Origin of the sequence: Nocardioides speluncae (assembly GCF_003121585.1) — a bacterium.
Classification (GTDB): domain Bacteria; phylum Actinomycetota; class Actinomycetes; order Propionibacteriales; family Nocardioidaceae; genus Nocardioides; species Nocardioides speluncae.
Map to the genome: position 1 here is coordinate 1 of NZ_QEOO01000001.1, position 54,773 is coordinate 54,773.

Here is a 54,773-nt window from a genome sequence, read left to right on the forward strand (position 1 = left end):
AACACAGACGGCACCATCCGCCACGAGAACACCGGACCAGCCATGCGACACACCCATCAGGAGCAGGATGTTGCACTCACCGATGTGACCCACCTAGTGAATTTGGCCGTCAGCGCGGGTCGATGAAGAGGTCGAGCTGGATGTCGTCGCCGCCGTACGGCGTGAGGTCGGTGACGCCGGCCTCACGGAGCACGTCGACGTCGATCAGCGCCTGTCCGGTGAGCTCGCTCGCCGGCCGGGTCAGGATCGCCATCGCGGCATCGGCCACGATCTCGGGTGAGCGGGCCTTGGACACCGCCTCGTCGCCGCCGAGCAGGTTCTGGACGGCGGCGGTTGCGATCAAGGACTCCGGCCAGAGGCAGTTGGCGGCGATGCCGGCATCGGCGTACTCCGCCGCCCAGCCGAGAGTCAGCAGCGACATGCCGTACTTGGCCAGCGTGTACGCCGGGTGCGCGCCGAGCCACTGCGGCGACAGGTTGAGCGGCGGCGACAGGCTCAGGATGTGCGCGTTGGCGGACTTGCGCAGGTGCGGGAGCGACTTGCTGGTGAGCAGGTAGGTGCCGCGCAGCTGGATCTGGGTCATCAGGTCGAAGCGCTTGACCGGGAGGTGCTCGGTGCCGGCCAGGGCGATCGCGGAGGCGTTGTTGACGACGATGTCGATGCCGCCGAACCGCTCGACCGTCTGCGCCACGGCGCGGTCCACCGACTCCTCGTCGCGGACGTCACCGACGACCGCGAGCGCCTGGCCGCCGGCGTCGGTGATCTCGGCGGCCGCGGTGTGCACGGTGCCGGGCAGCCGCGGGTCGGGCTGGTCGGTCTTGGCGAGGATCGCGACGTTGGCGCCGCGTCGGGCGGCCGCAAGAGCGATGGCGAGGCCGATGCCGCGGCTGCCGCCCGACATCAGCATCGTCTGTCCGGCGAGGGTCTGTTCTGTCATCTGTTCCTCCTGGTGGGTTCAGTCGAAGGAGCCGTGGCGGCCGGCGCCCGCTCGGAAGCGCTCCAGGCCGGCCGCCACGTGCGCGAGGGACGCCAGGCCGTGCTCGTACTCGACGCCGAGCGCGTCGGACTCGGGCAGCGACCAGGCATCGAGGGCCGCGGCGCGGTCGCCGCGCATGCACTCCTGGGGGAACTCCGCGATCGAGGCGGCGAGCCGCTCAGCCTCCTTGCGGGCCCAGCCGGGCGCCACCACGCGGTCGGCGAGACCGATCGCAAGCGCCTCCTCGGCCTCGACCGGGCGGCCGGTCAGGATCAGGTCCATCGCCCGGCCGGCGCCGACCAGCCGCGGCAGCCGGACGGTGCCGCCGTCGATCAGCGGCACGCCCCAGCGCCGGCAGAACACCCCGAAGACCGCGTCGGCAGCGACCACGCGCAGGTCGCACCAGATCGCGAGCTCCAGGCCGCCGGCCACCGCGTGGCCCTCGACGGCGGCGATCACCGGCTTGCTCAGCCGCATCCGGCTCGGTCCCATCGGACCGTCGGTGTCGCGGTCGTAGGCCGGGTCGATCCGGTTGCCGCGCTCGGTCGCTGCGGCATGCAGATCGGCACCCGCGCAGAACGTCCCGCCGGCGCCGTACAGCACGGCGACGGAGGCGGTCTCGTCGGCGTCGAAGGCGCGGAACGCGTCGGCCAGTGCGGCCGCCGTCGGGCCGTCGACCGCGTTGCGTACTTCGGGCCGCTCCAGGATCACCGTGGTGACTGGGCCGTTGTGCTCGGTGCGCACACTCATGAACGACGAGGCTAGCCCTCTTGTATGAAGAAGTGAATCAGTGGTTCACTCTTTGACATGGCCTACCGGCGTACCCCCGCGATCCAGGAGCGGCTCGACGCGCAGCGGGACACGATCGTCGCCGCGGCGATCGCACAGCTCACCGAGGAGGGGTACGCCGCGTGCTCGATCGCCGCCGTCGCGGCCCGTGCCGGCGTCGCGACCGGCACCGTCTACCGCCACTTCAGCAGCAAGAGCGAGCTCGCCGTACTCATCTTCCGGACCGTGGTGAGCCGCGAGGTTGAAGCCGTCGCCGCCGCGGCCGCGGCGCCGGGCACCCCTGAGGAGCGGGTGCGGGCGGTGATCGAGACCTTCGGCGGCCGGGCGATCAAGGCTCCGCGACTCTCCGCCGCACTGCTCGCCGAGCTGGTCGACCCGGCGGTGGAGGCGGAGCGGATCGCCTTCCGGCGGGCGTTCCGTGACATCTTCGCCCAGCCGATCGCCGACGGAGTCGCGGCAGGCGTACTGCCCGACCAGGACCCGCAGCTCACCGCCGCCGCCCTGATCGGCGCCGGCACCGAAGCGCTGCTCGGTCCGCTCGGCACCGCCCACCCCGACCCCGCCACCCTCCCGCACCTCACCGCCTTTGTGCTCAGAGCGATTGGAGCCCCCGCTTATGCCAACTCATGAGGTCACCAACCAGGTCCCGCCGCTGGCAGGACACGACATCGCCGACTACCCCGTGCTGCTCGACGCCGTCGAGCGCGAAGGCGCCCGCTGGGCGCTCGACGAGGTCCACGAGCTCGGCCGGCTGGCCGGCACCGCCGAGGTGCAGGAGTGGGGCCGGCTGGTCGAGAAGAACTCGCCGGTGCTGCGCACCCACGACCGCTACGGCCACCGCGTCGACGAGGTCGACTTCCACCCGAACTACCACGACCTGATGACCGTGGCCGTCGAGCACGGCATCCACGCCGCGCCCTGGGCCGACTCGCGACGAGGTGCCCACGTGGCGCGCGCCGCCAAGCTCTTCGTCTGGGGCGCCGCCGATCCGGGCCACCTGTGCCCGATCTCGATGACGTACGCCGCGGTGCCGGCACTGCGGGCCGCGCCGGACCTGGCCGCGACGTACGAGCCGCTGCTCACCGCGTCCACCTACGACTACGGCCTGCGCGTTCCGAGCACCAAGCAGGCGGTGATCGCCGGCATGTCGATGACCGAGAAGCAGGGCGGCTCCGACGTGCGCGCCAACACCACCCGGGCCACCCCACGGCCGGACGGCTCCTACGAGCTGGTCGGCCACAAGTGGTTCACGAGCGCGCCGATGTCGGACTTCTTCCTGACCCTCGCCCAGGCGCCGGGCGGGCTGTCCTGCTTCTTCGTGCCGCGGGTGCTGCCCGACGGCAGCCGCAACCCGATCCGGCTGCAGCGGCTCAAGGACAAGCTCGGCAACCGCTCCAACGCCTCCTCCGAGATCGAGTACGACGGCGCCTCGGCGTGGCTGGTCGGCGAGGAGGGCCGAGGCGTGCCGACGATCATCGAGATGGTCAACATGACCCGGCTCGACTGCACCGTCGCCTCCGCCGCGGGCATGTGGTTCGGCGTACTCCAGGCGGGCCACCACACCCGGCACCGCTCGGCGTTCGGCAAGCTGCTCGTCGAGCAGCCGCTGATGACCAACGTGCTCGCCGACCTGGCCGTCGAGGCGGAGGCGGCCGCGATCACCGCGATCCGGCTGGCCGGTGCGGTCGACCGAGCCGTCCGCGGTGACGAGTCCGAGGTGCTGTTCCGCAGGATCGGCCTCGCGGTCTCGAAGTACTGGATCTGCAAGCGCGCCCCGGTTCACGCCGGCGAGGCGCTCGAGTGCCTCGGTGGCAACGGGTATGTCGAGGAGTCCGGGCTGCCGCGGCTCTACCGCGAGGCGCCGCTGCCCTCGATCTGGGAGGGCTCGGGCAACGTCGCCGCGCTGGACACGCTGCGCGCGATGGCTCGCCAGCCCGAGGCCGTCGGTGCGTTCTTCGACGAGGTGGCGCTGGCCGCCGGCGCCGACGCCCGGCTCGACGACGCGGTCGCGCGGGTGCAGAAGGACCTGAGCGCGCTCGACGACATCGAGTACCGCGCCCGCCGAGTCGTGGAGCAGATGGCGCTGGTGCTGCAGGGCTCGCTGCTGGTGCGGCACGGCGATCCGGCCGTCGCCGACGCGTTCTGCGCGAGCCGCCTGGGCGGCGACTGGGGCGTCGCGTTCGGCACCCTGCCGACCGGCGTCGATGTCGGCCGGATCATCTCCCGGACCGCCGTCGACGCAGGCGCCTGATGAGCGCCGTACCGCTGCGCACCGAGACCGCCGACGGGGTGCGCTCGATCGTGCTGTGCCGGGCCGAGGAGTACAACACGATCACCATCGAGCTCCGGGACGCGCTGGCCGCCGCGATCGACGAGGCCGACGCCGACCCGGAGGTCCGGGTGATCCTGCTGCGCGCGGAGGGCCCGGCGTTCTGCGCCGGCTACGGCCTGGACTGGTCGACCGAGCTGCAGGCCTCCGAGCAGGCGCTGCTCGGCGACCGGGTGTGGGACTCCGCGATGGACCTGCGGGAGATGTCGCGGTTCGTCGACGTCTACATGAAGCTCTGGTACGCCGCGAAGCCGACGATCTCGGCGGTGCAGGGCTGGTGCATCGCCGGCGGCACCGACCTGGTGCTCTGCTCCGACATCATCATCGCCGGCGAGGGCGCGAGATTCGGCTACCCGCCGTCGCGGGTATGGGGCACGCCGACGACCGCGATGTGGGTCTACCGGCTCGGCTTCGAGAAGGCCAAGCGCTACCTGCTCACCGGTGACGAGATCCCGGCCCCGGAGGCGGCGCGGATCGGGCTGATCCTGGAGACGGTGCCGGACGACCAGCTGACCGAGCACGCGATGGCGTTCGCGAAGCGCATGGCCCAGGTCCCGGGCAACCAGCTGCAGATGCTGAAGCTGATGTGCAACCAGCCCGCCGAGAACATGGGCATCGCCTCGGCCCGCACCCTCGGCATCCTCTTCGACGGCGTCGCCCGGCACACCCAAGAGGGCCACGACTTCGTGGCACGGTCGGCCGAGATCGGCATCCGGGAGGCGGTCCGCGAGCGGGACGACCCGTTCGGCGATTACGGCTCCCGACCGCGGTGACTCCTCGGGTGAGACGAGTGCGCATGTAATCGGGATCATAGACAATGGTGGATCTCACCGATCAGCGGTGAACTGTTATGCATGGACAAGACCACCGCACTCCACATGCTCCTAGGCTGGGCCGCCAGCCTGACGCTGGTGACCGTCGCGGCGGTCCTCGCCTCTCCCGCCGCCAGCTTCGTCGCCGACGCCATCCCGGTCGCCGCCGCGCCGCTCCGGCTCACCGAGTTCGCCGTACTGCCGGCCGACGTCCGCGACGGCCTCGCCCGCCGGCTCTCGGTCCTCCGCACCTTCTTCCTCGCCGGCCCGCCGTCCTGCTGCCACCGCGCCTGAGCCGGATCCAACCCCAGTGAGACGCAGGCGCATGCCCTCGATCGCAATAGCGATGGCGGAGGAGGACCCAGGTCCGCTGGGATAGGGCTATGACCACCACGCGCACCGCGCTTCTCCTGCTCGCCACCATCTGCTCCGGCTACGCCGCCGGCCTGTTCACCACCTACGCCAGCACCGTGATGCCGGGTCTGACCTCGACCGACGACAAGACGTTCGTGGGCGCCTTCCAGGCGCTGGACCGGGCGGTCATCAACTGGCACACGATGCTGATCCTGTTCGGTACGCCGCTGCTGGTGATCGGCGCGATCGCGGTCGACCGCAGTACGCCGGTCGTCTGGTGGCTGGTGGCCGCGCTGGTCCTGATGATCGCCACGATCCTGATGACCGGTGCTGTCAACGTGCCGCTCAACGACGCGATCAAGGCGGCCGGCGACCCCGACAAGATCGACGTCGCCCAGGTACGTGCGGACTTCCGCGAGGGCTGGTGGCAGGCCTGGAACTGGGTCCGTGTGGTGACCACGGGCGCCACCTTCGCCTGCCTCGCGTGGGCCTTGGTCCTGCTCGGTCGCGCCACGGGCTGACCGCGAACCTACGCCGCGCGGCGTACGCCGAGTTACGCCGCGCAGCGGATGTCCGGACGGGTGCTGACGACCACGCTTGAGGCAAGAGTCAACCCGAGAAGGAGATCCGAGATGTACAGCACTCTGCCTGCAACGGCGACCGAGGCGGTCACGGCCGCCACCGTCGCGCCGTACGACCATCACGACGACGACTGGGACGGCCCGCCCGGACCGGTCTTCGTCATCTTCCCGATCTTCTGGCTGCTGGTCTTCGGCACCCTGGCGTACGTCGCCTGGCGCTACGTCAGCCGCAGCGGCACCCGCGCCGGCGAGGCGGCACTGGCCCAGCGGTTCGCCGCGGGCGAGATCGACGCCGACGAGTACGCCGCGCGTCGCGCCGTCCTGCGCGACCGGAAGTGAGCCGAGCCCGGGGTCCGGAAAGCGGGCCTCGGGCTCGCCTTTTCCCTGGTCGGATCGAGATATTCACCAACAATCCCTTGTGGGCGATAGACACCATTTGTCCGAATCCGATTGGGTAGGTCTATTGAGTTGTTGACCTACTCGGAGGACACCGATGACCGTCACTTCGGCTGCGCCGGCCGCGGCCCCCGCCACGGTCGGCGCACCTGCCGGCACCCACCACAGCACCCACCACGGCGCACGCGCTGGCGCACATGCCGGCGCCGTACCCTCCCGCCTGTTCAGCCAGGGCCTGATCGGCCTGACCAGGATCGCGCTCGGGTTCGTCTTCCTGTGGACGTTCCTCGACAAGACGTTCGGCCTCGGCCACGCGACACCGCGGGATCAGGCATGGCGGGAGGGCGTCTCGCCGACCAGCGCCTTCCTCTCCAGCCGCGACGGCATCTTCGGCGAGCTGTTCAGACCGCTGGCCGGACAGGCCTGGGTCGACTGGGCGTACATGGTCGGCATGGCCCTGGTCGGCACCTCGCTGATCCTGGGCATCACGATGCGGCTGGCCGCGGTGGGCACGGTCTGCCTGATGGGCGCGGTCTACGTCGCCTCGCTGCCGCTGGAGCACAACCCGGTGGTCGACAAGCACCTCGTGTACGCCGGCAGCGCGATCACGCTGGCCCTGGTCGGCGCAGGTCGGAGCCTCGGCCTCGGCCGCTGGTGGACCGCGCTCCCGCCGGTCCGCAAGCTCCGCTGGCTCGGCTGACTGCACCAAGCCGGAAACTAGAACGTGTTATCGTTCGGCATGTCGTTGCGCGTCGTCGAATGGTCCACGGGCACCGTCGGCCGGCTGGCGGTAGCCGGCATCCTGGCCCGCCCCGAGCTGGAGCTGGTGGGCGTCTGGGTCTCCAGCTCCGAGAAGGACGGCAAGGACGTCGGCGTGCTGGCCGACCTCGGCCGCGAGCTCGGCCTGACCGCCACCACCGACAAGGACGCGCTGCTGGCGCTGAAGCCGGACTGCATCGTGCACACCGCGATGTCCGACGACCGGCCCTTCGAGGCGTTCGCGGACCTGCTGTCGTTCCTGGAGGCCGGGATCAACGTGGTGTCCAGCGGCCCGGTGTTCCTGCAGTACCCGCAAGGCGTGCTCAGCCCCGAGCAGGTCGCCGAGATCGAGGCTGCCGGCGAGCGCGGTCAGGCCAGCTTGCACGTCAACGGCATCGACCCGGGCTTCGCCAACGACCTGCTGCCACTCGTGCTGACCAGCCTGTCCCACCGGATCGACGAGGTCCGGGTCTCCGAGATCGCCGACTACTCGACGTACTACCAACCCGTCGTCAACGGTGAGATCTTCGGCTTCGGCAAGCCCGTGGACGAGGTCCCGATGCTGTTCCAGCCGGGGATCCTCGGCCTGGCCTGGGGCTCGGTGGTCCGGATCATCGCCGCGGGGCTGTGCCTGACCCTGGACGACGAGCTGGTCGAGACCGTCGAGCACGGCGTGCACGACGCCGACATCGACACCGTGTCCGGCCATATCCCGAAGGGCACTCGCGCCGGTGTCCGGTTCACCCTCGCCGGCACCGTCGACGGCACGCCGCGGGTGGTGCTGGAGCACGTTACCCGCAACCACCCCGAGATGATGCCGGAGTGGCCGCGCCCGCTCGAGGGTGACGGCATCTACCGCGTGGAGATCACCGGCGACCCGTACCTGAAGCTCGACCTCACCCACCACGGCGAGCACGGCGACCACAACGACTCGGGGATGCTGGTGACCGCGATGCGCCTGGTCAACTCCGTCGAAGCCGTCTGCGCCGCGCCAGCCGGGCTGGTCACCGCCCTCGACCTGCCCCTGGTCACCGGCCGCGGCCTGGTGGCTCGCTGACCCCTCTTCCGTATGTGACATCAACTATGTAACATCAAGGATGTCGCATTGCTACGAGAGAGGCATCCTGCCCATGGCCACGAGCACCGCCGAGCGGCTCCTCGACTCCTCCGAGCAGCTCTCCTACGACCCCGTCGTCGAGGTGGACTGGGACACCCCGCTCGACAAGGACTTCCACGGCATGAGCCCCGAGTGGTGCTCGCTGTACGGCACGGCGTACTGGTCGGAGCTGACCGAGGAGCAGCGCAAGGAGCTCACCCGCCAGGAGGCCGCGTGCGTGGCCAGCACTGGCATCTGGTTCGAGATGATCCTGCAGCAGATGATGCTGCGCGACTTCTACGCCAAGGATCCGACCGACGCCGGCTTCCAGTGGGCGCTCACCGAGATCGCCGACGAGTGCCGGCACTCGATCATGTTCGCCCGTGGAGCCGCCAAGCTCGGCGCCCCGGCGTACCGCCCGCATCGCTTCGTGGTCGAGCTCGGCCGCGCCTTCAAGTCGATCGCCTTCGGCGAGGCGGCGTACGCCGCGATCCTGGTCGCCGAGGAGGTCCTCGACGTGATGCAGCGCGACTGGATGCGCGACGAGCGGGTGGTGCCGTTCGTGCGCACCATCAACAACATCCACGTCGTCGAGGAGTCGCGGCACATGAAGTTCGCCCGCGAGGAGGTCCGCCAGCACCTCGCAGGCGCCGGCTGGGTACGCCGTCAGATCAGCGCGCTGGTCGTCTCGATCGCGTCGTTCTTCATCGTCAGCAGCATGTTCAGCAAGCAGGTCTACAAGCACGCCGGCCTGGACGTGAGGCGGGCGACGCGGGAGGCCAGGGCGAACCAGCACCACAAGTCGACGATGCGGTCCAGCTGTGCCGGGCTGATGGAGTTCCTCGGCTCGGTCGGACTGCTCACCAGGCCGGCGCGGTTCTTCTACCAACGCACCAACCTGCTCTGATGGCCTTCGCGATCACCCAGACCTGCTGCAGTGACGCCACATGCGTGTCGGTCTGCCCGGTCAACTGCATCCACCCGACGCCGGAGGAGCGGGCGTTCGGCTCCACCGAGATGCTGTACGTCGACCCGAAGTCCTGCATCGACTGCGGCGCCTGCGCCGACGCCTGCCCGGTGGACGCGATCTTCCCGGTCGAGTCTCTGATGGGTCCGATGAAGGAGTACGCCGAGATCAACGCGGCCTACTTTGAGCAGGTCGACCCGACGCCGGTCACGGAACCGGCGCCGCTGTTCCACGAGTGGGAGGCGCCGACCTTCGACCGAGTGCTGCCCTCGGACTTCAAGGCGCTGCGGGTCGCGATCGTCGGCACCGGTCCCGCCGCGATGTACGCCGCGGAGGACCTGCTGCTGAACACCCCCGCCGAGGTCACGCTGGTCGAGCGACTGGACGTCCCCGGCGGCCTGGTGAAGTGGGGTGTCGCGCCGGACCACCCGTCGACCAAGAAGGTCGGCGAGTCCTTCGCCCGGCTGCTCGACCACCCGCGCTCCCGGCTGCACACCGGCGTCGAGGTCGGTCGCAACCTCAGCCATGAGGAGCTGGCCGCCCACCACGACGCGGTCATCTACGCCGTCGGCGCCTCGACCGACAGGCGGCTCGGGATCGAAGGCGAGGACCTCGTCGGCAGCGTCGCCGCGACCCGGTTCGTGGCCTGGTACAACGGCCACCCCGACCTCGCTCCCGACGCCTTCGAGCTCTCCGCCGAGCGGGTGGTCGTGGTCGGCAACGGCAACGTCGCGGTCGACGTGGCCCGGATCCTCGCCGCCGACCCCGCCACTCTCGAGGGCACCTCGATCGCGCCGCACGCGCTCGAGGCGCTGCGCGCCAGCAAGGTGCGCGAGGTGGTGCTGCTCGGCCGCCGCGGCCCGGACTGCGCGGCGTATACGACCTCGGAGCTGCGCGCGCTCAAGCACCTCGACGGCGTCGACCTGGTCGTCGATGATCATGACCCGGCGGTCGGTGGCACCATCGATGCCGCCTTCCGCGGCGATAAGGCTGCCGTCCTGCAAGGCGTACGACGCGAGCGGATCGAGTACGACGCCGCGCCACCGCCCGGCCGCCGGATCGTGCTCCGCTTCAACTCCGCCCCCGAGGCGATCGCGGGTGACCAGGAGGTCCGCGCGGTCCAGGTCAGCGGTGGTCAGGAGCTCCCGGCGGGCCTGGTGATCCGGGCCATCGGCTACCGCGGCCGGCCCGTCGCCGACCTGCCGTTCGACGAGGCCACCGGTACCGTCCCGCACGACGCCGGCCGGGTGCACGGCTGCGACGCGACGTACGTCGTCGGCTGGATCAAGCGCGGCCCGTCCGGCGGGATCGGGGCCAACCGCGGCTGCGCCGAGGAGACCGTCGGCACCCTGCTCGCCGACGCCGTGGCCGGGCGGCTGCCGGCGCCCAGTGGCAGCCCGCGCTCGTTCCGCCGGCTGGCCCGACGCGCGAGCCGCACTTAGGAGAGCAGCTTCTCCAGGTCCACCGGTATCGCGTCGGTCGGCAGCGAGATCAGGGCGGAGACCAGCGCCTTCACGCAGAGCTCGCGGACCTCCTCGCGCGGAACGTCGGGCTGGTCGAGCCACTCCAGGCAGGCGGTCCGGTTGAACATCTGCCAGGCCCGGATCGTGATCACCAGCAGCGCGCTCGGCGTACCCGACGGCACCAGCACGGCAAGGATCCGCTCCTCCTGGGCGTGCTGGTTGCGCTCGATCAGGTCGAGCACGTGCTGGTCGCCCCCGACGGCCGCGCGCATGATCGCGCGCATGCCGTGCTGGTCCTGCTGGAAGTGCCGCAGGTAGGCGTCGATGCCGTGCCTGAGCTGCTCGATCGGGGTCAGGGCCGGATCGGGTGCAGTGGCCGCAAGCATCGAGTCCAGCGCCCGCTCCACCAGTGAGGCGAAGAAGACCCGCTTGGTCGGGAAGTAGTGGTACAGCAGCCCGCGGGAAACGCCGGCCATCTCGGCCACCCGCTCGATGTGCACCTGCTCGTAGGGCTCGTCCGCGAACAGCTCCGCCCCGAGATCGAGCAGCTGTCCGCGCCGCTGGTCGGGAGAGAGGCGGGTACGGGCCATGGGCGGCATGCTACTTGACATTGGTTCAGTAGGTGGAGCAGGCTAACTGAACTGACTTCTAGTAAGAGCCCAGCCACGAGGAGCGACGATGGCCAACACCTGGTCGGGGCAGCGACTGCCGACCCCCGAGGGCCGGCGCCCGGTCTTCGGCCATGTGTTCCAGCTCGACCGCCGGGCGGTCGTGCAGAGCATCCTGCGCCTCACCGAGGGCCTGGGACCACTGGTCGAGATCGACATCCTCGGCCAGCGCTTCGTCTTCGTCACCGGCGCCGAGCTCGCCCGCGAGTTCAACGACGAGACCAGGTTCCGCAAGTCGCTGCCGCCCGGGATCCTGGCCCTCCGCTCGTTCGCCGGCGACGGCCTGTTCACGGCGTACTCCGACGAGCCCAACTGGCAACTGGCCCACGACCTGCTCGCGCCGGCGTTCACCAAGGCCGCGATGCAGAGCTACCACCCGGTGATGCTGGGAGCCGCGTCGGAGCTGATCGACAAGTGGGACCGCGCGCCCGGTCCGGTCGACGTCACCGCCGACATGACCCGGCTGACGCTGGAGACCATCGGCCGGACCTCGTTCGGCCAAGATTTCGGCTCGTTCGAGCGCGACGAGCAGCACCCGATGGTCGGCGCCATGCTGGCCGCGCTGACCACCGGCCAGCGGATGGCCGGCACCACGGCGCTGCCCGGCGTCGGTCGCCTGCTCCGCCGTCGGCTCGAGCGGAAGGTGGCCGACCAGATCGGGTACGCCGAGCGGTTCGTCGACGACGTCATCGCGCGGCGGCGGGCGGCCGGTGACGCGCACCGGCACGACCTGCTCGGCATCATGCTGGACGACGCCCACCCGGAGACCGGGGAGCGGCTGAGCGACGTGAACATCCGCTACCAGGTGCTGACCTTCCTGGTGGCCGGCCACGAGACCACCTCGGGCGCGCTGTCGTTCGCGCTCTACTACCTCTCGCGCAACCCCGAGGTGCTGCGGAAGGCACAGGCGGAGACCGACGCGATCCTCGGCAGTGACCCGGACGCCGAGCCGACATACGACCAGGTCGCGCGCTTCCGTTACCTGCGCAAGGTCCTCGACGAGGCGCTGCGGCTGTGGCCGACCGCGCCGGGCTACGGTCGCGGACCCCGCGAGACCACTGTGCTCAGCACCGGGCACACGATGACGCCCGAGGACACCGCGATCATGATGCTGCCAGCTGTCCACCGGGACCCCGAGGTGTGGGGTCCGACCGCGGACCAGTTCGACCCGGAGCGGCCGCGGCCCAAGCTCGGCGGGGCGTCGAACCGGCCGTTCGGCACCGGGGAGCGCGCCTGCATCGGCCGCCAGTTCGCGCTGCACGAGGCGGTGCTGGTGCTGGCCCGGCTGCTGCACCGCTACGACCTCGCCGGCGACCCGTCGTACCGGCTCAAGGTCAGCGAGCGGCTGACGCTGGTGCCGAAGGGGTTCGAGCTCACCGTGACCCGGCGTACGCCGGGAGCCGCCGAGGCCCCGATCGAGGCCGAGGACGAGGCGCCCGCGGTGTGCCCCTTCACCGGGCAGCCGGCGAGCTGACCTCCGCGTCGGTCCAGAACCTCAGCAGGATCTCGGCGGTCTGCTCGGGCGCCTGCTCGGGAATCCAGTGGCTGACCCCGGGCAGCTCGTGGAACGAGTACGGCGCGTCGACGTACCGCTCGGTCAGCTCGCAGCCGCGGCGCCCGAGCGCGGCGTCGGCGTCGCTCCAGATCAGCGTGGTCGGGACGGTCACCTTGAGCCGCAGGTCGCTGGGGCTGGCGAACGGCATCGCCCGGTACCAGTTGAGCGCCCCGGTGAGCGCGCCGGTGTCGAGCACCTCGGCGTGGACCCGGTCCAGGCCCGCCCGGTCGAGCCCGGTCTTGGCGAGCAGCCGGTCGCTGCGGCCGCCGCGCTGGCGCAGCAGCCGCTCCGGCAGCCGCGGCGGCTGGAAGGCGAGGAAGTACCACGAGCGGCGGGCCTGGTCGCTGCTGAGCATCGACCTCATGAACGCGCCCGGGTGGGCGACGGAGAGCGCTGCCATGCTGCGCAGCCGCTCCGGGTGCCGCGCGGCGTACGCCCAGGCGACCGCGGCACCCCAGTCGTGGCCGACCAGGTGCACCGGGCCGGCGTCGAGGCGCCGGATCAGCGCGTCGACGTCGCCGACCAGCTTCGAGGACCGGTACGCTGTCCGGCCGCGCGGCCTGGCACCGGGCGAGTAGCCGCGCTGGGTGGGTGCGATCGTGCGGTAGCCGGCCTCGTGCAGCAGCGGCGACAGCTGGTCCCACTCCGCCGCCGTCTGCGGGAAGCCGTGCAGCAGCACCACCGCCTCACCGTCGATCGGACCGGTGTCGGTGACGTCGAACTCGAGGCCGTCGTGGCTATAAGACATCAGTCGTGTCATATATCCACGGTAGAGGGCGGCAGCGCTCCCGGGCGTCCTACCCAGGGCGGATTTCCGGCGTGTCCGGAATAGCCGTCCCGGCCCGGCGTTCCTCTCATGTGACCAGTACCCAGAAGACACCGGTGCCCCTGACCGAGGAAGCCCGCCGCCTGCTCGACGGGAAGAACTTCGCCACCGTGGCCACCATCGGCCGCGACGGCTCGCCTCAGACCTCGGTGGTCTGGATCGGCCGCGACGGCGACGACGTCGTGTTCTCCAGCCGCGAGGACCGGCAGAAGGTGCGCAACCTGGCTCGCGACCCGCGGATCAGCGTCTCCCTCTTCGACGCCGAGAACCCCTATCGGGCGGTCGACATCCGCGGCACCGCCGAGCTGGTGCCGGACCCCGACCGGGCACTCGGTCAGCGGCTGTCGCAGAAGTACCTCGGCGAGGACCCGCCGCCCGAGCCCCCGGAGGTACGCCGGGTGATCGTGCGGGTGACTCCCGACAAGGTCACCGGCTTCCGCGCCTGACCAACGCCGGACTGGAAGGGCGAAATGAGCACTGGGAGGGCGATATTTCGCCCTCCCAGTGCCGGTTTCCCCGGCCAGCCGGGGAAACCTCCCCGTTAGCTCAGACCTTGATCAGACGCGGGTCCTCGTCATCGTCCGGGTCGCCGACCTTCTGCTGCTGCAGGTGCGGCCGGTGCAGGTTCTCACCTTCGACGTCGACGTTCGGCAGGATCCGGTCCAGCCACGTCGGCAGCCACCAGGCCTTCTCGCCCATCAGGTACATCAGCGCCGGGATCAGCGCCATCCGCACCACGAAGGCGTCGAAGAAGACCGCGATGGCGAGCGCGAAGCCCATCGACTTGCCGACCGGGTCGTCGGTCAGCATGAACGCGGCGAACACCGAGATCATGATGACGGCCGCGGCCGAGACCACCCGGGCGCTGTTGCGGAAGCCGTCGATGACCGCGTCGCGGGTGGACATGCCGTGGACGTGCGCCTCCCGCATCCGGGTCACCAGGAACACCTGGTAGTCCATCGCGAGGCCGAACACGAGCCCGATCAGGATGATCGGCATGAAGCTCACGATCGGCTGGCCGTCCATGAAGCCGAACGTGCCCTCCTGGAAGATCGCGACCGTCGCGCCCAGCGTCGCGAGCACCGACAGCAGGAAGCCGAGGGTTGCGGTCAGCGGGACCAGGATCGAGCGGAACACGAGCATCAGCAGCAGGAACGCCAGCCCGATGACCACCGCGAGGTAGAGCGGCAGCGCGTCGGCCAGCCGCTCCGACACGTCGACGGTGATCGGGGTCAGGCCGGTCACGCCGGTCGTGGTCCCGGTCTCCGCCTCGATGGCGTCCTGGCCGTCGCGCAGCTCGGCGAGCAGGTCCTCGGTCGCGACCTCGTCCGGCCCGGTCTCGGGCGTGATCATCACCAGCGCGCCGGTCTCGTCCTCGTTCATGCCGCCGACCTGGGCGTTGGCGACACCGTCGTGGCTGCCGACCCACGCGACGTACTCGCCGATGGCCTTGCCGCGGTTGGTGTCCGACACCTCCCGAGCGTCGACGACGGCCAGCATCGGGCCCTCGCGGCCCGGGCCGAAGCCCTCGGTCATCAGGTCCGACGCCTTGCGGGCAGTGGTGTCGGGCGACGCGGTGCTGTCGGTCGGGAAGGCCAGGTGCAGGTCCTTCATGGGTACGGCGAGCGCGCCAAGCCCGACAACCACCAGCAGCACCACGGCAAGCGGCGCCCGGCCGACCAGCCGCGCCCAGCGGACGCCGTTGTTCACGATCCGGCCGTCGGCCTCACGCTTCGGACGGTACTTGCGGAACCGGCCACCGAACGCCTTCGACTTGAGCAGGCCGAGCAGCGCCGGCAGCAGGGTCAGCGCGACGAGTACGGCGATCAGCACGGTCGCGGCGGCCGCGAAGCCCATCGCGGTGAGGAACGGCATCCGGACCACGGCCAGCGCGGAGAGCGCGATCAGCACGGTCAGGCCGGCGAAGACCACGGCGGAGCCCGCCGTACCGACCGCGATGCCGGCAGCCTCCTCTCGATCATCGGTGTGCTCGAGCTCGGCTCGGTAGCGGGCCAGGATGAACAGCGCGTAGTCGATGCCGACCGCGAGACCGACCATCGAGGCCAGGATCGTGGTCGACGAGCTGACGTTGGTAAACGCGGTCATCGCGGTGACACCGGTGAGCCCGAGCCCGACGCCCCACATCGCGGTCACGATCGGGATACCGGCGCTGACGGCCGCGCCGAAGGTCAGCAGCAGCACGACCAGGGCGAAGCCGATGCCGATCAGCTCGGACTCGCCGCCCGGCGGCTCCTGGTTGGTCATGCCGGCGCCGTTGGCCTCGATCTGGAGCCCGTCGGTGCGGTGCTCGTCCATGATCTCGACGATCGCCTCGCGGGTCTCCGGCTTGACGTCCATCACCGTCTTGACGTCGAACTCCCAGGTGATGGTGCCGATCCGGCCGTCCTCGGACAGCGGCGACAGGGCGTCGGCGTTGGACTGCGCGACGTCGGCCGGCGTGCCCTGCTCGTTGGCCATGTCCAGGATCTGCTTCTCCTGGGTGGGTGCCGCGGCGACCGGGTTGAGCAGCGGACGCTCGGGGTCGCTCGGCATCTGCGGCGCGTTGTTCAGGTCCGCGATCAGCGCGTCGACGGCCTTGGCGTACGTCGGCTCCGAGAGCGTGTGGCCCTTGGGTGCGGCGACGACGAGGTTGACGTTGGCCTCGTCGAAGGCGTCCTTCGAGTTCGGGAACAGCTCGGACTGGAGGTCGGCCGCTTCCTGCGACGGGATGCCCGGCACGGAGAAGTCGTCCGACAGGGGCTTGGACATGGTGCCCGCGACGGTGGCGACGCTGGCGAACAGCACGAACCACGCCGCGAGGAAGATCGGCCACCGGCGGTAGGCGGTCTTGCCAAGCCGGTAGAGCAGGGTTGCCATGGTGTTTGGACTCCTGGTTGTGGGTGGGCCCGCGCCACGGTCGGCGGCGCGGAGTCTGGGTGGTGGAGGGGTCTACTGCGCCAGCAGCTCGCGCGCGATGCGCAGGTTGTCGGCGTACACCTCCGACAGCGGCCGGTCGTCGGCATCTGCCACGTAGTGGTCGAGGGTGAGGTCGAACAGGGCCGCCAACATCCGGATGGCGACCCGGGCACGCGTCTCGTCGAACTTCGCACCCTCGCGGGTCCGGATCTCCTCGACGAACGCGTCGGTCATGTGGGTGAACCTCTCGTGGCAGGCGAGGAGCAGCCGCGGCGAGCTCATCAGCACTCGCTGCATCTGAGCCACCTCGTCGCGCGAGAGGTCCTTGGTGTCCAGCAGCTGCCCGGCGAGTACGCCGAGGTCGCTGATCAGGTCACCGTGGGGACCGCCGGCGTGGAACTCGGCCAGCAGGTCCGGATCGAGGTCGGGGTGTACGCCGAGAACGGCGTCGATCTTGCTGGGGAAGTAGTTGAACAGCGTCCGGCGAGAGACGCCCGCGCGCGCGGCGAGGTCGTCCATTGTGAAGCCCTCGAGCCCGTGGGTCTCGGTCAGCAGGCGCGCCGACGACGTGATCTGCTTCGTCGTCGCGTAGCGCTTGGCCTCCCGATGCCCGCATTCGAGTGCACTCTTTCCCATAGAGTGCAGTATTGCACTCTGGTGGTAACGAGTGCAAAACGGCGTCCGCCAACCTGAAGGTTTCCCGAAGGGTTCGGGCAGATGCTGCTTGCATGCGCCCTCCCACCACATCCCAGACAGGAACCGCCATGCCTCGATTGCGCACCCGCCTGGCCGCCACCGCCGCCGGCGCCCTGACCGTCGTACTCACCGCCGCAGGTGGCTCGGCCGCCGTCCCAGTCTCGCCGCCGGGGCCGAACCTCTTCCCGAACCCCAGCTTCGAGAACCCTCAGATCGCCGCCAACTCCTTCAAGATCTACAACCACGGTTCAAGCGTGGGCGGCTGGCTGGTCAAGTCGGAGGCGAAGGGCAACGTCGACGTCATCAACGGCACCCGCCTGAACACGGCCTGGGGCGAGCAGTCGCTCGACCTCAACGGCACCTCGAAGGGCGGCATCTGCCACAAGCTGGTGCTGACCAGGGGCGCGAAGTACCGGCTGTACTTCCGCTACTCCGGCAACCCGCACCACGGTGGCAGCTTCGGGCCGGCGGTCAAGGGCGTCCTGGTCACCGCGAACTACAACAACACCTACATGGTGACCAAGAACCTGTCGTACGACGTCACCGGCAAGACCCAGGCCGACCCCGGCTGGAAGTCCTCGCTCACCTACTTCACCTCGCCGGTCACCGACAACTACCACGTGTGCTTCCAGGCGACCACGCCTGGCACCGCCGGCCTGGTCCTCGACACGATGTCGCTGCGTCGCGTCTTCCAGTGACACAGGTCGTCCCCTGAGCGAGCGCATGAGGCTCCCCTCAGGGGACGACTCATGTTCCGGATGCCAGCGCTGAGGCATTGGCAAACCACCGGCGAGCGAGCAGGATTCGCTGCACCCGTTGACCGCGGGACATTTCGGAAAGGCAGACCCATGAATCGATACCTGCAACGACTCGTGGTTGCCACAGGCGCGATCACCCTCGCGCTCGGCAGCGCCTCGGCCGTGGCCCATGACGACCACGGTGGAACCTGGGACCCGAGCCCCATCAGCAACACCAAGAACCTCCATCTCATTGGAAGCGCCCCCAAGACCAGCGAGGTTCGGAGCTACCGCAACTCCGACCTTGCCTTCCAGGGCAACCTCACCTTCGCCGGCAACTACGACGGCTTCCGGGTGATCGACATGTCCGAGCCAGGCAGCCCGGTCGTCGTCAGCGACGTGAGCTGCCCCGGCGCCCAGCACGACATCTCGGTGTGGAAGAACCTGATGTTCCTGTCGATCGACACCCCGTTGACAGCCCCCGAGTGCGGGAGCCCTCGCGCCGTGGACGCCGACGGTCATGCCATCGCGGGCTTCGAGGGCATCCGGATCTTCGACATCAGCAACCCGGCGAACCCGGCGTACGTCGGGGGAGTGGCGACCGACTGTGGCTCGCACACCCACACGGTCGTGCCCGACACGGCGGACCCGTCGCGTGTCCTGCTGTATGTGGCGTCCTACCCGTCCGGGACTGCAGACCTCCCGCCGTCGACGTACGGCAACCAGTGCGACAAGACCGGCAACCAGCACAGCCAGATCTCGGTCGTGGAGGTCCCGCTCGCCAACCCCGCCGCTGCATCGGTAGTGAGCGAGCCGAGGTTCGAGCTGAATGACTACCGAGGGATCGCGGGCAACCGCGGCTGCCACGACATCAGTGTCTTCACCGGGATCGAGCGGGCGGCCGCGGCATGTCGTGGCGAGGGCCAGATTTGGGACATCAGCGACCCGGAGCAGCCGACGACCATCGCGCGCATCCAGAACCCGCACGTCGACTTCTTCCACAGCGCGACTTTCACCTGGGACGGTAAGACGGTGCTGTTCGGTGACGAGGCCGGAGGCGGTGTGTCGCCCCGGTGCCGCACTGTCGACCCGTCCACGTTGGGTGCGATCTGGATCTACGATCTGGCGTCCCTCGACAACCAGGACGGCACGACCGTGGAGCCGTGGCAGAGCCACTTTAAGGTCCCGAGGGTCCAGGGCGACGGGGCCCGCTGCACGATGCACAACTTCAACGTGCTGCCGATCCGGGGCCGGTACGTCGCGGTCTCGGCGGCGTACTCCGCGGGTACGACTGTGTTCGAGTTCACCGACACCAGCAACCCCGTGGAGGTTGGGCACCAGGACCCGCACGGCGCCAACACCTGGTCGTCGTACTGGTACAACGGCTTCGTCTACACCAATGACACCGGTCGCGGCGTCGACGTACTCCTGCTCTCCGACAAAATGCGCGCGGCCGCCAAGCGGCTGCCGTACCTGAACCCGCAGACCCAGGAGCACGTGATCGACTGACAGACGGGAGGCCCGGGCAGAGCCCGGGCCTCCTTCACCTTCAAGGACAGCTGGTCAGCTGCCGCCTCCTCCACAGCCGCCGCCTCCACCGCAGCTACTGCCACCGCCGCAGCTGCTTCCACTGTCGCCCGACGAGCTCGAGCAGGAGTTGACGAAGGTGCCGCTGGAGTCGTAGTAGCCGCGCCGCCGGCGGCGGCCGCCTGAGCTTGCGAGCACGATGACGAACACAACGATCACGAAGAAGAACGCGAACATCACCATCGCGATCGCCCCGAAGATGATCAGTGCCTCCATGACATCCTCCCAAGTCTCGGCTGCAGCCTGCCCATCTAGGAGCCACCCCCGCAGCCGCCCCCGCCGCACGAGCTGCCGCCCCCGCACGAGCTGCCGCCGCTGCAGGAGGCGCCGCCGCCCCCTCCGTCCCAGAAGCCGCTGCCACGGCCCCGCCCGCGTCGCCTGCCGGAGTTGGTCAGGCCCACCATTGCGCTGATCAGGATCGCGATGAGAATCACCATGATGACTAGTTCGCCCATGACCGTTCCCCCTTCGTTCGGGTCCGGCAGGCCAGCCGCCAGACCGTGTTGCCGATCCCGACGGCCAGCGTGTGCCGGCCGCCGATCTTCACCCAGGCCACGCGGCGTACTCCGTCGTACACCTCGTGCAGCCTGAGCCACTCCGCCAGCTCGTCGTCCGACGCGCCGGTGTGCTGTCGCAGGTGGTCGACGAAGGCGAGCACGTCGTCGTGCGCGCAGCCGGCCTGCGGATGTTCGCCGGCCCAGGCGTGGAAGTGCTGCCGCCAGCCGGGTAGGAACTGGAGCTCCTCGGCGGCGCGCAGGGCCGCGTCGGAGCGCTTGCGATGCAGCACCCTCGTGGTCATCGCGGTGCCGCGGGCGTCGAAGCCGTCGGGCAGGCGACCGGCCAGCAGGTCGTCGAGTACGCCGCGCTGCCGGGCCGCGAGGGCCTCGCGGGTGGAATCCAAGTCAGCCATGGCTCACCTCCCGTGCCACGGCCCGGCGGAGTGCGTCGTACTCCGGCCGGACCACCTCCGGTGTCACGTCGGTGTCGCGCTCGAGCATCACGCCCGGCAGCGGGCCGTCGGTGTAGAGCCCGGCCAGCTCGGTCAGCAGGTCGAGCACCGGCTCGACCATGTCGTGGCCGTGCGTGTCGAGGTAGAGGTTCTCTCCATCGACCGTGCGGAACTCGCCGCCGGCGATGTGCACGTAGGCGACCGCCTCCAGCGGGAACCGGCGCAGGTCCGCGCCGGCGTCACTACCGCGGGCGGTCGCGCTGGCGAACAGGTTGGCGACGTCGAGCACCAGGCTGACGCCGGTGCGCTCGACCAGCTCGGTGAGGAAGTCGGCCTCGTCGATGGTGTCCTCGGGCCAGGTGAACAGCGCGGCGATGTTCTCGACCGCCAGCGGCACCGGCAGCGCGGCCTGTGCGGCCCGGACGTTCGCGACCAGTACGTCGAGCGACTCCCGGGTGCGCGGCGGCGGCAGCAGATGGCCGGCCTCCAGCACGTCCGGGTGTAGCGCGTCGGGGGTGTCGGCGGCGCGGACGAAGGCGACGTGCTCGCTGACCAGCGGGCTGTCGAGCGCGCCGGCCAGGTCGGCGAGGTGGCGCAGCCGGTCCGGGTCGGGCAGCTCCGCCCCACCCAGGCCGAGGGTCACGCCGTGGGGCACGATCGGGACCGGCAGGGCGCGCAGCTCGTCCGGGATCCGGTCGGGGTGCATGTTCTCGGCGATCACCTCGGTGAAGCCGAGGTCGCCGGCGACGGCGTACTCGAACAGCAGCTCGGCGATCGTTGGCCGCCAGGCGACAGCTGTGCCTCGAAGCCTCATTCGGACCACCTCCCGTGGGTCTCCCTTGCCTCGTACGGCGACGGTAGCGGGCGTGTGTGTCCATTCCCTGGGCGTCGCCCGGGCAAACGGTGGGCAGTATCAGGCGTCTGCGGTGGCCGGCTGCGGCGTCTCCGTGCGGACCCACCAGATGCCGCTTGCGAGCAGCACCAGCCCACCCGCGCCCGACAGAGCGAGCGGGACAGCGACCTCGGTGCTGAGGACCACGGCAAGCACGATGACCGCGATCGAGAACGCCGCCCACAGCGGTGCCAGCCAGGCGAACCGTCGCCAGGCAGGCGAGAGCACCCGGGCGCTGCGGCCACCGAACTGCAGCAGGTTCCGGTAGCCCCGCTTGTGCCACTTCGGCAGCGACGCCGGGTTGTCGGTGACCGGCGCGACCTCGAACCCGTGACGCTGGGAGTACGCCGTCAGGTCGGCCGGCTCGAACCAGGCCGGGATGTCGATGGGTGAGCGCCCGCGGGCGGTGACCAGCAGCCCGTGGCGCGGTCGGCCGGCGTCGGCGGGCAGGTCGTACGGGCGGAGGGTCAGCCGGTCGCGGCCGCCGAGCGGGTGCCGGCCCAGCAGGTCGACGACGACCACATCGGCGGGCTCGACGTGCACCGCGACGCCGTGCTGGCGGCGCGGCCGGAGCGCGTCGGACTCGGGAGGCCGGCGCAGCGAGGCCCACAGCAGACCGAGCGGCGGCCCGAGCACCGCACCGAGCAGCAGCGAGCCGAAGCCGGCGATCGCGACACCGACCTCGGCGAGTCCGCTGACCCCGCGGCTGATCGCGAGCACCACCCACGGGAAGACCAGCAGCATCGCGCCCAGCGTCATCGCCGCCAGCACCCACTGCCGGCGCGGTGCGACCTGCACGTCTCTCCGCCCTAGTCGCGAGCGGTGCTCGGCGGCGCGCCGTACACGAGCGGGACGTAGTCGGCGTGCTCACGGATCCAGCTCTTGACGAACGGGCACAGCGGCAGCACCTGCCGCTTGCCGGCGGCGCGGACGTCGTCAAGGGCGGCCTGCACGATCGCCGAGCCGACGCCGCGGCCCTCGAACTCCGGCTCCACCTCGGTGTGGGTGAACACCACGAGCTGGTCGGTCAGCTGGTACTCCGCGAACCCGGCCAGCCGGTCGTCGCACCAGCCTTCGTAGCGGTGCCGCTCCTGGTTGTGCTCGACCCGGACGTCGCTGGCGTCGGTCACGCCGGGCTCAGCTCGAAGCGAGCGCGCTCGCTCTCGGGCACGAGGTCGAGGTAGTCGGGGTTCTTGGCGATGAAGCCCTTCACGTACGGGCAGAACGGGAGTACGGCGAGCCCGCGGGCGCGGACGTCGTCCAGCGTCTGCGTCACTAGCACCTTCGCTAGCCCACGCCCCGCGAACGCCTCGACGGTCTCGGTGTGGACCAGCGCGATCCGGTCGCCGTCGAGGCGGTACCTCACGAACCCGGCCAGCTGCCCGTCCTCCCACACCTCGTAGCGATGTGCGTCCGGGTTGTCCTTCACCTCAGCCATGGCGCCAACGCTAGTCGGTCAGCCGAGGGAGTCGAGGACGACCGGGTCCTCGCAGGCCTTGGCGTACGCCGCGATCCGGGCCCGGATCTCGCGGCCGAGCAGCCACTGCCCGATCGGCTCTGCGACGTACCGGAGCCAGGACGGGCGGATGGAGTAGGTGTACTTCCACACCGCCTGGGTCCCGTCGATCCCGTCGCGGGTCTCCGGCTTGAACCGCCAGCCGCCGCCGAAGCTCGCGAAGAACCACGGCCCCTTGACCATCGTCATCCCGACGCTGGTCGGCGGCCGGTACGACGCGTACTGGCTGATCATCTTCGGCCCGACCCGCGCCTTGGTCAGGGTCTGCACGCCCTTGCCGGGCACGTCGGCGTCGATGAGGTGCTGGTGCCGGATGAACGGGTCCCAGCGGAGCCGGATCTTTCCGGTGGTCTGGGACACCGCGAACGCGATGTCGGGAGCGACGGGCACCCACGTCTCTGCGGTCACCTGCGGCACGACTCGAAGCCTACGTGGCCACAGGTCGAGATTGGCATGATCCGGACAGCCGATAGCGATACGGGAGACGCCCGACTAACGGCACAATGGGCCCCGTGCCCAAGCCCTCCGCCGACCGACGGAACGCGAACCGCAAACGGGTCGGCGACTTCTCGGCCCCCTCTCTGACCGGCGACGACGTCGACCTCGCGACGTACGACGGCCAGGTCCTGCTCGTGGTCAACACCGCCTCCAGGTGTGCGTTCACGCCGCAGTACGACGGGCTGCAGTCACTCCACGACCGCTTCGCCGCCCAGGGGTTCAGCGTGCTCGGCTTCCCGTGCGACCAGTTCCTGCACCAGGAGCCGGGCGACGAGCAGCAGATCGGCGAGTTCTGCCGCGGCCAGTACGGCGTCACCTTCCCGATGTTCGCGAAGGTCGACGTCAACGGTCCGAACGCCCACCCCCTCTGGCTGTGGCTGCGCACCTTCCGCGACGGGTTCTTCGGCAACAAGGTCAAGTGGAACTTCACCAAGTTCCTGGTCGGCCGCGACGGCGAGGTGATCCGCCGCTACTCGCCCTTCACCAAGCCCGAGCGGATCGCGGGCGACATCGAGGCGGCCCTCACGGTCGCTGAGCGGTGACCTGTGCACAAGCTTCTTTGCGCTGTCGGTCGCGTATGGGATGGTGTTAACGCGTAGAGGGGAGCGCGGAGATGAAGACCACGACCGCCAGAGCCGAGACAATTTCGGCAGTCGAAGGGCGCACGCTGCTCGCTGAGGCAGCCCGCCGCTGGCTGAACATGTCGCGCGAGGAGTTCATCGCAGCCTGGGACTCCGGTCAGTTCGTCGACGACGAGCGACTTGGTGTGCAGCAGGTGGCCATGCTTCTTCCCTTTGGCCGGGCGTAAGCCGAGTGAGGCGGTCCAGAACTTCCTGGAGCCGCTTCAACTCGCTGCGAGCTGTGTCACCGACTCGATCTTGCGCCCCTCCGAGAACGGCTATCGCGGCAGGACGGGTCACGCCCTGATCTTGAACAAGGGCCAGCCCGTCCAGTTGGCCGGGCCGGACAAGCTCCAGCTTTCCGCACAGCTTCAGCCCTGATCCACCGATGGCCGCGTGCTGCGCGCCACCATGCGGGCGCGCTGGCTGCGTTGGCGAAGACTCGACGGGCCTCCGGCCCGCCTTCGCTCCGCCGCCTTGCCATCACACCCGCCTGATGACGCTCGCGACGGCGCCCATCGGTGGCTCAGGGCTCAGTACGACGTAGTCCGTCTCGACGACCCGGCTCCCGACGCCGAAGGACCCTGGAAGGTCGTGACCAGGGCGTACCGGTACCACCTGATCACCGCCGATCTGTGCGAGGTCGTTCTTTGGCACTGGCACCCTGGTGGATCAAGCACCTACGCCGACCCGCACATGCACCTCGGGCAGACGCAACTCAAGCGAGATGCGGTGGCTCAGCGCGCCAAACACCATCCGACCGGGCGGATCGCGTTCGAGCAGGTTCTCCTCCAGCTTCTCGGTGAGTACGGCGTGCGGCCCCGCCGCGACGACTGGGAGCGACAGCTCAACGACACTCTCGGACGGTTCGCCCGGTGGCGGACCTGGTAGTGACTTGCCCGTAGCGCCCGGCGGCGGGAGGGTTGGCGCATGGCCGCCACCCTCTCGTCGTACTCCATCACCATGCGCCTGTACTGCGCGCCCGACCACGGGGTGGTCGGGACGGTCGCGACCCACATCGCGCAGTCCGGCGGCATCGTCACCGCGATCGACGTCGCGGAGTCGAGCCACGAGCGGCTGGTCCTCGACGTCACCTGCAGCGCGAGCGACTCCGACCACGCCAACCAGGTCGTCGCCGGCGTCGAGGAGATCGACGGGGTCGAGGTGCACAAGGTCTCCGACCGCACCTTCCTGCTGCACATCGGCGGCAAGATCGAGGTCCACTCCAAGGTGCCGCTGAAGAACCGCGACGACCTCTCGATGGCCTACACCCCGGGCGTCGGCCGGGTGAGCATGGCGCTGGCCGAGAACCCCGACGACGTCCACCGGCTGACCGTCAAGGGCAACTCGGTCGCGGTGGTGACCGACGGCAGCGCGGTGCTCGGGCTCGGCAACATCGGTCCGGGGGCGGCGCTGCCGGTGATGGAGGGCAAGGCGGCTCTGTTCAAGCGGTTCGCCAACATCGACGCCTGGCCGATCTGCCTGGCCAGCCAGGACGTCGACGAGATCGTGAAGGCGGTCGAGATGATCGCGCCCGGCTTCGGCGGCATCAACCTGGAGGACATCGCCGCGCCGCGCTGCTTCGAGGTCGAGGCCCGGTTGCGGGCCAAGCTCGACATCCCGGTCTTCCACGACGACCAGCACGGTACGGCGATCGTCGTGCTCGCCGCCCTCACCAACGCGCTGCGCTGCGTGAAGAAGGACCTCGCCGACATCAGGATCGCGGTCGCCGGCGGCGGCGCCGCGGGGTCGGCGATCGTGTCGCTGCTGCTGGCCGGTGGTGCCCGCGACGTCATCGTCTGGGACCGGGAGGGCTGCCTGTCGGCCGATGACAAGACCCTGCCGCCGGCCAAGGCTGAGCTGGCCAGCCGGACCAACCCGCGCCAGGTCCGCGGCGACCTGCTGGCCGCGCTGACCGGCGCCGACGTGTTCATCGGGGTGAGCGGGCCGGGCGTGCTCAAGCCGGAGTGGATCGACGAGATGGCCGACAACCCGGTCGTGTTCGCGCTGGCCAACCCGGACCCGGAGGTGGACCCGGCCGAGGCCGGCAAGCGGGCGGCCGTGGTGGCCAGCGGGCGGTCGGACTACCCGAACCAGATCAACAACGTGCTGGCGTTCCCCGGCGTCTTCCGCGGCCTGCTCGACGCTCGCGCCAAGGAGATCACCACCGACATGCTGCTGCGCGCCGCGCGGGCGATCGCCGGCGTGGTCACCGACGACGAGCTCAACCCCAGCTTCATCATCCCGAGCGTGTTCCACCCCGACGTACCGAAGGCGGTCGCCGCCGCGATCCGCGGCAAGGCCCACGACTCAGCCGCGGCCGCTCCCCGCTAGCTCCTCGGGGCTCACCACGGGCGCCTCCTGAAGGGCGGTGACCGCCTCGTCGAGGAGCTCGGGGTCGACCTCGGTCACCAGGGCGCCGATGCGCAGCAGCGTGTCGCCGCGCACGACGGCCGCATCGCTCATCTCCTCGAACGTGTAGCGCATCACCCCGTCGGCGTACTCGCAGTGGCCCGCCGGGTCGACCTCGAGTACGACGCACAGGTTGCCCTTCGGTGCCGGTGCCAGCGACGTGCTCCAGGCGTAGCTGCCGTCCTCGGTGTAGTTGATCTCCACCCGGCCGTCGCGCACCTTCAGCTTGTCGGGCACGGCGTCGCGAAGGCGGATCTCGTAGAGGGTCAGGCCGGTCGCCTCGAGCTCCGCCGTCAAGTCAGGCTTCGCCGGAGGGTCTTCGTCATCGTCACGGACCGCGCGCCATCCGGCGTACGCAGCCACGCCCAGGACGACCAGCACTACTGCCCCGATGACCGCCTGCCGAGAGTTAAGAGCCACCACGCCAGCAAACCAGTAGCTGGTCACCTCCAGCGACATAGGAGGCGCGAGCCGGCCTGATCTCGGTGCTGACGCCGTGCTCGGCCAGCGCGGCGAGCAGATCGTCGAAGCGCGGGTGTGGTGCGCCGGCGGTATCCACGAGCGGGAAGATCCGCACCTCGTGGGCGGTCACCCGAACCAGCTCGAGTATGCCGGCGAGGTGGTCGTCGAAGCTGAGGTACTCGGGGTAGGAGAAGAGCAGATGGCTGGAGAGCGCGAGCCGGAACTGCCCGTCGGTGAACGGCAGCGATGGCAGCAGGGCCGGCACGTACCGCTCGCCGTCGGGCTCGAAATCGGTGAAGAAGAGCTCGGCCGCCGTCTGCCAGTAGCGGTCGACCACGCCCGGCCCGCCGAGGTAGCTCCAGTCGAAGTTGTCCGGGTTCGCGGCCGCCCACGCCATCAGGGTCTTCAGGTCCGCCGCCGACCGCTCGGCCAGCTCGGCCCGCGGCACGTCGTACGACGGATCGACGCTGACCACGGTCCCGCCTCGCCTCCGGACCTGGGCGCCGAACGGCGACGTACCGCCCGGGCAGTCCAGGATCGGACCGGCCGTCAGGTCGTCGTCGGTGAGCAAGAACATGTCGCGGTAGTCGGCCAGCGGCCGGGGAGTGATCACCAGCTCCCCGACCCGCTCGCGCTTCGGCTGCGCCATCGTGCCTCCCGAGTCAGGATCCCTTAGTCCGCGCCTTCCAGGTCGAGCAGCTTCTCCCGCGGCACCTCCGGCGCGGTCCGGAGTGCGTCGCGGGCGTCGGTGACGCTGAGCAGCTTGGTGTCGACGCGGTCGGCGTACAGCAGCGTATTGCCCCGGACCACGGCGACGTCCCGGTACCGACCGTAGCGCCGTACCGTCACCCCGCCCTCGCTCCAGCACTCTCCGCCGGGCAGGTCGTCGCTGCCGATCCGGGCGTCGCAGAGGTCACCGGCAGGCTTCGGCACCAGCGTCACCACCGGCGGCGCTGGCTTGCCTGTCTTGGTCTCGGTGGTCAGCACCAGCCCGTTGCGGTAGCCGGAGACCGCGGTCGGGGTGTGCCCGCGAAAGCTCGGGAGGTACGTCGTCACCTCGGCCCGGGCGACCGCCTCGACCTCCGGGTCGTGCGCCCGCGTGTCCTGCCACCGGCCCGTGACGAAGACGGCGGTCGCCAGCGCCAGCGCGGTGGCGCCGCGCAGGTCCCAGGCGCGGATCGGCGGCCCGTCGATGCGACCGGCGAGGGAGCCGGCCACCGTGCCGCCGATGAGCGCGGCGATCAGAGTCACGCCCCATGGCGTCGCCGGCGTCGCGAACGGGTCCAGGTCGGGGTGCTCCGTGAACCAGGCCGACCGCGCGGCGTACCGGACCAGCGTCGCCGCCACCGTCCCGCCGACCGCGTGCGCCACCGCCCGCGGCACCTTCACCAGCCGGAGAGCCAGCCAGGCCAGCACCGGAACCACGACCCAGGCGTAGCCCGCTGCCACCCACTGCTCGCGCACGCAGGCTCCCGCGCTGCCGCACGGGTCGGTGGCGTCGCGCTGCAGGACCATCAGCGGCACGGCCAGCACCGCGAACACGGCCAGGCACCGGATCAGGCGGTCGCCGAGAAGCATGTCCCGATCGTGGCCTATCGGGCGCGGCTTCGGGTAGCGAATCCATGGCAACCGGGGCTCCTAGACTGTCGCGCATGGCCGCGAACGAGACCCGGATGTTGCTGCTGGGTGCGGTGGCGATGTTCCAACCGGTCAACGGCTACCAGATCCGGCGCGAGCTGAGCTCGTGGCGGGTCGACGAGTGGGCCAACCTCAAGCCGGGATCGATCTACCACGGCCTGACCAGGCTCGCCGAGCAGGAGTTCCTGCTCCGGCACGACGTCGTCGACGGCACCCGGCCGGTCGCGGTCTACGAGATCACCGGCGCCGGCCGCGAGGAGCTGGACCGGCTGCTGGTCGGCGCTTTGGAGGAGTACGTCGCCCAGGGCAACGTCGGCTTCTCGGTCGCCTTCGGGATGCTGCCGCTGCTCTCGCGGGACCAGGTGCTGGCCAGCCTGACCCGGCGCCGGGTCAGCATCGAGCGGGCGGTCGCCGAGCTGGCCGCGGGTGCCGAGGCGAAGGACCAGGCGCCGCCGCACGCCCGCCGCGGCCTGCTGCTGTGGATGGACCTCGCGGTCGCCGAGCTCGGCTGGCTGCGTGAGGTGATCGAGGACGTCAAGGCGGGCCGGCTGCGGTTCCAGATGGGCGAGGACTGGGGCTGGACGCCCGCCGCCGCCGACCCTGGGTTGCAGATGAATCTCGACCGCGAGAAATACCGCGCGCTTCTGGGCAGGTAGGTGCGACGCTGGCCGCATGGCCACCGACTTGACTGTCTCGGAGCATCTCGACGGCCTCAGAGAAGCGCTCCTCGCCTTCGTCCGGTACGCCGATCGCGCAGGCTCCACCGCCACCGTCCCGACCTGCCCGGACTGGACCGTCCACCAGCTGATCGCCCACCAGGGCATGGTGCACCGCTGGGCGCGGGCGACGCTGCTCGGCGAGGAGGTGGACCCCGACGCGATCGAGCGGGACGGACTGGCCGCGTCCGACCCGATCGACTGGCTGCGCGCCGGCGCCGCCGAGCTGATCAAGACGCTGGTCGACACTCCCGACGACGCCGGGGCGCTGGTCTTCCTCAACGACGCGCCGCCGGCCCGGGCGTTCTGGTGCCGGCGACAGTGCCACGAGACCACGATCCACGCAGTGGACGCGCTGTCCGCGGCGCTCGGCCGCTACCCGAGTGCTGCCGACACCTGGATCACCCGCGAGGTCGCGCTGGACGGGATCGACGAGCTGCTCGCCGGCTTCCTGACCCGGCGCAAGTCGCGGGTGCGCAGCGAGGAGCCGATGAGCGTCGCCGTACTCCCGACCGACGCGAGCCACTCCTGGCTGGTCGAGATCAGCGACCAGCCGCCGGTGACCACGCGGCGCGACCACCAGGAGCGGGCCGAGGTCAACCTGGTCGGCCCGGCCGTCTCGCTCTACCTGGCCCTGTGGAACCGGTCCAACGGCGCCGACCTCGATGAGAGCGGTGACCTGCTCGACCGCTGGCGCAGCCTCGCCACCATCACCTGGTCCTGACGGCGGCCGCACATCGCGATGAGTTAGCGGCCGCCCGCCGGTCAGCATCGAATGAGCGCGGTAGGCCGGCTTGACGCGCCGTACTCAATCTTGAACACTGGGCTATGTTCAAACTTGAACATAAGGAGATCCAATGATCCACGCACGGGGACTCGTGCAGACCTTCCACACCGGGCAGGGCAAGAAGAAGCAGGCGGTGCACGCCGTCAATGGCGTCGACATCGACGTTGAGGAGGGCGAGGTCGTCGGCTTCCTCGGGCCCAACGGCGCCGGCAAGACCACCACCCTCCGGATGCTGACCACGCTGCTCAAGCCGACCGCGGGCACCGCCACGGTCGCCGGGTACGACGTGGTCAAGGAGTCCGAGCAGGTACGCCGCAGCATCGGCTACGTCTCCCAGGTCGGCTCCACCTTCTCCGGTGCGTACGCCGGGGACGAGGTCGTCGACCACGGCATGCTCTACGGGATGTCGCGGTCGCTCGCCGTCAAGCGCGGCGAGGCGCTCTTCGAGCAGCTCGACCTCGACGGACTCTGGCGGCGTATGCCCAAGAACATGTCCGGCGGCCAGAAGCGCCGCCTCGACATCGTGATGGGCCTGATCCACGAGCCGACCCTGGTCTTCCTCGACGAGCCGACCACCGGCCTCGACCCACAGGCCCGGGCCAACCTCTGGGACCACATCGAGGGGCTGCGCTCGCGGCGCGGTGCCACCGTCTTCCTCACCACCCACTACCTCGACGAGGCGGACGCGCTCGCCGACCGGATCGTGATCATCGACAAGGGCACGATCGTCGCCAGCGACACCTCCGACAACCTCAAGGCCAACGTCTCCGGTGACCTGGTCGACCTCGAGGTCGCCGACCCCGAGCTGGTCGCGCTGGCCGCCGAGAAGCTCGGCGGCATCGCCGACAAGGTCACCGTCACCGACCGCCACGTCAGCGGCCGCGTGCAGCGGGCCGGCAAGGTGATCCCCGGCCTGATGCGCGACCTGGAGTCCGGCGGCATCTCGCTGGACGCGATCGAGGTGCACCGGCCCACCCTCGACGACGTCTTCCTGAGCCTGACCGGCCGGTCGCTACGCGACGCGGAGGATGCGGCGGAGGCCGGCACCGATCAACCAGACAGCGGCGACAGCGCGCCCGAGGGCGCCGTACTCGAAGGAGCGAAGCGGTGAGTGTGACCTTCTGGCGCGAGTGCTGGATCGTCTTCCGGCGGCAGATCCGGATGAACCTGCGCAACCCCGCGTGGGTGCTGATCGGCGTGATGCAGCCGGTCCTCTACCTGGTGCTGTTCGGGCCGCTGCTGAAACCGATCGTGGAGTCGTTCCCGGGTGCGCCGGACAACGAGTTCACGTTCCTGGTCCCCGGCCTGCTGGTGCAGCTCGGCATGTTCGGCGCGTTCTTCGCAGGCTTCGGTCTGATCGCCGAGTGGCGCGAAGGCGTGATCGAGGCGGAACGGGTGACGCCTGCCAGCCGCACCGCCCTGCTCGTCGGCCGGCTGATGCGCGACCTCGCCCAGCTGCTCGTGCAGGCGCTGATCCTGGTCGGCCTCGGCTACTGGATGGGGATGCGCGGCTCGGTCGGCGGCATCGTCTTCGGGATCTCGCTGACCCTATTGATCGGCGGTGCCTGCGCCGCGGCGTCCAATGCGCTCGCGCTCACCACCAAGAGCGAGGACGTGATGGCGCCGGTGATCAACATGGTGATGATGCCGGTGCTGCTGCTGAGCGGGATCATGCTGCCGATGACGCTGGGCCCGGACTGGCTGAAGCGCGCCAGCGACTTCATGCCGTTCCGCTGGATCGTGGACGCGGTCCGCGACGGCTTCGTCGGCGACCTCGGCACCAGCCACTTGGCCTGGGGCACCGGCTGGGCGCTGGCCCTGTTCGTCGTCGCCGTCTGGTGGGGTACGGCGGTCTTCCGCAAGGAGAACGCCTGATTGCCGGCGGGGTTTGCGTCATACGAGCCGTGACCTATAGCTGCCGCCTCGTATGACGTCCGGCGGGACGTCATACGAGGCGTGACCAATTGCTCCCGGTTCGTATGACGTCCCCGCCGACCTCAGTCGACCCAGGCGAGGCGGTGGAGGCGGAACTCGACGGTGGCGCCGCTGCGCAGCTCGGCGAAGATCTCGAGGGTGTCGGCGGTGCGTACGTCGCCGATGCTCAGCGGGCGGAAGTAGTGGCCCTTGAGGCCCGGCCGGAGGACGAACGTCGGCCGCGGCTTCTTGGGCTTCTCCTGCAGATCCCACTTCCACCGGGCGACGCGGGCGCCGGCCTGGTGGAAGTCGGCGTAGAAGGTGACCGCTCCGCTGACCTCGACCAGCTCCAGCTCGAACCGGACGCCGACGACACCATCCCCATCGGGGCAGGCGAACGCGACGCCGCCGTACCGCCCGGACTCGTCGTCCAGGCCGTCCGGCGGCAGCGCCTCCAGGCGTACGGCGAGGGCCCAGCCGTCGGCCGGCTCCTCGGCGTACTCCTCGCCGAGCGGTGGCGCGTCGACCAGCTCGGTGGTCACTGACGCGAGCCGTTTGTTCCATCGCGACGCCTGCGGCTCGATCTTGCGGATGTCGACGTTGGTGACCCGGGTGGGCCGGTCCGCGGGCGCGACCGGGCGCACGTCCGGAGCGCCGCGGGAGACCGCCTGCGCGGCCCGCGCCGACGGGCCGCCTCCGCGGGAGCAGAGGATCAGCACCCACTGGTTGGCGACCGGCTCGACGTGGTGCACGGTCAGCCCGGCGCGCTCCATCAGCTGCTGCAGCCGGGCGACGCCGAAGATCGCGACGTGCTCCCATACCGTCTCGAGCCGGCCAAGAAGCGGCGTGGTCACCAGCAGCTCGGTGCTGTCGGGCAGCGACTCGGCGAGCACCTGCAGCGCCAGCTCGGGATCCGGGACGTGCTCGATCACCTCGCAGCAGACCAGCAGGTCGCTGCCCTCGACATCGGCACGAGTGAGGTCGTAGAGGTCGCCGACCCTGGCGGTCGCGCGGGCGGCGTACCCGTTGACCTCGAGGGTCTGCCGGGTGGCGGTCGCGTTCTCCTCGACGATGTCGAGCCCGAGGTACGACGCGGCGCCGGCCTCGCGCATGATCCGGGTCCCGAGGTAGCCGCGGCCGATGCCGACCTCCAGCACCCGGTCGCCTTCGAGCACGAAGTCGAGGGTGCGGCGGAAGCGGGACAGGTTGGTCGGCGTCTCGTACATCGCCCGGTCCCGCTCGGACACCAGATCACCGGTCCGCAGCGGCCGGTAGCCGGCCTCGCCTCGCTCGCGCTCTGTCCGCCAGCGGTCCGCGAAGTGCCGTTCGCCGGCGCCGGCGCCGAGCCGCTCGACGACATCGGTCAGCTCCCAGCCGGCTCTGACCAGGCCGTTCTCGACCGCGAGTGCGTCGGCTGCGGATGGTGTCCTCATGACTGCCTCCAGACGTTCAGCGGCCAATCATAAGTGATCCACTCTAGTTAGACGCCTTTGCTGTTCTCGAATTTAGGGTTGACGACAACGCTTTACAAATGGTTCCATCTTGTAAAGCGTGTGATGGAGGTCACCGATGTCTAGCGAACGTACGAACCAGGTCTCTGGGGGTGCAACCGGCACCTTGCCGGAGGGCTCGACGGAGCAGTGGAAGGACAACAAGCGCTACCTGTGGCTGATCGGCCTGGTGGTGCCGTCGCTGGCCTTCGTGGCCTTCGGCGCCTACGCCTTCACCGGGTGGGGGGTCTGGTTCTGGATCGGCCCGATCATCATCCTGGGCGTGGTGCCGGCGATCGACCTGTTCGCCGGGCTCGACCGCTCCAACCCGCCGGACGACGCGATCGAGGCGCTGGAGAAGGACAAGTACTACCGGTGGATCACCTACCTGTTCCTACCGATCCAGTACCTCGGGTTCGTGGCCGCGATGTGGGCGGTGACCGGCGCCAACCCGGCCGCCGAGCTGCTCGACGTACTCGGCCTGACTTCGTGGGTCGCCGACTGGGCCCCGGACCGGCTGACCGGTGACCTCGGCCTGAGCCTGGTCGACAAGATCGGCCTCGCGATCTCGATCGGCTGCATCGGTGGGATCGGCATCAACACCGCCCACGAGCTCGGCCACAAGCGCGAGGAGAACGAGCGCTGGCTGTCCAAGATCGCGCTCGCGCAGAGCTTCTACGGCCACTTCTACATCGAGCACAACCGCGGCCACCACGTCCGGGTGGCGACGCCCGAGGACCCGGCGAGCTCCCGGATCGGCGAGAACTTCTACCAGTTCTGGCCGCGGACCGTGGGGGGCTCGCTGAAGAGCGCCTGGCGGATCGAGAAGAAGCGGTACGCACGGAAGAACCAGCACCCGTTCCGGCTCGGCAACGACGTCCTCAACGCCTGGCTGATGTCGGCGGCGCTCTGGGCCGTGATGATCGCCTGGCTCGGCGTCGAGATCCTGCCCTACCTGGTGGTCCAGGCCATCGTCGGTTTCTCGCTGCTCGAGGTCGTCAACTACATGGAGCACTACGGGATGCTGCGGCAGAAGGTCGGCGTACCCGGCAAGGAGCGGTACGAGCGGGTCGCTCCGTCGCACTCGTGGAACTCCAACAACATCGCGACCAACGTGCTGCTCTACCACCTGCAGCGGCATAGCGATCACCACGCCAACCCGACCCGTCGCTACCAGACCCTGCGCGACTTCGAGGAGTCGCCGGTGCTGCCGACCGGGTACGCCGGCATGATCGTGCTCGCCAGCGTCCCGTTCGTGTGGCGCCGGGTGATGGACAAGCGGGTGCTCGCCCACTTCGACGGCGACCTCTCGCTCGCGAACATCAGCCCCCGCAAGCGCGACAAGATCCTCGCCAAGTACCCCCCGCCGAGCGCGCACCACGAGTCGCTGGTGCCGGACACGGCGCACGTCTTCACCTCCGAGGTGCTGGCCGCGCGCTGCCCGGGCTGCGGTTACACGTACGACGTGAACGCCGGCGACGAGCACGAGGGCTTCGCTGCCGGTACGGCGTGGGCCGACATCCCAGACAGCTGGTGCTGCCCGGACTGCGGAGTCCGGGAGAAGGTCGACTTCGTGCCCGTCGACGTGGCACGAGCGTGATCGTGGTGGGGGCGCGGGCAAAACCCTCCTTCTTCCTGCCTGCGCCCCCGCCTCGGCTGAGTGAGGAGGGCTGATGGGCCTCTCTACACTCGCTGGCATGACCCAGGCTGCCTCGACTCGCGAACGGATCATCGTGGCTGCGTCCGCGCTGACCACGGAGGAGGGCTGGGCGGCGGTGACCATGGCGCGGCTGGCCGACCGGGTCGGCGTCAGCCGGCAGACCGTCTACAACGAGGTCGGGTCGAAGCCGGCGCTGGCCGAGGCGATGGTGCTGACCGAGCTGTCCCGGTTCCTCGACGTGGTCGACCAGGCGTTCACCGCCAACCCCGGCAACCTGCTGGAGTCGATCCGGGCGGCGGCGCGCGGCGTGCTCGAGATGGCGCCGCAGAACCCGCTTCTGCGAGCGGTGGTGGCCGGCAGCCACGGCGCGGACGTCGAGCTGCTGCCGCTGCTGACCACCCACGCCGAGCCGCTGCTGACCACGGCGAAGGAAGTGCTGAAGGCCGAGGTCGCGCCGTACCAGCTGCCGTTCGACGAGTTCCAGCTCGACGCTGTGGTCGACCAGCTGGTGCGCGTCGTACTCAGCCACGTCATGCAGCCGAGCGACACCCCGGCCAACACGGCCGACCGGATCGTCTGGATCGCCGAGCGGGTGCTCAGGGACTAGGCAGTTAACCAACACAGCGTCAGGCACAGCAGCGCGGGAGCCCTCGGGTCCGGTCCATATCCGAATCTGTACGTACGAATCTGTACGTACAGATTCGGACACCGACGAGACCGCCGTCAGCCCGCGGCCGGCGAGTTACTCAGGTTGGCGGCTTCGTGAATCCCAGAGCGTCCATCAACTCGGTCTGTAACGCCGCAATCGCTGCGCGGTGATCAGCTTTCGTCATCGCGTGATCTCGAGGTAGGTCGTCTACCCCGAGTCCAAGAGATTCCGCCTTGATGTACTGCTCCCATGACAGTGGCGTACGACGCCCGACGCGCTCCTCACACCGGCGCTGCATCGTCGGCCTGATCGATTCAGGCTGGGCCGCGTCGAATCCGTCAAGAAAGGCCACGGTCAAGTCGAAGCTGATCCGACCAGTCCACATGCCGATGCGCGGCAGAACAGTCCGGCAGACCCACTCCCAGTCGCGGGCGTCAGGGTCGAGGCTCGAAGCCACGGGCGTCAGCCTCCATTCTGCCTGTGTTGGCCGGTCGCGCCGGGCGGGAGCAGCGGCCCGCAGTCCCAGTGCTGGAAGATCAGCCGGGTCTCCACCCTGGCCACCTCCGGCTGGGACGTGAAGGCGTCGAGGACCAGCCGCTGCAGGTCGGCGGTGTCGGCGACCGCGACCTGTACCAGGTAGTCGTCCGGCCCGGTCAGGTGGAACAGCGCGCGGGACTCGGGCAGCGCCCGGACCCGCTCGACGAACGGCCCGATCAGGTCCCGGCGGTGCGGCCGCACCTGCACCGAGAGCAGGGCCTGGAGCCCCCGGCCGACCTTCGCCGGGTCGATCCGGAGCTGGTAGCCCAGGATCACGCCGGCGCGGCGGAGCCGGGTGACCCGGTCCAGGCAGGTCGAGGGAGCCACGCCGACCGCGGCTGCCAGGTCCTTGTAGGTGGTCCGGCCGTCGTTCTGCAGGATGCGCAGAATGTCGAGGTCGACCGGATCAAGAGCGACGGACTCCACCATTTGCCGAACGTAGCACGGAGATCTGCCACTACTTCCCGGTAGATCGTCAGGGTGTGGCCATGATCGACACCGAAGCCGTGCACGCCGGTCGCGAGGGTCTCGCGGAGTCCGGCCGGCACGCCGTTCCCATCGACCTGTCCACGACCTACCCGTCGTACGACGTCGAGGCGGAGGCCGCTCGGATCGACGCCTTCGCCAGCGACGGCGGCCGGCTGAGCGGACCGCCGGTCTACGGCCGGCTCGACAACCCCACGACCTCTCGCTTCGAGGCTGGCCTGGCTGCGCTGGAGCGGACCGCCGACGCGGTTGCCTTCGCGAGCGGGATGGCCGCGCTGAGCGCCGTACTGCTGGTCATCGCGTCCCAGGGCCGCCGCCACGTCGTCGCCGTCCGGCCGCTCTACGGCTGCAGCGACCACCTGCTCGAGTCCGGCCTGCTCGGCACCGAGGTCACCTGGACCGACCCAGCGGGCGTGGCGGCCGCGATCCGGCCCGACACCGGGCTGGTCATGGTCGAGACGCCGGCCAACCCGACCCTCGCCGAGACCGACATCGCGGCGCTGGCGCGGTCCTGTGGGACGGTGCCGCTGCTGGTCGACAACACCTTCGCCACCCCGGTCCTCCAGCGGCCCGCCGAGTACGGCGCCCGGCTCGTGCTGCACAGCGCGACCAAGTACCTCGGCGGCCACGGCGACGTGATGGGCGGGGTGGTGGCCTGCGACGACGAGTTCGCGGCGGCGCTGCGGCAGATCCGGTTCGCCACCGGCGGCGTGCTCCACCCCCTGGCCGGCTACCTGCTGCTGCGCGGCCTGGCCACGCTGCCGGTGCGGGTCCGGGCGGCCTCGGCCACGGCCGCCGAGCTGGCCGGCCGGCTGGCCGCCGACCCACGTGTGCTCCGGGTCCACTACCCGCGGATCGGTGGCGCGATGGTCGCCTTCGAGGTGGCCGGCGACCCGCGCGAGGTGGTGGCCGGGGTCCGGCTGGTCACGCCGGCGGTCAGCCTCGGCAGCGTCGACACACTGATCCAGCACCCGGCCTCGATCAGCCACCGGATCGTCGCCGAGGGCGACCGGCACTCCGCCGGGATCAGCGACCGGCTGCTGCGGCTGTCGGTCGGCCTCGAGCATCTCGACGACCTGTGGGCCGACCTCGACCAGGCCCTCAGCGAGTCCCGCTCACCAGCCTTGGCGGCCCTCTAACCTGGACGGCATGACCGAGGCCGCCGCAGGAGAGATTCGCTACTCCTCGCGCGTCGGGTACGCCGTGGTCGGCGCGGCCACGCTCGGCTCCGGGCTCACGCTGCTGGACGGCACCGTGGTCAATGTCGCGCTGCGGACGATCGGCGACGACCTCGACGCCGGGATGGCCGAGCTGCAGTGGATCAACAACGGCTACCTGCTGACGATGGCCAGCCTGATCCTGCTCGGCGGCTCGCTGGGCGACCGGTTCGGGCGGCGGTTCATCTTCGTCGTCGGGACGGTCTGGTTCGCGCTCGCCTCGCTGCTGTGCGGGCTGGCGCCCAACGCCGAGCTGCTGATCGTGGCCCGGCTGCTGCAGGGCATCGGCGCGGCGCTGCTCACGCCGGGCAGCCTGGCCATGATCCAGGGCGCGTTCACCCCGCTCGACCGGGCCCGCGCGATCGGCGCGTGGAGCGGCCTGGGCGGGATCGCGGCGGCGCTAGGGCCGTTCCTCGGCGGAGTACTCATCGACTACGCGTCCTGGCGTTGGATCTTCCTGATCAACCTGCCGTTGGCAGCAGCGACCGTGCTGGTCACGCTGCGTGCGGTCCCGGAGACCCGCGACCCGGAGTTCTCGAAGTCGTTCGACGTCGCCGGCGCGTTCCTGGCGGCCGCGGCGCTCGGCGGCACGACGTACGCGCTGATCGAGTGGGGTCAGCGCGGCGCGCTCGCCGCGGGCATCGCCGGCGTGGTCGCCGGTGTCGCGTTCGTGGTGGTCGAGGCGCGCAGCCCGCACCCGATGATGCCGCTCGAGCTGTTCCGCACCCGGCTGTTCTCGGCGGCCAACGCGATGACGCTGCTGGTGTACGCCGCCCTCGGCGCGGTCTTCTTCTTCCTGGTCCTGCAGCTGCAGACCGTCGCCGGGTACGGCGCGCTGGCCGCCGGAGTGGCCACGCTGCCGGTCACGATCGCGATGCTGTTCCTCGCCGCGCGGTTCGGCGCGCTCGGCAGCCGGATCGGGCCGAGGATCCCGATGACCGCCGGGCCATTGCTGATGGCTGTCGGTCTGCTGATGATGCTCGCGATCGACTCGACCACCAGCTACTGGCGCGACGTACTGCCCGGGCTGAGCGTCTTCGGCATCGGTCTGGCGATGATGGTCGCGCCGCTGACCGCCACCGTGCTCGCCGCCGCCCCGGACCGCCACGCCGGCGTCGCCAGCGGCATCAACAACGCCGTCGCCCGGACCGGCTCCCTGCTCGCCGTGGCCGCTCTGCCGCTCGCGGTCGGCCTGTCCGGCACCGACTACGAGGACCCGGTGGCCTTCGACGACGGCTTCCGGCTCGCGACGATCATCTGCGCCGGCCTGCTCGCCGCCGGCGGCCTGGTCTCCTGGCTGACGATCCGCAACCCGGGACCCGTGGCCGTGGTCACTGCCCCGGCGCCCGAGCGGCAATAGATGTCGAGGTCCGAGGGCTCGCGCACCGAGCGCCGCTCTTCACGCACGCTGGCTGCGTTGCCGACGCTCGACGGGCCGCCGGCCCGCCTTCGCGCCGGCGCCTTGCCAGCGCACGCGCTGAGCGACGCTCGCCCGCGCGACCCCTCGGACCTCGCCATCTAACACGTACCCTTCTCGGGGGAGGATCAACGAGGGATGAAGACGTCACGCACGCATGCCGTCGCCGGGGGACTGCTGTCGCTCGCGGTGCTGGTCGCGGGCTGCAGCAGCGCGGCGCCGGAGGGCGAGCCGGGTGTCGACAAGACGGCGAGTGAGGGCTCGCCGTCCGGGTCGAGCACGCCGACCGTCCCGGTCGCCGACCCCGAGCATGCCGTAGACCCGCCGCCGAAGTTCAAGGGCGTCGCGGCGCCGGCCGACATGCTCGTCTACGACCAGCACCCGCTCAGCGACGACCTGGTCAACCGGATCAAGAAGGCCGAGGGCGTGGAGTCGGTCGTGCGGATCTCGCTCGCGCAGGCCTCGATCCAGAACGAGCTGATCATGGTCGCGGCGATCGACCCCGCGACGTACCGCAACTTCACCCCGTCCAACGCCGCCAAGCTGCAGGAGATCTGGGACCGGGTCGCCGGCGGCGAGGTCGCGATCCTGCCGGAGCTGAAGTCCAAGCTCGAGGACGACGAGGGCTACGTCCGGCTCGGCAACGACGCCGACGCCCCGCGCGTGCACGTCGGTGCCTACTCTCCGCAGGCCGAGCAGATCGACGCGGTCGTCAACGAGAAGTGGGGCGAGGAGCTCGGCATGCGGCTGGGCAACGCGCTGCTGATCACGACCGGCATCCACTCGCCGGCCGCGGTGCGCAAGCCGGTGGAGAAGATCGTCGGCAAGCGGGCGTCGGTGCAGAACCTCGACGTGGTGGCCCGGCTCGGTCTCGACATCGACGCCGTACAGACCGCGTTCCTGACCGGTGGCTCGGTCGCGGCCGCGGTCGGCACCTTCAGCTACCGCGTGCTGGCCGGCGGCAGGATCGCGCCGGACCCGGCCTGGGTGAACGAGAACATCCGCAGCGAGGTGGTCCCGATCCTCGGCAGCGTGACCTGCCACAAGGTGATCTTCCCGCAGCTGCGGGCGGCGCTGAGCGAGATCCAGGGGCAGGGAATGGCGTCCAAGATCCACCCCGACGAGTACGCCGGCTGCTACTACCCGCGCTTCATCGCCAACACCAACAAGCTCTCCCTGCATGCCTTCGGAATCGCGCTCGACCTCAACGTCCCCGGCAACCAGCGCGGCACCGTCGGCGAGATCGACCGTAAGGTGGTGGCGATCTTCGAGAAGTGGGGCTTCACGTGGGGCGGCCGCTGGTCCTGGACCGACCCGATGCACTTCGAGATGAACGCCATCGTCGACCCGCGCTGACCGCCGCAACGAGTCGTGGGCCTGAGCGCACGCTCAGACCCACGACCGTTTGTTGTAGCGACTGGCGGCTAGCGAATGCGGAGCGTCCGCGTCGCCTTGAAGTAGCCGCTCTTGATGCCGACTGCCTTGCCTCGCCGAGCAGACATCTTCGGGAAGCTGATCTTGCAGTACCCGGTCGCCTTCGTCCGGCACTTCTTGCCGAAGGCCTTCACGAGCACGCCCGCCACCGGCTTCCCGGCGTCGGTGGCACGGAACTTCACGACCTGCGCCTTCCCGGCCCGCCAGCGAACGGGGCTGGCGGACAGGGACAGCCCGGGCACCAGCTGCTGGTGGTAGAAGCCGGTGCCGGTGTTGACCACGAGCTCACCGCGGCTGTAGCTGCTGCCGAGGTAGACGCCGTAGATGAAGCCGCCGCTGCCGCGCGGGGCAGGCAGCACCCGGGTGTAGCTGGTGCGCAGGCCCCTCGCCGCGGTACGGGTGGCGTAGACCTTGTCGTCCTTCTCCCAGGCAACCCACATGCGCCCGCCGGAAGCGGCAGCCAGCGAGATGTTCGTGCTGGCGTTGGCCGACCCCGGAACCTTCGACACCGTCGAGGTGCCGAGCTTCCACATCCCGATGTAGGAGCAGGACGGGTAGCCGACGCAGTAGGCGAGGTAGACGCCGCCGGTCGTACGCCGGACCATCGCGACCGGGCCGCCGGGCTCGAGCGAGGAGGGCTTGCCGGCGAAGGTGACCGTTGACTTGGGCGCCTTGATGGTCGGGCCGACGGTCGGCTCGATCTGCTTGACGAAGATGCCCTGCTTCGAGGCCGCGCTGCCGTTGGCGTACCACGCGGCGTACACCTTGCTGCCGTCGCGGATCAGCGTCGTGTGATAGATGCTGCCGCTGCCGACGTTGTGCCGCTCGTCGGTGCCGACGGTGTCCCCGGGAAGGGTGCCGGTGTGCCAGGTCAGGTCTCCGTTGAGCGCGTACGCCGCCACCGGGGTGCCGGACGAGGTCGTCACCGCGCCGGTGCCGTAGCTGCCATAGGCGGTGTTCGACTGGCCGAGCCGCTCGTGCGGCAGGGTCCAGGTACCGGTCCCGTCCGAGGTGGCGGTGTACATCTGACCCTTCGAGTAGTACTCGTCGGTGTCGTCGGTGCGCTGCCCGCCGAACGCGAGCCGGACGCCGCCGCCCGACATCGCCATCGCCGCGGGGTCGTCGATCGCCTCCCAGTTGTTCAGGGCGGTCCGGCTCTTGATGCGCGTTCCGTTCTTGCCGACCTCGTTCTCGCGGATGTCGTACAGGTCGCCGGACTCCTGCACGTGCAGGATGTGCAGGATGCCGTCGGTGTCCCGGTAGAACGTGGGCGCCGAGAAGTTGTTGATCCCGGCCGTGTTGAGCTTGGTCCAGGTGCCGGCCGGGCCGCGCTTGGCGGCCTCCGGGCCGGACGGGCTCGGCGCTGCCGTGCCCTGCGCCGACGCGCCGGCGAGGAGCAGGCCGGGAGCGAGCGCGATGGTTGCTAACAGAGTGAGCGGCCTTATGGGCAGCCTCATCCCAATACCTCCGAGTGTGGTGGGTCGTCCCAGCTTTGTGACCTGGGACTTTCGAATGCCTAAGGAGTCTGTGCAGACCGTGCGCAATACAGGTAACTGGGGACCGCCCCAGTGCTGGGTACTTGAGATACCCACTTGCGAGCGCCGACCCCAGCCTCGGCGGGCGCTTTACGCGGGGCGGAGGCGGGCTCGGGCAGCGGCGGCACCCGTCGCGGGCAGCCGACGCCTGCCCGCTCGGGCAGGTCGACCCTGCCCAGGTGGCCACAATTTGCTGCGCCGGGTGAGCCTCGTCTCGGAGCCCGCTACGCCGCTGCCAGGAGGGTTAGTCTCCGATTCATGCGCGCAGCCCAGGTAGTCACCCCGTCAGGTCCGTCCGCCATCGAGGTGCGAGAGGTGGACGAGCCCGCACCCCAGCCGCACGAGGTGCTGATCGACGTACACGCCGTCGGCGTCAGCTTCCCGGACCTGCTCCTGAGCAAGGGCGAGTACCAGCTCAAGCCCGAGCCGCCGTTCACGCTCGGCGTCGACTTCGCGGGGACGGTGGTGAGCGGGCCGGACGGCTTCGAGCCCGGCCAGCGGGTGGTCGGCGTGCTGCCGTACGGCGGCGGCGCCGAGCGGGTCGCGGTGCCGGCCGACTTCGTGTTCCCGCTGCCCGACAGCCTGTCGTACGACGAGGGTGCGGCGCTGCCGATGAACTACCTGACCGCGCACTTCGCGCTGGTCGAGCGTGGCGGCATCCGGGAGGGCGAGACGGTGCTCGTGCACGGCGCCGCCGGCGGTGTCGGCACCGCGACCATCCAGGTCGCCAAGGGGTACGGCGCGAAGAGCATCGCCGTGGTCAGCAGCGACGAGAAGGCCGAGGTGGCGAAGGCGGCCGGCGCCGACGAGGTCGTGCGGGTCGACGGCTTCAAGGACGCGGTCAAGGAGCTGACCGGCGGCCAGGGCGTCGACCTCGTGATGGATGTCGTCGGCGGACCCGTGTTCACCGACAGCCTGCGCGTGCTCGCGCCGCAGGGCCGGCTGCTGGTGGTCGGCTTCGCCAGCGGCGAGGGCATTCCCGAGGTCAAGGTCAACCGGCTGCTGCTCAACAACGTCGACGTCCGCGGCGTCGGCTGGGGCGCCTACGCGATGATCCGGCAAGGCTACATGCAGGAGCAGTGGGCCGAGCTGCTGCCGCTGATGGAGAACGGCACCATCAAGCCGTCCATCGGGGCGACGTACGCCTTCGACGAGTTCGGCCAGGCCCTCGCCGACCTGGACGCCCGCAAGGCGATGGGCAAGCTTGTGGTGAGGCTGCGCTAGGCCCGCTCCCTGCGCCAGGATCGCGGCCCGACGGACGCCGCCGCGGCGACAGCCCCACTGACGACGCCGATCACGACCGCGGCCACGACCGGGATGCCGGCTCGACCCGATGGGTCAGCCTCTCCCGGGATCGGCCACCACAGGTTCTGGGCGGTGGCGTAGCCACCGCTGACCAGCAGCGTCGCCAGCACCGTGATCAGCCACGGCCGGAACACGCCGAGCAGCCAGAGCACGAGCGTCCCGACGACCAGGACCAGCGCCGCCATCGCCTGCCAGCCGGCGTACCCAGCCTCGAAGCAGTCGGGTTCGTCGCCGCCCACACAGGTCTGCGAGCGGGTCCACAAGCCAGTGATCGGCAGCGCGAGTCCGACGACAACGGCGGCGGCACCGACCGACGAGGCCAGTCCGCGACGGGGCAGGGGCGCGCATCCGCCAGATTCTGTCAGGACGTGTTGCCTGGTCAGGTAACCCGCAGCGGCCGGGTGGCCGGGTGGTAGCCGGACTTGGTGGCCTTCGCGGTCATCCGCCGGGGGTTCATCTGCGGGAACCGGATGGTGCAGCGGCCGGTGCTGTTCGTCGTACACCGGCGGTCGCCGACCTTGATGAGGGCACCCGACACCGCGTCGCCGGCGTCGTTGACTCGGAAGGTGACCACGCGGGAGCGGTCGCCGTTCCACCGGCCCGGGGTCGCCGACAGGCGCAGGCCGGGCTTGACCTGCTGGTGGTAGACGCCGGAGAAGGTGCTGACGAAGCCGTCGAGCAGGCTCCGTGAGCCGTTGGCCGCGTGGCCGGTCCAGCAGCACGGCACGCCGTTGGTCTTAATCGTGCGCGCTGGCCCGAACGCCGTCGCCGCCTTGTTGGTGCGGACCGCGACGAGGTTGTCCGAGCTGTGCCAGCTCAGCCAGAGCCGGCCGCTCGGGCCGCGCGAGAGCGCCAGGTCGCCGACGTTGTACGCCGCGAGCGTCCGCGGCGTCGCGGTGCCGATCCGCCACAGCGCGATCCGCTTGCAGCCGGTGACCGGGTCCCGCTGGCCGTAGCAGTAGGCGAGGTAGGCGCCGCCGTTCGCGCGGGCGGCCAGCGGGCTGGCGCTGATGTGCTCGTTGGAGCCGGGCGCCCGCTTCACCGGACCGGCGCTCGGCAGCAGCTGCTTGACGAAGTAGCCGCGCGTGGTCGCCGTACCGCCGTCCTCGTACCAGCTCAGCCAGACCTTGCTGCCGTCGCGGACCAGCTCCGCGTTCTGGGCCTGCACCTCGCGGTGGATGTGGTTGATCCCGCCCGGACCGAAGCCCGACCGCCACTTGATCCAGCCGCCGTCGTCGGGGCCGCCGATGGTGAAGTTCGACCAGGCGACGACCGGGGTGCCGCTGCTCAGCGTGGTCGCGGCGAGGTCGCCGGTCGGTACGTCGCCACCGCCGATCTGGTCGGTCTGCAGCACCCAGCTGGCGCCGGACGCCGGCGCAATGGCCGTGTACGTCGCCAGGTCGCCGTACGGCTCGGCGTCGTCGGTGACGCGGCGCCCCTGGAAGATCAGCCGGATGCCGCCGCCGGGGGCCGGGACCAGCTGCGGTGCGACGGTCAGCGTGTGCCAGTTGTTGAGCAGGGTGTTCTGCCGGATCACCCGGCCGGACGGGCTGATCGCGGTGTGGCCGTACGCCGAGCCGGAGCTGCTGCCCGGCTTGCGATAGACCAGGTGCACCACTCCGTCGGCGGTCCGGTACGTCGCGTGGTCGCCGTACGAGATCGCGGTGGTAGCCGAGACCCGGGACCAGGTGCCAGGTGGGCCGGCACTCACCGGCTGCGCCAGCCCGATGGCCAGCCCGATGGCCAGCACCGCGGCGAGGACGACTGCGAGCGTGCGTAGAAACTTCACGCCTGTATCCAAGGGGACCGGCCGGGCGCTCCGTGGCGGTTTCACCGAATATTTGCCGACCGGCGGCCACCCGGTGCCGGTTAGGCTTGCGCGCGTGACGATTCTCGATGACGCCCGGGAGGGCATGGATCCCGCCATCCGTCCGCAGGACGACCTGTTCGGCTACGTCAACGGCACCTGGCTGGAGACGGTCGAGATCCCGAGCGACAGGTCGAGCTGGGGCCCGTTCATCCAGCTGGTCGACACCGCGGAGGAGCAGGTCAAGGAGATCATCCTCGACCTCGCCGCCCAGGTGGCCGACGGCGCCGAGGGCCTGACCGCTGACGCCCGCAAGATCGGCGACCTCTACGCCTCGTTCATGGACGAGGAGGCGATCGCCAAGAAGGGCCTCCGTCCGATCCAGCGGCTGCTGACCGGCGCGTCCGAGCTGGCGACGACCGCCGACCTGGCGGCGTTCCTGGGCGAGTTCGAGCGGATCGGCGGCGGCGGCCTCTTCTCGTCGTACGTCAACACCGACGACCGCAACTCCGACCGCTACCTGTTCCACATCGGCCAGGGCGGCCTCGGCCTGCCCGACGAGTCCTACTACCGCGAGGACAAGTTCGCCGAGGTCCGGGAGAAGTACGTCGCATACCTGACCGAGCTGTTCACGCTTGCGGGCCGGGAGGACGGCGCAGAGGCCGCGCAGACGGTGCTGCGGATCGAGACCCGGCTGGCTGCGGGCCACTGGGAGCGGGCCGAGACCCGCGACGTGATCAAGACCTACAACCTGACCCCTGCGGAGGAACTGCGCGCGGCGCTGCCGAACTTCGACTGGGCCGTCTATGCAGCCGCCCTCGGCGGCTCCGAGGAGACGCTGGCCGAGTCCTGCGTCCGGCAGCCGTCGTACCTCACCCACCTGGCGACGGTGCTGGACGAGGTGCCGGTCGAGGACTGGCGTGTCTGGCTGGTGGCCAAGGTGCTGCGTGCCAGCGCGGCGTACCTCACCGACGACTTCGTCGAGCTCAACTTCGACTTCTACGGCCGGACCCTCAACGGCACCCCGGAGCTGCGTGCCCGGTGGAAGCGGGGAGTGTCGTTCGTGGAGGGCGCGATCGGCGAGGCGGTCGGCAAGGAGTACGTCGCCCGCCACTTCCCGCCGACCTCCAAGGCGCTGATGGACGAGCTGGTCGCGAACCTGATCGAGGCCTACCGGCAGTCGATCACCGACCTGGACTGGATGAGCGAGGAGACCAAGCAGCGGGCGTTCGACAAGCTGGACCTGTTCCGGCCGAAGATCGGCTACCCCGACGAGTTCCGCGACTACTCCAAGCTCCAGGTGCGCGCCGACGACCTGCTCGGCAACGTCGCTGCCGCGTCGGCCTTCGAGACCGACCGGCAGCTGGCCAAGATCGGCTCGCCGGTCGACCGCGACGAGTGGTTCATGCTGCCGCAGACCGTCAACGCCTACTACAACCCCGGCACCAACGAGATCTGCTTCCCGGCCGGCATCCTGCAGAAGCCGTTCTTCGCGCCGGACGCCGACGCGGCCGAGAACTACGGCGGCATCGGCGCGGTGATCGGCCACGAGATCGGCCACGGCTTCGACGACCAGGGCGCCCAGTACGACGGCAAGGGCAACCTCCACGACTGGTGGACCGCCGACGACAAGCAGGCCTTCCAGGTGAAGTCGAAGGCGCTGATCGAGCAGTACGACGGCTTCGAGCCGCGCGCGCTGCCCGGCGAGCACGTCAACGGCTCGCTGACCGTCGGCGAGAACATCGGCGACCTCGGCGGCCTGACCATCGGCCACAAGGCGTACCTGATCTCGCTCGGCGACGAGGCGGCGCCGGAGGTGGAGGGCGCCACCGGCTCGCAGCGGCTGTTCATGAACTGGGCGTTCTGCTGGCGCACCAAGCGGCGCAAGGAGCAGGAGCAGCAGTTCCTGACCATCGACCCGCACAGCCCGCCGGAGTTCCGCGCCAACATCGTGCGCAACCTCGACGAGTTCCACGACGCCTTCGGCACCGCCTCGGGTGACGGCCTCTGGCTCGACCAGGCCGACCGGGTCCGGATCTGGTAGCTCAGCCCGCGCTGAGGAGCGCCTCGACGAGCTGGCGGTACACCCGAAGCTGGGCCCGCATCGCCGAGGCGTCCTCGAGCGTGCGGCACAGGATGAAGCCGCCCTCGAACGTCGTGTAGAGGTGGTCGGCGAGCGCGTCGAGGTCGATCCCCGCGACGGCGGCGCGGCCGGCCAGTGCGGGCCGCAGCAGGTCCACGATCGCGTCGCGCCAGGCGACGGTCGCCTTGGTGACCAGCCGGTTGATGTCGCTGCCGGTGAACTGGCGCTCGGCGAGCACGCTGGCGTACAGGCAGCCGGACTGCTCCGACATCAGCTCGTCGGCGCCGTCCTCGTAGAACCGGAGGAACGCCACCAGCCGCGCCGCCGGATCGTCGATCTCCGCGACCGCGGCGAGTCCGGCATCGAGGTGCTCGAGATCGCGGGCGGCGTACCGCTCGGTCAGCTTGAGGGCGAGGTCGTGCTTGGAGCTGAAGTGGTGGAAGAACGCGCCCTTCGAGCTGGCTGACTCCGCGATCACCTCGTCGAGCGAGGTCGCCTGGTAGCCCTGCTCGGTCATCAGTCGCTCGGCGGTCTGCAGGATCCGCTCGCGGGTGGCTGTTCCGTCTCTTGGCACAAAACCGTTGTACCAGACCAGGCAGTCTGCTAAAACAGACCAATCAGTCTGGAACGATTCGGAGCCCACCATGAACACGACCCTGCCGCAGCTCTCGGGCAAACCCGTTGTCACCGACGGCGGGCTGGAGACCGACCTCATCTACCACCACGGCGTGGACCTGCCGGACTTCGCCGCCTTCCCGCTCCTCGACGACGAGCGCGGCCGCGAGCTGCTGCTCCGCTACTACGGCGGGTACGTCGCGATCGCCGGGCGGGTCGGCGCGGCGGTCCAGCTGGAGACGCCGACCTGGCGGGCCAGCTCCGACTGGGGCGAGCGGCTGGGCTACTCGGCGGCCGACCTCCGCCGGGTGAACCAGGACGCGGTGCGGCTGCTGCAGCGGCTGCGCGACGACACGGGTGACGTGTCGGTCCTGGTCAGCGGCAACCTCGGGCCCCGTGGTGACGGGTACGTCGCCGGCGAGGCGGTCGACCCGGACGACGCCGCGGCGTACCACTCACCGCAGATCGAGGCGCTCGCCGAGGCCGGCGCCGACCTGGTGACCGTGCTGACCCTCACCGGCACCGGCGAGGCCGTGGGCATCGTGCGAGCGGCCCGGGCGGCGGGGCTGCCGGTCGCGGTCTCCTTCACCGTCGAGCAGGACGGCCGGCTGCCCGACGGGACCACGCTGGCGGCGGCAGTCGCCGAGGTCGACGCCGAGGGTGGCCCGGACTACTTCATGGTCAACTGCGCCCACCCCACCCACATCGCCCCCGGGCTCGCCGAGCCCGGATCGTGGCGCTCGCGCATCGGCGGGCTTCGCGCGAACGCCTCGAGCATGAGCCACGAGGAGCTGGACGCGGCCACCGAGCTGGACGAGGGTGACCCGGTCGCGCTCGCTACCGCCCAGCACGCGCTGCGGCCGTCGCTGCCGAACCTGGCGCTGGTGGGCGGCTGCTGCGGCACCGACGCCCGCCACGTCGCCGCGATGTGGGGCGTTGCCTGAGACTGGCCCCATGAGCTTCGACCCGGCCCACACGCAGCGCGAGTACGCGGTCCGGTTCGACTGGGGACCGACCGGGGCAGCGGCGACAGCGGCCGACATCGCGGTGGTGGTCGACGTCCTCTCCTTCACCACCACGCTGTCGGTGGCGGTCGAGCGCGGGATCGAGGTGCTGCCGTTCCGGTGGCGCGACGATCGAGCGGCGGCGTACGCCGAGGAGCAGGGTGCGACGCTCGCGGTCGGCCGGTTCGAGGCGCGGTCCACGACCGCCGGTGCCGAGGTCAGCCTGTCGCCGGCCAGCGTGGCGGCGGCCGAGGGCCTGAAGCGGCTGGTGCTGCCGAGCCCCAACGGCTCCGCGATCAGCTTCGGCCTGGCCGACTCCGGCGCGATCGTGTTGGGCGCGTCGTTGCGCAACCGCCGCGCCGTCGCGGCGTACGTCGCGACGCTGGCCGCCGAATCCGTGACCGTCATCGCCGCCGGTGAGCGCTGGCCCGACGGCTCGCTGCGCCCCTGCGTCGAGGATCTCTGGGGAGCCGGCGCCGTGCTCTCCGCGCTGGCCGACCTCGGCGTCACCGGCCTCAGCCCGGAGGCGCGCGTCGCGGAGGCGTCGTACCGAGCGGTCGAGTCACGCCTCGCCGAGGACCTCGGAGCCTGCGCCGGCGCCCGTGAGCTGGCCGAGGCCGGCTTCGCCGACGACGTCGAGGTCGCTGCCCAGCTCGACGTCAGTCACGCCGTACCGCTTCTAGTGGACGGCGTTTACGTGGCACAGCCCGGATAGTCCAGTACGTTTCGCATCAACTTCCGGCCGAAAATGATGTCGAACGTACTGGACTATCCGGTCGACGCGGCAGGTGTCGCCGGCTGAGCGCGGAGCCGGTAGCCCATGCCGCGGACGGTCTCGATCCGGTCCTGGCCGAGCTTGCGGCGCAGGTAGCGGACGTAGACGTCGACGACGTTGGAGCCGGGGTCGAAGTCGAAGCCCCAGACCTGGCTGAGCAGCTGCTCGCGGGAGAGCACCTGGCCGGCATTGCGGAGGAACGTCTCGACCAGCGCGAACTCGCGGGCGGTGAGCTCGACGATCCGGTTGCCGACCGCGGCCTTGCGGGTGCGCAGGTCCAGGACCAGGTCCTCGCAGCGCAGCACGGTTACCTCCGGTGACCGCTCGTCGCGCAGCCGGAGCCGGATCCGGGCCAGCAGCTCGTCGAAGCGGAACGGCTTGCTGACGTAGTCGTCGGCGCCGCCTTCGAGCGCGGCGACGGTGTCCTCGACCGAGCCGCGGGCGGTCAGGATCACGATCGGGATCGAGCTGCCGGCCGCGCGCAGCTCGGCCAGTACGTCGAAGCCGTCCAGCTCAGGCAGCCCGAGGTCGAGCACGAGCAGGTCGAACTCGGCGGTCAGCGCGTAGCCGAGTGCGGAGCGTCCGTCGCCGACCACGGTCGGGGTGAACCCGTTGGACCGCAGCCCCTTGGCGACGAACGACGCGATCCGCTCTTCGTCCTCGGCGATCAGCACCCTGCTCACTAGTCGTCACCGTCGTTATCGCCGCCGCGGTCATCGTCATCACCGCCGCCGTTCCCGCGGCCGCGGTTGTCGTCACCACCGTCGTCACCGTCGTCGTCGCCGCCGCGGTCGTCGTCATCGCCCCGGTTGCTCGGTGTGCTCGGCGACGGCTTGGGCCGGGGCTTCGGCGTACTGGACGTCGTCTGGGTCGGAGTGGTCTCCACGACCACGGGCTCACCGAGGTCCGGCGGCTGGTCCACCTGCCCGAGTACGACGCCCGCGAGCGCACCGCCGACCAGCAGGCCGGCCACGGTGATCGCGGTGATCCTTGTCGGCTCGTTCATGGCGACCACCATCCCTGACTCAGCGACGATCCCGATGAGAACAAGATGAGGTTCTTCTCATCTGGACTCACCGCCGCTGCAACCGGTAGCCCATCCCGCGGACCGTCTCGATCCGCTCGCTGCCGATCTTGAGCCGCAGGTAGCGGATGTAGACGTCGACCACGTTGGAGCCGGGGTCGAAGTCGGTGCCCCAGACCCGGCTCAGCAGCTGCTCGCGGGACAGCACCTGCCCGGGGTGCCGCAGCAGCGTCTCCAGGAGCACGAACTCGCGTGCGGTCAGCTCGACCTCGCGTCCGCCGGCCACCGCGCGGCGGGTGCGCAGATCGAGCATGAGGTCGGCGGCGGTGATCGTGGTGGCCGGCGGCCCGGAGGCGTCCCGGATCCGCAGCCGGATCCGCGCCAGCAGCTCGTCGAAGCTGAACGGCTTGGTCACGTAGTCGTCGGCCCCGCGCTCCAGGCCGGCGACCGTGTCGTCGATCGATCCGCGGGCGGTCAGGATCACCACCGGCATCGTGCTGCCGCCGGCCCGCAGCCGGTCGAGTACGCCGAACCCGTCCAGGCTGGGCAGCCCGAGATCCAGCACCAGCAGGTCGTACTGGCTGCTCTGGGCGTGGTCGAGCGCCACCTTTCCGTCGCCCACGACCGTCGGCGTGAAGTGGTGGGCGCGCAGGCCCTTCGCGACGAACGACGCGATCCGCTCCTCGTCCTCGGCGATCAGGATCCGGTTCACGGGACCGCACCGTCGGTGAGTACGACGCCGGCGCGGGGGCCGCCGCCGGGAGCGGCCGCACCGGGGATCTCGAGCACGAACCTGGCGCCGCGGCATACCTCCTCGTCGGGACTTCTGTCGAGCCAGGCCCGCCCGCCGTGCGCCTCGGCGATCGCCCGGACGATGGCCAGCCCGAGCCCGGAGCCGTCGGCGCGTGCCGAGCCCGGGCCGCGCTGGAAGCGGTCGAAGATCCGCTCCTCGTCGCCGGCCGGCACGCCTGGCCCGGTGTCGCGGACCCACAGCCGCACCAGGTCGCCGGACGCGGCCGAGCCGATCGCCACCTCGTCGCCGTCCTGGGTGAACTTCACCGCGTTCTCGGCGAGCTGCACCAGCGCCTGGGTCAGCCGCTGCCCGTCGCCGGTCACGGTCGCCCCGGCGAGCTCGTCGATCCGCCAGTCCCGGTCGCCGAGCGCGCGCGCCTTGTCGAAAACGTCCTCGGTGAGCTGGCCGACGTCGACCCGCCCGATCCGCAGGAAGTCCGGCCGCTCGGCCTTGGCGAGCACGACCAGGTCCTCGACCAGCCGGCTCATCCGGTCCAGCTCGTCGAGCACCAGTGCCTGGGTCTCGGTGACCTCCTCCGGGTCCGCGACGTCGAGCAGCTCGATGTGGCCGCGCACGATCGTGATCGGGGTCCGTAGCTCGTGGCCGGCGTCGTTGAGGAACCGGCGCTGGTTGGCGAACGCGTCCTCGAGCCGGTCCAGCATGTCGTTGAAGGTCCGCGCCAGCATCGAGACGTCGTCGCGGCCGGTGACCGCGATCCGGCGGGCGAGGTCGGTCTGGCTGATCCGCTCCGCGGTCCGGCGTACGTCGTGCACCGGCCGCAGCAGCCGGCCGGCGGTTAGCCAGCCCACCAGCGCGACCAGGGCGAGCGCAACGACCGCCACCGCGATGTAGGTGCGGATGGTCTCGGCCAGCTCGGCGTGCTCGCGCTCGGTGAACGCCGCCACCACGAACGTGCCGCGCTCCTCGCCCTTCACGACCGGCATCGCGGCGAACCGGACCTGACCGTCGGCCGACTCGTAGTCGCCGTACCGTGGGCGATCGGAGGAGGTGGCCGCGTCGCGGAAGCCGGGCTCGTTGTGCAGCGTCAGCTCGCCGCCGACCGGTGCCAGCGGGGCGTCGGTGTCGCCGACGAAGGCGGCCAGCGTCTGGTGCTCGTCGGGGACGTTGCGCGACAGCGCAACCTCGAGCAGCCGGTCGATCGTCGTGAACGACTGTCCGTTCTCCGGGTCGACGCCGGTGCGCTGGAACGACGTGAACTCGTCGATCTCCTGCTTCAGCGACCGGTCGATCCGGCGGTCGATCCGCTCCGTCTCCAGCAGGTACGCCGCACCCGCCGCGCCGGTCATCGCGAGCGCGGTCAGCACGATCACCCACGCCATGATCCGCGCCCGCACCGAGCCGAAGGCGTCCGTGGCCGCGCGTAGGACCTTCATCGCACCAGGGTAGAACCGAGTCGTCCCCCTGAGCGTGCGTCGGAGCGCACGCCCAGGGGGACGACGTACCTCACTCGAAGCGCTGGAAGCTGACGGTGTAGTCGTCCAGCCAGCCGTTCAGCGTGTGGGCCGGGCTCGAGTCGTGCAGGTTGGTGTAGACCTGGAACCGGTGCGCACCGGGCTTCAGCTTGGCGCAGAACTGCACCGAGTTGCTGTTCCAGCTCGAGACGCCGGTGATGGCGAGCTTGTCCGCGCCGGCGGTGAACGGCGGCACGTTGACGCCGTCCAGCTTCAGCTCGAGGCCCATCCAGTCGTTGGCGTCGCCCCCGGTGAGCTGGGTCTCGGCGGAGAAGGTCACCAGCACGGTGTCGGTGCCCGAGGCTGGCCCGTTGGCGGACAGGGAGGCACCCGGTACGGCGCGGTCCTGGTCGTTGACGGCGGTCTCGGCGAAGATGAACGGGCTGCTGACGATGCGGCTGTGCATATTGATCGAACGGCCGCCGTCGCACTTGACGACGACGGGAGCGGCGGCGCTGGAGGCGGCCCCGCCCTGGGCGGCGCGCTGGTCACCCTGCGCGGAGGCGGACCCTGCGGCGTACGCACCGCCGGTGGCGGCGAGCGCGAACACACTGGCGGCGATGAGCTGCTTCTTCATGGGAGCTTCCTTTTCGAGAGCGGGCCGCCCCCGCGGCGGCCCTGCTGCCCACTGAAGAGTGCAGTGCCGCTGCCGCCGATACCTCGCCAACCAAGACTTAACCCACTTAACTCACTTAACCGTCGGTACGGCGCTGGCGGGTGCCTGTGGATAGCGACTCCGGCTTGTCGGTCGACGCTGGTAGACAGTGGTCATGGCTTCTGATGTCGACCGCAGCACCGCTCGCACGCAGGCGGAGGCGCACCTGCGCGCCCTGGTGGGTCGCGACGACGCCGTGCTGCGCGAGGACCAGTGGACCGCGATCGAGGCGCTCGCGGTGGACCGGCGGCGGGCGCTGGTCGTGCAGCGGACCGGCTGGGGCAAGTCGGCGGTCTACTTCGTGGCGACCGCACTGCTGCGGGCCGCCGGGTCCGGGCCGACCGTGATCGTGTCGCCGCTGCTCGCGCTGATGCGCAACCAGATCGCCGCCGCCGAGCGGGCCGGCATCCACGCGGTGACGATCAACTCCACCAACCTGGAGGACTGGTCGCGGATCGAGGAGGAGATCGCTGCCGGCGGCGTCGACGTGCTCCTGGTCAGCCCGGAGCGGCTCAACAACCCGTCGTTCCGCGACAACGTGCTGCCCCGGCTGGCGGCGACCGCCGGTCTGCTCGTGGTCGACGAGGCCCACTGCATCTCCGACTGGGGCCACGACTTCCGGCCCGACTACCGCCGGATCCGGACCATGCTCGCCGACCTGCGCCCGGGCATCCCGGTGCTGGCGACAACCGCCACCGCCAATGCCCGGGTCACCGCCGACGTCGCCGAGCAGCTCGGGACCGATGTTCTCGTCCTGCGGGGAAGCCTTGACCGCGAGTCGCTGAAGCTCGCGGTGGTCCGCCTGAGGACCGCCGAGCAGCGGCTCGGCTGGTTGGCCGACCACCTCGGCGAGCTGCCGGGGTCCGGGATCATCTACTGCCTGACGGTGGCGGCGACCCAGGAG

60 protein-coding genes (1 of these 60 running past the window's edge) are annotated in these 54,773 nt (G+C 70.4%); 32 read left to right on the plus strand and 28 right to left on the minus strand.

Going from position 1 to position 54,773, the window contains the following annotated elements; translation table 11 throughout:
* Positions 1-109: 109 nt before the first annotated feature.
* Positions 110-937, minus strand: a complete 828-nt coding sequence (locus tag DDV73_RS00005; protein WP_109505198.1) for an SDR family oxidoreductase — start codon at positions 935-937, stop codon at positions 110-112.
* An 18-nt stretch (positions 938-955) separates the two neighbouring features.
* On the minus strand, positions 956-1,726 hold the full coding sequence (locus DDV73_RS00010) for a crotonase/enoyl-CoA hydratase family protein (RefSeq protein WP_109505199.1): 771 nt from the start codon (positions 1,724-1,726) through the stop codon (positions 956-958).
* 57 nt (positions 1,727-1,783) lie between these two features.
* Between DDV73_RS00010 and DDV73_RS00015 the strand changes: the two genes are divergently transcribed.
* From DDV73_RS00015 to DDV73_RS00060, 10 genes are all read left to right on the plus strand, one after another.
* On the plus strand, positions 1,784-2,395 hold the full coding sequence (locus DDV73_RS00015) for a TetR family transcriptional regulator (protein WP_109505200.1): 612 nt from the start codon (positions 1,784-1,786) through the stop codon (positions 2,393-2,395).
* Positions 2,382-4,016, plus strand: a complete 1,635-nt coding sequence (locus DDV73_RS00020) for an acyl-CoA dehydrogenase family protein (protein WP_109505201.1) — start codon at positions 2,382-2,384, stop codon at positions 4,014-4,016. The genes DDV73_RS00015 and DDV73_RS00020 overlap by 14 nt, the downstream gene beginning before the upstream one ends.
* The gene (locus DDV73_RS00025; RefSeq protein ID WP_109505202.1) at positions 4,016-4,867 is read left to right on the plus strand and encodes a crotonase/enoyl-CoA hydratase family protein; all 852 of its coding nucleotides are present in this window, start codon (positions 4,016-4,018) and stop codon (positions 4,865-4,867) included. The genes DDV73_RS00020 and DDV73_RS00025 overlap by 1 nt, the downstream gene beginning before the upstream one ends.
* A gap of 81 nt (positions 4,868-4,948) precedes the next feature.
* Positions 4,949-5,200 (plus strand): hypothetical protein, encoded by a 252-nt coding sequence (locus DDV73_RS00030; RefSeq protein WP_109505203.1) that lies wholly within the window; start codon positions 4,949-4,951, stop codon positions 5,198-5,200.
* A gap of 89 nt (positions 5,201-5,289) precedes the next feature.
* Positions 5,290-5,781, plus strand: coding sequence for an anthrone oxygenase family protein (locus tag DDV73_RS00035; protein ID WP_109505204.1), 492 nt, complete (start codon positions 5,290-5,292; stop codon positions 5,779-5,781).
* Between the two features lie 111 nt (positions 5,782-5,892).
* Entirely contained in the window at positions 5,893-6,180 is a 288-nt protein-coding gene (locus DDV73_RS00040) for an SHOCT domain-containing protein (RefSeq protein WP_109505205.1), read from the plus strand.
* A gap of 154 nt (positions 6,181-6,334) precedes the next feature.
* Positions 6,335-6,937 carry a hypothetical protein gene (locus tag DDV73_RS00045; protein ID WP_109505206.1) on the plus strand — a complete coding sequence of 201 codons (603 nt, stop codon included), beginning with the start codon at positions 6,335-6,337 and terminating at the stop codon, positions 6,935-6,937.
* A 39-nt stretch (positions 6,938-6,976) separates the two neighbouring features.
* Entirely contained in the window at positions 6,977-8,053 is a 1,077-nt protein-coding gene (locus DDV73_RS00050; protein ID WP_109505207.1) for an NAD(P)H-dependent amine dehydrogenase family protein, read from the plus strand.
* A gap of 73 nt (positions 8,054-8,126) precedes the next feature.
* Positions 8,127-8,999, plus strand: a complete 873-nt coding sequence (locus DDV73_RS00055; protein WP_109505208.1) for an AurF N-oxygenase family protein — start codon at positions 8,127-8,129, stop codon at positions 8,997-8,999.
* The gene (locus DDV73_RS00060; RefSeq protein ID WP_109505209.1) at positions 8,999-10,501 is read left to right on the plus strand and encodes an FAD-dependent oxidoreductase; all 1,503 of its coding nucleotides are present in this window, start codon (positions 8,999-9,001) and stop codon (positions 10,499-10,501) included. The genes DDV73_RS00055 and DDV73_RS00060 overlap by 1 nt, the downstream gene beginning before the upstream one ends.
* Here the strand turns inward: DDV73_RS00060 and DDV73_RS00065 are convergent.
* Positions 10,498-11,112, minus strand: coding sequence for a TetR/AcrR family transcriptional regulator (locus tag DDV73_RS00065; protein ID WP_206050622.1), 615 nt, complete (start codon positions 11,110-11,112; stop codon positions 10,498-10,500). The genes DDV73_RS00060 and DDV73_RS00065 overlap by 4 nt on opposite strands.
* A gap of 88 nt (positions 11,113-11,200) precedes the next feature.
* Between DDV73_RS00065 and DDV73_RS00070 the strand changes: the two genes are divergently transcribed.
* Positions 11,201-12,664: a cytochrome P450 gene (locus DDV73_RS00070; protein WP_109505211.1), complete on the plus strand. Its 1,464-nt coding sequence runs from the start codon at positions 11,201-11,203 to the stop codon at positions 12,662-12,664.
* Here the strand turns inward: DDV73_RS00070 and DDV73_RS00075 are convergent.
* Positions 12,642-13,505, minus strand: a complete 864-nt coding sequence (locus tag DDV73_RS00075; protein ID WP_109505212.1) for an alpha/beta fold hydrolase — start codon at positions 13,503-13,505, stop codon at positions 12,642-12,644. The two genes, DDV73_RS00070 and DDV73_RS00075, sit on opposite strands and share 23 nt — an antisense overlap.
* A 122-nt stretch (positions 13,506-13,627) precedes the next feature.
* On the opposite strand from DDV73_RS00075, the gene DDV73_RS00080 reads away from it, so the two are divergent.
* Positions 13,628-14,017 (plus strand): PPOX class F420-dependent oxidoreductase, encoded by a 390-nt coding sequence (locus DDV73_RS00080; protein WP_109505441.1) that lies wholly within the window; start codon positions 13,628-13,630, stop codon positions 14,015-14,017.
* Between the two features lie 100 nt (positions 14,018-14,117).
* Here the strand turns inward: DDV73_RS00080 and DDV73_RS00085 are convergent, their stop codons facing one another.
* Both DDV73_RS00085 and DDV73_RS00090 read right to left on the minus strand, forming a co-directional pair.
* Positions 14,118-16,448, minus strand: a complete 2,331-nt coding sequence (locus DDV73_RS00085; protein ID WP_109505213.1) for an MMPL family transporter — start codon at positions 16,446-16,448, stop codon at positions 14,118-14,120.
* A gap of 72 nt (positions 16,449-16,520) precedes the next feature.
* Entirely contained in the window at positions 16,521-17,123 is a 603-nt protein-coding gene (locus DDV73_RS00090; protein ID WP_161962240.1) for a TetR/AcrR family transcriptional regulator, read from the minus strand.
* 128 nt (positions 17,124-17,251) lie between these two features.
* On the opposite strand from DDV73_RS00090, the gene DDV73_RS00095 reads away from it, so the two are divergent.
* Complete coding sequence (locus tag DDV73_RS00095) at positions 17,252-17,881, plus strand: hypothetical protein (RefSeq protein WP_154402540.1); 630 nt, start codon at positions 17,252-17,254, stop codon at positions 17,879-17,881.
* 150 nt (positions 17,882-18,031) lie between these two features.
* Positions 18,032-19,429 carry an LVIVD repeat-containing protein gene (locus DDV73_RS00100; RefSeq protein WP_161962241.1) on the plus strand — a complete coding sequence of 466 codons (1,398 nt, stop codon included), beginning with the start codon at positions 18,032-18,034 and terminating at the stop codon, positions 19,427-19,429.
* A gap of 54 nt (positions 19,430-19,483) precedes the next feature.
* On the opposite strand, the gene DDV73_RS00105 is transcribed toward DDV73_RS00100, so the two are convergent.
* The 7 genes from DDV73_RS00105 to DDV73_RS00140 form a co-directional block, all read right to left on the minus strand.
* Positions 19,484-19,723, minus strand: coding sequence for a hypothetical protein (locus DDV73_RS00105; protein ID WP_170125992.1), 240 nt, complete (start codon positions 19,721-19,723; stop codon positions 19,484-19,486).
* Between the two features lie 226 nt (positions 19,724-19,949).
* Positions 19,950-20,417, minus strand: coding sequence for an SCO6045 C-terminal-like domain-containing protein (locus DDV73_RS00115; protein WP_109505218.1), 468 nt, complete (start codon positions 20,415-20,417; stop codon positions 19,950-19,952).
* Positions 20,410-21,270 (minus strand): multinuclear nonheme iron-dependent oxidase, encoded by an 861-nt coding sequence (locus DDV73_RS00120; protein WP_109505219.1) that lies wholly within the window; start codon positions 21,268-21,270, stop codon positions 20,410-20,412. The genes DDV73_RS00115 and DDV73_RS00120 overlap by 8 nt, the downstream gene beginning before the upstream one ends.
* Positions 21,271-21,369: 99 nt before the next feature.
* Positions 21,370-22,146, minus strand: coding sequence for a hypothetical protein (locus DDV73_RS00125; RefSeq protein ID WP_109505220.1), 777 nt, complete (start codon positions 22,144-22,146; stop codon positions 21,370-21,372).
* 11 nt (positions 22,147-22,157) lie between these two features.
* Complete coding sequence (locus DDV73_RS00130; protein WP_109505221.1) at positions 22,158-22,478, minus strand: GNAT family N-acetyltransferase; 321 nt, start codon at positions 22,476-22,478, stop codon at positions 22,158-22,160.
* Positions 22,475-22,786 (minus strand): GNAT family N-acetyltransferase, encoded by a 312-nt coding sequence (locus DDV73_RS00135; protein WP_109505222.1) that lies wholly within the window; start codon positions 22,784-22,786, stop codon positions 22,475-22,477. The genes DDV73_RS00130 and DDV73_RS00135 overlap by 4 nt, the downstream gene beginning before the upstream one ends.
* Before the next feature lie 18 nt (positions 22,787-22,804).
* A complete protein-coding gene (locus tag DDV73_RS00140; RefSeq protein ID WP_109505223.1) occupies positions 22,805-23,281 on the minus strand; it encodes an SRPBCC family protein in 477 nt (158 codons plus the stop codon).
* 95 nt (positions 23,282-23,376) lie between these two features.
* On the opposite strand from DDV73_RS00140, the gene DDV73_RS00145 reads away from it, so the two are divergent.
* The 4 genes from DDV73_RS00145 to DDV73_RS00165 all read left to right on the plus strand — a co-directional run bounded on the left by DDV73_RS00145 (position 23,377) and on the right by DDV73_RS00165 (position 26,316).
* On the plus strand, positions 23,377-23,904 hold the full coding sequence (locus DDV73_RS00145; RefSeq protein WP_240617024.1) for a glutathione peroxidase: 528 nt from the start codon (positions 23,377-23,379) through the stop codon (positions 23,902-23,904).
* Between the two features lie 71 nt (positions 23,905-23,975).
* Positions 23,976-24,170, plus strand: a complete 195-nt coding sequence (locus DDV73_RS00150) for a hypothetical protein (RefSeq protein WP_109505225.1) — start codon at positions 23,976-23,978, stop codon at positions 24,168-24,170.
* A 406-nt stretch (positions 24,171-24,576) separates the two neighbouring features.
* Positions 24,577-24,873 carry a hypothetical protein gene (locus tag DDV73_RS00160; RefSeq protein WP_109505227.1) on the plus strand — a complete coding sequence of 99 codons (297 nt, stop codon included), beginning with the start codon at positions 24,577-24,579 and terminating at the stop codon, positions 24,871-24,873.
* 39 nt (positions 24,874-24,912) lie between these two features.
* Complete coding sequence (locus DDV73_RS00165) at positions 24,913-26,316, plus strand: NAD-dependent malic enzyme (RefSeq protein WP_109505228.1); 1,404 nt, start codon at positions 24,913-24,915, stop codon at positions 26,314-26,316.
* Here the strand turns inward: DDV73_RS00165 and DDV73_RS00170 are convergent.
* Genes DDV73_RS00170 through DDV73_RS00180 form a run of 3 tightly spaced genes read right to left on the minus strand, consistent with a single transcriptional unit; the run spans position 26,293 to position 28,434 of the window.
* The gene (locus DDV73_RS00170) at positions 26,293-26,814 is read right to left on the minus strand and encodes a hypothetical protein (RefSeq protein WP_154402541.1); all 522 of its coding nucleotides are present in this window, start codon (positions 26,812-26,814) and stop codon (positions 26,293-26,295) included. The two genes, DDV73_RS00165 and DDV73_RS00170, sit on opposite strands and share 24 nt — an antisense overlap.
* Positions 26,804-27,505 carry a hypothetical protein gene (locus DDV73_RS00175; protein ID WP_109505230.1) on the minus strand — a complete coding sequence of 234 codons (702 nt, stop codon included), beginning with the start codon at positions 27,503-27,505 and terminating at the stop codon, positions 26,804-26,806. Before DDV73_RS00175 ends, DDV73_RS00170 begins: the two co-directional genes overlap by 11 nt.
* Positions 27,506-27,528: 23 nt before the next feature.
* Positions 27,529-28,434: a hypothetical protein gene (locus DDV73_RS00180; protein WP_109505231.1), complete on the minus strand. Its 906-nt coding sequence runs from the start codon at positions 28,432-28,434 to the stop codon at positions 27,529-27,531.
* 74 nt (positions 28,435-28,508) lie between these two features.
* Here DDV73_RS00180 and DDV73_RS00185 point away from each other — a divergent pair, with 74 nt between their 5' ends.
* From DDV73_RS00185 to DDV73_RS00200, 4 genes are all read left to right on the plus strand, one after another.
* Positions 28,509-29,150 carry a PadR family transcriptional regulator gene (locus DDV73_RS00185; protein ID WP_240617025.1) on the plus strand — a complete coding sequence of 214 codons (642 nt, stop codon included), beginning with the start codon at positions 28,509-28,511 and terminating at the stop codon, positions 29,148-29,150.
* 16 nt (positions 29,151-29,166) lie between these two features.
* Complete coding sequence (locus DDV73_RS00190; protein WP_109505232.1) at positions 29,167-29,934, plus strand: maleylpyruvate isomerase family mycothiol-dependent enzyme; 768 nt, start codon at positions 29,167-29,169, stop codon at positions 29,932-29,934.
* Between the two features lie 133 nt (positions 29,935-30,067).
* Positions 30,068-31,108 (plus strand): ATP-binding cassette domain-containing protein, encoded by a 1,041-nt coding sequence (locus DDV73_RS00195; RefSeq protein ID WP_109505233.1) that lies wholly within the window; start codon positions 30,068-30,070, stop codon positions 31,106-31,108.
* Complete coding sequence (locus tag DDV73_RS00200; protein ID WP_240617026.1) at positions 31,105-31,872, plus strand: ABC transporter permease; 768 nt, start codon at positions 31,105-31,107, stop codon at positions 31,870-31,872. Before DDV73_RS00195 ends, DDV73_RS00200 begins: the two co-directional genes overlap by 4 nt.
* 122 nt (positions 31,873-31,994) lie before the next feature.
* Here the strand turns inward: DDV73_RS00200 and DDV73_RS00205 are convergent, their stop codons facing one another.
* A complete protein-coding gene (locus DDV73_RS00205; protein ID WP_109505235.1) occupies positions 31,995-33,344 on the minus strand; it encodes a class I SAM-dependent methyltransferase in 1,350 nt (449 codons plus the stop codon).
* Between the two features lie 136 nt (positions 33,345-33,480).
* On the opposite strand from DDV73_RS00205, the gene DDV73_RS29640 reads away from it, so the two are divergent.
* Positions 33,481-35,001 carry a fatty acid desaturase gene (locus DDV73_RS29640; protein WP_109505236.1) on the plus strand — a complete coding sequence of 507 codons (1,521 nt, stop codon included), beginning with the start codon at positions 33,481-33,483 and terminating at the stop codon, positions 34,999-35,001.
* Between the two features lie 97 nt (positions 35,002-35,098).
* Complete coding sequence (locus DDV73_RS00215; protein WP_109505237.1) at positions 35,099-35,668, plus strand: TetR/AcrR family transcriptional regulator; 570 nt, start codon at positions 35,099-35,101, stop codon at positions 35,666-35,668.
* 139 nt (positions 35,669-35,807) lie between these two features.
* Here DDV73_RS00215 and DDV73_RS00220 read toward each other — a convergent pair whose 3' ends face one another.
* Positions 35,808-36,167 carry a hypothetical protein gene (locus DDV73_RS00220; protein WP_109505238.1) on the minus strand — a complete coding sequence of 120 codons (360 nt, stop codon included), beginning with the start codon at positions 36,165-36,167 and terminating at the stop codon, positions 35,808-35,810.
* Positions 36,168-36,172: 5 nt separating this feature from the next.
* Positions 36,173-36,676 carry an Lrp/AsnC family transcriptional regulator gene (locus DDV73_RS00225; RefSeq protein ID WP_109505239.1) on the minus strand — a complete coding sequence of 168 codons (504 nt, stop codon included), beginning with the start codon at positions 36,674-36,676 and terminating at the stop codon, positions 36,173-36,175.
* A gap of 59 nt (positions 36,677-36,735) precedes the next feature.
* Between DDV73_RS00225 and DDV73_RS00230 the strand changes: the two genes are divergently transcribed.
* The 3 genes from DDV73_RS00230 (at position 36,736) to DDV73_RS00240 (ending at position 40,723) form a co-directional block, all read left to right on the plus strand.
* Positions 36,736-37,872, plus strand: coding sequence for a trans-sulfuration enzyme family protein (locus DDV73_RS00230; RefSeq protein ID WP_109505444.1), 1,137 nt, complete (start codon positions 36,736-36,738; stop codon positions 37,870-37,872).
* 10 nt (positions 37,873-37,882) lie between these two features.
* Positions 37,883-39,310, plus strand: a complete 1,428-nt coding sequence (locus DDV73_RS00235) for an MFS transporter (RefSeq protein ID WP_109505240.1) — start codon at positions 37,883-37,885, stop codon at positions 39,308-39,310.
* 195 nt (positions 39,311-39,505) lie between these two features.
* Positions 39,506-40,723 (plus strand): M15 family metallopeptidase, encoded by a 1,218-nt coding sequence (locus DDV73_RS00240; protein WP_109505241.1) that lies wholly within the window; start codon positions 39,506-39,508, stop codon positions 40,721-40,723.
* Between the two features lie 68 nt (positions 40,724-40,791).
* On the opposite strand, the gene DDV73_RS00245 is transcribed toward DDV73_RS00240, so the two are convergent.
* Entirely contained in the window at positions 40,792-42,258 is a 1,467-nt protein-coding gene (locus DDV73_RS00245; RefSeq protein ID WP_109505242.1) for a hypothetical protein, read from the minus strand.
* 336 nt (positions 42,259-42,594) lie between these two features.
* Here DDV73_RS00245 and DDV73_RS00250 point away from each other — a divergent pair, with 336 nt between their 5' ends.
* A complete protein-coding gene (locus DDV73_RS00250) occupies positions 42,595-43,560 on the plus strand; it encodes an NADPH:quinone oxidoreductase family protein (RefSeq protein WP_109505243.1) in 966 nt (321 codons plus the stop codon).
* On the opposite strand, the gene DDV73_RS00255 is transcribed toward DDV73_RS00250, so the two are convergent.
* Both DDV73_RS00255 and DDV73_RS00260 read right to left on the minus strand, forming a co-directional pair.
* Positions 43,557-43,904, minus strand: a complete 348-nt coding sequence (locus tag DDV73_RS00255; protein ID WP_154402542.1) for a hypothetical protein — start codon at positions 43,902-43,904, stop codon at positions 43,557-43,559. The genes DDV73_RS00250 and DDV73_RS00255 overlap by 4 nt on opposite strands.
* A 116-nt stretch (positions 43,905-44,020) precedes the next feature.
* Positions 44,021-45,430: a hypothetical protein gene (locus DDV73_RS00260; RefSeq protein WP_109505245.1), complete on the minus strand. Its 1,410-nt coding sequence runs from the start codon at positions 45,428-45,430 to the stop codon at positions 44,021-44,023.
* Between the two features lie 94 nt (positions 45,431-45,524).
* On the opposite strand from DDV73_RS00260, the gene DDV73_RS00265 reads away from it, so the two are divergent.
* Positions 45,525-47,492 carry a M13 family metallopeptidase gene (locus DDV73_RS00265; RefSeq protein ID WP_109505246.1) on the plus strand — a complete coding sequence of 656 codons (1,968 nt, stop codon included), beginning with the start codon at positions 45,525-45,527 and terminating at the stop codon, positions 47,490-47,492.
* Position 47,493: 1 nt separating this feature from the next.
* On the opposite strand, the gene DDV73_RS00270 is transcribed toward DDV73_RS00265, so the two are convergent.
* Positions 47,494-48,105 carry a TetR/AcrR family transcriptional regulator gene (locus DDV73_RS00270; RefSeq protein ID WP_161962242.1) on the minus strand — a complete coding sequence of 204 codons (612 nt, stop codon included), beginning with the start codon at positions 48,103-48,105 and terminating at the stop codon, positions 47,494-47,496.
* Positions 48,106-48,175: 70 nt separating this feature from the next.
* Between DDV73_RS00270 and DDV73_RS00275 the strand changes: the two genes are divergently transcribed.
* Entirely contained in the window at positions 48,176-49,090 is a 915-nt protein-coding gene (locus DDV73_RS00275; RefSeq protein ID WP_109505248.1) for a homocysteine S-methyltransferase family protein, read from the plus strand.
* A gap of 10 nt (positions 49,091-49,100) precedes the next feature.
* Positions 49,101-49,865, plus strand: a complete 765-nt coding sequence (locus DDV73_RS00280; RefSeq protein ID WP_109505249.1) for a 2-phosphosulfolactate phosphatase — start codon at positions 49,101-49,103, stop codon at positions 49,863-49,865.
* 53 nt (positions 49,866-49,918) lie between these two features.
* Here DDV73_RS00280 and DDV73_RS00285 read toward each other — a convergent pair whose 3' ends face one another.
* From DDV73_RS00285 to DDV73_RS00305, 5 genes are all read right to left on the minus strand, one after another.
* The gene (locus tag DDV73_RS00285; protein ID WP_109505250.1) at positions 49,919-50,608 is read right to left on the minus strand and encodes a response regulator transcription factor; all 690 of its coding nucleotides are present in this window, start codon (positions 50,606-50,608) and stop codon (positions 49,919-49,921) included.
* Positions 50,608-50,931, minus strand: coding sequence for a hypothetical protein (locus DDV73_RS00290; RefSeq protein WP_154402543.1), 324 nt, complete (start codon positions 50,929-50,931; stop codon positions 50,608-50,610). Before DDV73_RS00290 ends, DDV73_RS00285 begins: the two co-directional genes overlap by 1 nt.
* Positions 50,932-50,998: 67 nt before the next feature.
* The gene (locus DDV73_RS00295) at positions 50,999-51,661 is read right to left on the minus strand and encodes a response regulator transcription factor (protein WP_109505252.1); all 663 of its coding nucleotides are present in this window, start codon (positions 51,659-51,661) and stop codon (positions 50,999-51,001) included.
* Positions 51,658-53,136, minus strand: a complete 1,479-nt coding sequence (locus tag DDV73_RS00300) for a sensor histidine kinase (RefSeq protein ID WP_109505253.1) — start codon at positions 53,134-53,136, stop codon at positions 51,658-51,660. Before DDV73_RS00300 ends, DDV73_RS00295 begins: the two co-directional genes overlap by 4 nt.
* A 70-nt stretch (positions 53,137-53,206) precedes the next feature.
* Positions 53,207-53,791 carry a hypothetical protein gene (locus tag DDV73_RS00305; protein WP_109505254.1) on the minus strand — a complete coding sequence of 195 codons (585 nt, stop codon included), beginning with the start codon at positions 53,789-53,791 and terminating at the stop codon, positions 53,207-53,209.
* 193 nt (positions 53,792-53,984) lie between these two features.
* On the opposite strand from DDV73_RS00305, the gene DDV73_RS00310 reads away from it, so the two are divergent.
* On the plus strand, positions 53,985-54,773 hold the 5' portion of the coding sequence (locus DDV73_RS00310; RefSeq protein WP_109505255.1) for a RecQ family ATP-dependent DNA helicase. The gene runs 1,299 nt beyond the window's last position; the window shows 789 of its 2,088 coding nt (coding positions 1-789); the start codon lies at positions 53,985-53,987; its stop codon lies off the right edge, out of view.

Bases quoted from the DNA above. Each gene is read 5' to 3' on its own strand.
- DDV73_RS00035 (WP_109505204.1), top strand. From the start codon at position 5,290: ATGACCACCACGCGCACCGCGCTTCTCCTGCTCGCCACCATCTGCTCC.
- DDV73_RS00190 (WP_109505232.1), top strand. From the start codon at position 29,167: ATGGCCACCGACTTGACTGTCTCGGAGCATCTCGACGGCCTCAGAGAA.
- DDV73_RS00150 (WP_109505225.1), top strand. From the start codon at position 23,976: ATGAAGACCACGACCGCCAGAGCCGAGACAATTTCGGCAGTCGAAGGG.
- DDV73_RS00095 (WP_154402540.1), top strand. From the start codon at position 17,252: ATGCCTCGATTGCGCACCCGCCTGGCCGCCACCGCCGCCGGCGCCCTG.
- DDV73_RS00010 (WP_109505199.1), bottom strand. From the start codon at position 1,726: ATGAGTGTGCGCACCGAGCACAACGGCCCAGTCACCACGGTGATCCTG.
- DDV73_RS00115 (WP_109505218.1), bottom strand. From the start codon at position 20,417: ATGGCTGACTTGGATTCCACCCGCGAGGCCCTCGCGGCCCGGCAGCGC.
- DDV73_RS00045 (WP_109505206.1), top strand. From the start codon at position 6,335: ATGACCGTCACTTCGGCTGCGCCGGCCGCGGCCCCCGCCACGGTCGGC.
- DDV73_RS00070 (WP_109505211.1), top strand. From the start codon at position 11,201: ATGGCCAACACCTGGTCGGGGCAGCGACTGCCGACCCCCGAGGGCCGG.
- DDV73_RS00225 (WP_109505239.1), bottom strand. From the start codon at position 36,676: ATGGTGGAGTCCGTCGCTCTTGATCCGGTCGACCTCGACATTCTGCGC.
- DDV73_RS00275 (WP_109505248.1), top strand. From the start codon at position 48,176: ATGAACACGACCCTGCCGCAGCTCTCGGGCAAACCCGTTGTCACCGAC.
- DDV73_RS00235 (WP_109505240.1), top strand. From the start codon at position 37,883: ATGACCGAGGCCGCCGCAGGAGAGATTCGCTACTCCTCGCGCGTCGGG.
- DDV73_RS29640 (WP_109505236.1), top strand. From the start codon at position 33,481: ATGTCTAGCGAACGTACGAACCAGGTCTCTGGGGGTGCAACCGGCACC.
- DDV73_RS00245 (WP_109505242.1), bottom strand. From the start codon at position 42,258: ATGAGGCTGCCCATAAGGCCGCTCACTCTGTTAGCAACCATCGCGCTC.
- DDV73_RS00280 (WP_109505249.1), top strand. From the start codon at position 49,101: ATGAGCTTCGACCCGGCCCACACGCAGCGCGAGTACGCGGTCCGGTTC.
- DDV73_RS00020 (WP_109505201.1), top strand. From the start codon at position 2,382: ATGCCAACTCATGAGGTCACCAACCAGGTCCCGCCGCTGGCAGGACAC.
- DDV73_RS00120 (WP_109505219.1), bottom strand. From the start codon at position 21,270: ATGAGGCTTCGAGGCACAGCTGTCGCCTGGCGGCCAACGATCGCCGAG.
- DDV73_RS00055 (WP_109505208.1), top strand. From the start codon at position 8,127: ATGGCCACGAGCACCGCCGAGCGGCTCCTCGACTCCTCCGAGCAGCTC.
- DDV73_RS00300 (WP_109505253.1), bottom strand. From the start codon at position 53,136: ATGAAGGTCCTACGCGCGGCCACGGACGCCTTCGGCTCGGTGCGGGCG.
- DDV73_RS00090 (WP_161962240.1), bottom strand. From the start codon at position 17,123: ATGGGAAAGAGTGCACTCGAATGCGGGCATCGGGAGGCCAAGCGCTAC.
- DDV73_RS00075 (WP_109505212.1), bottom strand. From the start codon at position 13,505: ATGACACGACTGATGTCTTATAGCCACGACGGCCTCGAGTTCGACGTC.
- DDV73_RS00040 (WP_109505205.1), top strand. From the start codon at position 5,893: ATGTACAGCACTCTGCCTGCAACGGCGACCGAGGCGGTCACGGCCGCC.
- DDV73_RS00240 (WP_109505241.1), top strand. From the start codon at position 39,506: ATGAAGACGTCACGCACGCATGCCGTCGCCGGGGGACTGCTGTCGCTC.
- DDV73_RS00005 (WP_109505198.1), bottom strand. From the start codon at position 937: ATGACAGAACAGACCCTCGCCGGACAGACGATGCTGATGTCGGGCGGC.
- DDV73_RS00195 (WP_109505233.1), top strand. From the start codon at position 30,068: ATGATCCACGCACGGGGACTCGTGCAGACCTTCCACACCGGGCAGGGC.
- DDV73_RS00135 (WP_109505222.1), bottom strand. From the start codon at position 22,786: ATGGCTGAGGTGAAGGACAACCCGGACGCACATCGCTACGAGGTGTGG.
- DDV73_RS00030 (WP_109505203.1), top strand. From the start codon at position 4,949: ATGGACAAGACCACCGCACTCCACATGCTCCTAGGCTGGGCCGCCAGC.
- DDV73_RS00305 (WP_109505254.1), bottom strand. From the start codon at position 53,791: ATGAAGAAGCAGCTCATCGCCGCCAGTGTGTTCGCGCTCGCCGCCACC.
- DDV73_RS00250 (WP_109505243.1), top strand. From the start codon at position 42,595: ATGCGCGCAGCCCAGGTAGTCACCCCGTCAGGTCCGTCCGCCATCGAG.
- DDV73_RS00180 (WP_109505231.1), bottom strand. From the start codon at position 28,434: ATGCTTCTCGGCGACCGCCTGATCCGGTGCCTGGCCGTGTTCGCGGTG.
- DDV73_RS00290 (WP_154402543.1), bottom strand. From the start codon at position 50,931: ATGAACGAGCCGACAAGGATCACCGCGATCACCGTGGCCGGCCTGCTG.
- DDV73_RS00185 (WP_240617025.1), top strand. From the start codon at position 28,509: ATGGCCGCGAACGAGACCCGGATGTTGCTGCTGGGTGCGGTGGCGATG.
- DDV73_RS00165 (WP_109505228.1), top strand. From the start codon at position 24,913: ATGGCCGCCACCCTCTCGTCGTACTCCATCACCATGCGCCTGTACTGC.
- DDV73_RS00025 (WP_109505202.1), top strand. From the start codon at position 4,016: ATGAGCGCCGTACCGCTGCGCACCGAGACCGCCGACGGGGTGCGCTCG.
- DDV73_RS00015 (WP_109505200.1), top strand. From the start codon at position 1,784: ATGGCCTACCGGCGTACCCCCGCGATCCAGGAGCGGCTCGACGCGCAG.
- DDV73_RS00215 (WP_109505237.1), top strand. From the start codon at position 35,099: ATGACCCAGGCTGCCTCGACTCGCGAACGGATCATCGTGGCTGCGTCC.
- DDV73_RS00050 (WP_109505207.1), top strand. From the start codon at position 6,977: ATGTCGTTGCGCGTCGTCGAATGGTCCACGGGCACCGTCGGCCGGCTG.
- DDV73_RS00205 (WP_109505235.1), bottom strand. From the start codon at position 33,344: ATGAGGACACCATCCGCAGCCGACGCACTCGCGGTCGAGAACGGCCTG.
- DDV73_RS00100 (WP_161962241.1), top strand. From the start codon at position 18,032: ATGAATCGATACCTGCAACGACTCGTGGTTGCCACAGGCGCGATCACC.
- DDV73_RS00105 (WP_170125992.1), bottom strand. From the start codon at position 19,723: ATGGAGGCACTGATCATCTTCGGGGCGATCGCGATGGTGATGTTCGCG.
- DDV73_RS00175 (WP_109505230.1), bottom strand. From the start codon at position 27,505: ATGGCGCAGCCGAAGCGCGAGCGGGTCGGGGAGCTGGTGATCACTCCC.
- DDV73_RS00230 (WP_109505444.1), top strand. From the start codon at position 36,736: ATGATCGACACCGAAGCCGTGCACGCCGGTCGCGAGGGTCTCGCGGAG.
- DDV73_RS00065 (WP_206050622.1), bottom strand. From the start codon at position 11,112: ATGGCCCGTACCCGCCTCTCTCCCGACCAGCGGCGCGGACAGCTGCTC.
- DDV73_RS00085 (WP_109505213.1), bottom strand. From the start codon at position 16,448: ATGGCAACCCTGCTCTACCGGCTTGGCAAGACCGCCTACCGCCGGTGG.
- DDV73_RS00060 (WP_109505209.1), top strand. From the start codon at position 8,999: ATGGCCTTCGCGATCACCCAGACCTGCTGCAGTGACGCCACATGCGTG.